Source organism: Promicromonospora vindobonensis, assembly GCF_042685865.1.
Lineage (GTDB): Bacteria > Actinomycetota > Actinomycetes > Actinomycetales > Cellulomonadaceae > Promicromonospora > Promicromonospora vindobonensis.
Genome location: NZ_JBHUOG010000002.1, coordinates 570,795 through 625,969 on the forward strand (window position 1 = coordinate 570,795; position 55,175 = coordinate 625,969).

At 72.2% G+C, this 55,175-nt stretch carries 54 protein-coding genes (2 of these 54 cut by a window edge); 26 read left to right on the plus strand and 28 right to left on the minus strand.

The genetic code is table 11. The annotated features are described in order from the left end of the window. Positions 1 to 856: the 3' portion of an alanine/glycine:cation symporter family protein gene (locus tag ACFS27_RS15735; protein WP_377184636.1), read on the plus strand. Its footprint begins 695 nt before the window's first position; 856 of the gene's 1,551 nt are visible here — the last part of the coding sequence; the start codon falls outside the window, past its left edge; its stop codon occupies positions 854 to 856. Between the two features lie 37 nt (positions 857 to 893). Here ACFS27_RS15735 and ACFS27_RS15740 read toward each other — a convergent pair whose 3' ends face one another. Together ACFS27_RS15740 and ACFS27_RS15745 are read right to left on the minus strand one after the other, a co-directional pair. Beyond that, positions 894 to 1,022, minus strand: coding sequence for a hypothetical protein (locus ACFS27_RS15740; protein WP_377184638.1), 129 nt, complete (start codon positions 1,020 to 1,022; stop codon positions 894 to 896). After that, entirely contained in the window at positions 1,001 to 1,252 is a 252-nt protein-coding gene (locus ACFS27_RS15745) for a hypothetical protein (RefSeq protein WP_377184640.1), read from the minus strand. The genes ACFS27_RS15740 and ACFS27_RS15745 overlap by 22 nt, the downstream gene beginning before the upstream one ends. 148 nt (positions 1,253 to 1,400) lie before the next feature. On the opposite strand from ACFS27_RS15745, the gene ACFS27_RS15750 reads away from it, so the two are divergent. From ACFS27_RS15750 to ACFS27_RS15765, 4 genes are read left to right on the plus strand one after another with little or no spacing between them, the layout of a single operon-like run. Beyond that, entirely contained in the window at positions 1,401 to 1,688 is a 288-nt protein-coding gene (locus ACFS27_RS15750; protein ID WP_377184642.1) for a hypothetical protein, read from the plus strand. Then, entirely contained in the window at positions 1,685 to 2,509 is an 825-nt protein-coding gene (locus tag ACFS27_RS15755) for a hypothetical protein (RefSeq protein WP_377184644.1), read from the plus strand. The genes ACFS27_RS15750 and ACFS27_RS15755 overlap by 4 nt, the downstream gene beginning before the upstream one ends. 25 nt (positions 2,510 to 2,534) lie before the next feature. After that, entirely contained in the window at positions 2,535 to 4,550 is a 2,016-nt protein-coding gene (locus tag ACFS27_RS15760; RefSeq protein WP_377184645.1) for a fumarate reductase/succinate dehydrogenase flavoprotein subunit, read from the plus strand. Continuing rightward, positions 4,547 to 5,299 (plus strand): succinate dehydrogenase/fumarate reductase iron-sulfur subunit, encoded by a 753-nt coding sequence (locus ACFS27_RS15765; protein ID WP_377184647.1) that lies wholly within the window; start codon positions 4,547 to 4,549, stop codon positions 5,297 to 5,299. Before ACFS27_RS15760 ends, ACFS27_RS15765 begins: the two co-directional genes overlap by 4 nt. 9 nt (positions 5,300 to 5,308) lie before the next feature. Here the strand turns inward: ACFS27_RS15765 and ACFS27_RS15770 are convergent, their stop codons facing one another. Continuing rightward, on the minus strand, positions 5,309 to 6,139 hold the full coding sequence (locus tag ACFS27_RS15770; protein WP_377184649.1) for a helix-turn-helix transcriptional regulator: 831 nt from the start codon (positions 6,137 to 6,139) through the stop codon (positions 5,309 to 5,311). A gap of 101 nt (positions 6,140 to 6,240) precedes the next feature. Between ACFS27_RS15770 and ACFS27_RS15775 the strand changes: the two genes are divergently transcribed. Continuing rightward, complete coding sequence (locus ACFS27_RS15775; RefSeq protein ID WP_377184651.1) at positions 6,241 to 7,302, plus strand: NmrA/HSCARG family protein; 1,062 nt, start codon at positions 6,241 to 6,243, stop codon at positions 7,300 to 7,302. Between the two features lie 89 nt (positions 7,303 to 7,391). Here the strand turns inward: ACFS27_RS15775 and ACFS27_RS15780 are convergent, their stop codons facing one another. Then, positions 7,392 to 8,168 carry a PAS and ANTAR domain-containing protein gene (locus ACFS27_RS15780; RefSeq protein ID WP_377184653.1) on the minus strand — a complete coding sequence of 259 codons (777 nt, stop codon included), beginning with the start codon at positions 8,166 to 8,168 and terminating at the stop codon, positions 7,392 to 7,394. Positions 8,169 to 8,298: 130 nt separating this feature from the next. Further along, positions 8,299 to 9,444: an iron-containing redox enzyme family protein gene (locus ACFS27_RS15785; RefSeq protein ID WP_377184655.1), complete on the minus strand. Its 1,146-nt coding sequence runs from the start codon at positions 9,442 to 9,444 to the stop codon at positions 8,299 to 8,301. Between the two features lie 245 nt (positions 9,445 to 9,689). Between ACFS27_RS15785 and ACFS27_RS15790 the strand changes: the two genes are divergently transcribed. From ACFS27_RS15790 to ACFS27_RS15810, 5 genes are all read left to right on the plus strand, one after another. Further along, on the plus strand, positions 9,690 to 10,586 hold the full coding sequence (locus tag ACFS27_RS15790; RefSeq protein WP_377184658.1) for a hypothetical protein: 897 nt from the start codon (positions 9,690 to 9,692) through the stop codon (positions 10,584 to 10,586). Further along, the gene (locus tag ACFS27_RS15795; protein WP_377184660.1) at positions 10,570 to 11,100 is read left to right on the plus strand and encodes a phage holin family protein; all 531 of its coding nucleotides are present in this window, start codon (positions 10,570 to 10,572) and stop codon (positions 11,098 to 11,100) included. Before ACFS27_RS15790 ends, ACFS27_RS15795 begins: the two co-directional genes overlap by 17 nt. Next, positions 11,097 to 11,723 (plus strand): DUF3618 domain-containing protein, encoded by a 627-nt coding sequence (locus ACFS27_RS15800; protein WP_377184663.1) that lies wholly within the window; start codon positions 11,097 to 11,099, stop codon positions 11,721 to 11,723. Before ACFS27_RS15795 ends, ACFS27_RS15800 begins: the two co-directional genes overlap by 4 nt. Before the next feature lie 85 nt (positions 11,724 to 11,808). Beyond that, positions 11,809 to 12,894, plus strand: coding sequence for a YihY/virulence factor BrkB family protein (locus tag ACFS27_RS15805; RefSeq protein WP_377184666.1), 1,086 nt, complete (start codon positions 11,809 to 11,811; stop codon positions 12,892 to 12,894). A gap of 11 nt (positions 12,895 to 12,905) precedes the next feature. Further along, positions 12,906 to 13,133 (plus strand): CDGSH iron-sulfur domain-containing protein, encoded by a 228-nt coding sequence (locus ACFS27_RS15810; protein ID WP_377184669.1) that lies wholly within the window; start codon positions 12,906 to 12,908, stop codon positions 13,131 to 13,133. Positions 13,134 to 13,185: 52 nt separating this feature from the next. Here the strand turns inward: ACFS27_RS15810 and ACFS27_RS15815 are convergent, their stop codons facing one another. Further along, positions 13,186 to 14,766 (minus strand): NAD-dependent epimerase/dehydratase family protein, encoded by a 1,581-nt coding sequence (locus ACFS27_RS15815; RefSeq protein ID WP_377184671.1) that lies wholly within the window; start codon positions 14,764 to 14,766, stop codon positions 13,186 to 13,188. Between the two features lie 156 nt (positions 14,767 to 14,922). Between ACFS27_RS15815 and ACFS27_RS15820 the strand changes: the two genes are divergently transcribed. The 3 genes from ACFS27_RS15820 to ACFS27_RS15830 all read left to right on the plus strand — a co-directional run bounded on the left by ACFS27_RS15820 (position 14,923) and on the right by ACFS27_RS15830 (position 17,376). Then, positions 14,923 to 15,684: an alpha/beta fold hydrolase gene (locus tag ACFS27_RS15820; protein ID WP_377184674.1), complete on the plus strand. Its 762-nt coding sequence runs from the start codon at positions 14,923 to 14,925 to the stop codon at positions 15,682 to 15,684. Beyond that, positions 15,681 to 16,391, plus strand: coding sequence for an esterase/lipase family protein (locus ACFS27_RS15825; protein ID WP_377184677.1), 711 nt, complete (start codon positions 15,681 to 15,683; stop codon positions 16,389 to 16,391). Before ACFS27_RS15820 ends, ACFS27_RS15825 begins: the two co-directional genes overlap by 4 nt. A gap of 67 nt (positions 16,392 to 16,458) precedes the next feature. Then, entirely contained in the window at positions 16,459 to 17,376 is a 918-nt protein-coding gene (locus ACFS27_RS15830; RefSeq protein WP_377184679.1) for a DNA-3-methyladenine glycosylase family protein, read from the plus strand. On the opposite strand, the gene ACFS27_RS15835 is transcribed toward ACFS27_RS15830, so the two are convergent. Continuing rightward, positions 17,361 to 17,927, minus strand: a complete 567-nt coding sequence (locus ACFS27_RS15835; protein WP_377184682.1) for a hypothetical protein — start codon at positions 17,925 to 17,927, stop codon at positions 17,361 to 17,363. The genes ACFS27_RS15830 and ACFS27_RS15835 overlap by 16 nt on opposite strands. A 311-nt stretch (positions 17,928 to 18,238) precedes the next feature. Between ACFS27_RS15835 and ACFS27_RS15840 the strand changes: the two genes are divergently transcribed. Beyond that, positions 18,239 to 20,059 carry an HNH endonuclease gene (locus tag ACFS27_RS15840; protein WP_377184684.1) on the plus strand — a complete coding sequence of 607 codons (1,821 nt, stop codon included), beginning with the start codon at positions 18,239 to 18,241 and terminating at the stop codon, positions 20,057 to 20,059. A gap of 37 nt (positions 20,060 to 20,096) precedes the next feature. On the opposite strand, the gene ACFS27_RS15845 is transcribed toward ACFS27_RS15840, so the two are convergent. Then, positions 20,097 to 20,942, minus strand: coding sequence for a DUF4184 family protein (locus ACFS27_RS15845; RefSeq protein ID WP_377184687.1), 846 nt, complete (start codon positions 20,940 to 20,942; stop codon positions 20,097 to 20,099). Positions 20,943 to 21,172: 230 nt separating this feature from the next. Between ACFS27_RS15845 and ACFS27_RS15850 the strand changes: the two genes are divergently transcribed. Beyond that, positions 21,173 to 21,652, plus strand: coding sequence for a DUF1801 domain-containing protein (locus ACFS27_RS15850; protein ID WP_377184690.1), 480 nt, complete (start codon positions 21,173 to 21,175; stop codon positions 21,650 to 21,652). On the opposite strand, the gene ACFS27_RS15855 is transcribed toward ACFS27_RS15850, so the two are convergent. Both ACFS27_RS15855 and ACFS27_RS15860 read right to left on the minus strand, forming a co-directional pair. Continuing rightward, the gene (locus ACFS27_RS15855; RefSeq protein ID WP_377184693.1) at positions 21,633 to 22,337 is read right to left on the minus strand and encodes a phosphonatase-like hydrolase; all 705 of its coding nucleotides are present in this window, start codon (positions 22,335 to 22,337) and stop codon (positions 21,633 to 21,635) included. The genes ACFS27_RS15850 and ACFS27_RS15855 overlap by 20 nt on opposite strands. 80 nt (positions 22,338 to 22,417) lie before the next feature. Further along, a complete protein-coding gene (locus tag ACFS27_RS15860) occupies positions 22,418 to 23,554 on the minus strand; it encodes a TIGR03364 family FAD-dependent oxidoreductase (protein ID WP_377184696.1) in 1,137 nt (378 codons plus the stop codon). Positions 23,555 to 23,643: 89 nt separating this feature from the next. On the opposite strand from ACFS27_RS15860, the gene ACFS27_RS15865 reads away from it, so the two are divergent. Continuing rightward, complete coding sequence (locus ACFS27_RS15865; protein WP_377184699.1) at positions 23,644 to 24,438, plus strand: GntR family transcriptional regulator; 795 nt, start codon at positions 23,644 to 23,646, stop codon at positions 24,436 to 24,438. On the opposite strand, the gene ACFS27_RS15870 is transcribed toward ACFS27_RS15865, so the two are convergent. From ACFS27_RS15870 to ACFS27_RS15885, 4 genes are read right to left on the minus strand one after another with little or no spacing between them, the layout of a single operon-like run. Then, the gene (locus ACFS27_RS15870; RefSeq protein ID WP_377184702.1) at positions 24,375 to 25,496 is read right to left on the minus strand and encodes a zinc-binding dehydrogenase; all 1,122 of its coding nucleotides are present in this window, start codon (positions 25,494 to 25,496) and stop codon (positions 24,375 to 24,377) included. The genes ACFS27_RS15865 and ACFS27_RS15870 overlap by 64 nt on opposite strands. Further along, a complete protein-coding gene (gene phnE / locus ACFS27_RS15875; RefSeq protein WP_377184705.1) occupies positions 25,472 to 27,097 on the minus strand; it encodes a phosphonate ABC transporter, permease protein PhnE in 1,626 nt (541 codons plus the stop codon). The genes ACFS27_RS15870 and phnE overlap by 25 nt, the downstream gene beginning before the upstream one ends. Beyond that, complete coding sequence (gene phnC / locus ACFS27_RS15880) at positions 27,094 to 27,900, minus strand: phosphonate ABC transporter ATP-binding protein (RefSeq protein WP_377184707.1); 807 nt, start codon at positions 27,898 to 27,900, stop codon at positions 27,094 to 27,096. The genes phnE and phnC overlap by 4 nt, the downstream gene beginning before the upstream one ends. A 2-nt stretch (positions 27,901 to 27,902) precedes the next feature. Beyond that, on the minus strand, positions 27,903 to 28,868 hold the full coding sequence (locus ACFS27_RS15885; protein WP_377184710.1) for a phosphate/phosphite/phosphonate ABC transporter substrate-binding protein: 966 nt from the start codon (positions 28,866 to 28,868) through the stop codon (positions 27,903 to 27,905). Positions 28,869 to 29,019: 151 nt separating this feature from the next. Here ACFS27_RS15885 and ACFS27_RS15890 point away from each other — a divergent pair, with 151 nt between their 5' ends. Further along, complete coding sequence (locus ACFS27_RS15890) at positions 29,020 to 30,276, plus strand: alpha-D-ribose 1-methylphosphonate 5-triphosphate diphosphatase (protein ID WP_377184712.1); 1,257 nt, start codon at positions 29,020 to 29,022, stop codon at positions 30,274 to 30,276. A gap of 351 nt (positions 30,277 to 30,627) precedes the next feature. Here ACFS27_RS15890 and ACFS27_RS15895 read toward each other — a convergent pair whose 3' ends face one another. Then, positions 30,628 to 31,179, minus strand: a complete 552-nt coding sequence (locus ACFS27_RS15895) for a TetR/AcrR family transcriptional regulator (protein ID WP_377184715.1) — start codon at positions 31,177 to 31,179, stop codon at positions 30,628 to 30,630. A gap of 91 nt (positions 31,180 to 31,270) precedes the next feature. Between ACFS27_RS15895 and ACFS27_RS15900 the strand changes: the two genes are divergently transcribed. Beyond that, positions 31,271 to 32,026, plus strand: coding sequence for an SDR family oxidoreductase (locus ACFS27_RS15900; RefSeq protein WP_377184717.1), 756 nt, complete (start codon positions 31,271 to 31,273; stop codon positions 32,024 to 32,026). Between the two features lie 209 nt (positions 32,027 to 32,235). Here the strand turns inward: ACFS27_RS15900 and ACFS27_RS15905 are convergent, their stop codons facing one another. Then, complete coding sequence (locus ACFS27_RS15905) at positions 32,236 to 32,394, minus strand: hypothetical protein (RefSeq protein ID WP_377184720.1); 159 nt, start codon at positions 32,392 to 32,394, stop codon at positions 32,236 to 32,238. 48 nt (positions 32,395 to 32,442) lie between these two features. Between ACFS27_RS15905 and ACFS27_RS15910 the strand changes: the two genes are divergently transcribed. Continuing rightward, positions 32,443 to 33,318 carry a phosphotransferase family protein gene (locus ACFS27_RS15910; protein ID WP_377184723.1) on the plus strand — a complete coding sequence of 292 codons (876 nt, stop codon included), beginning with the start codon at positions 32,443 to 32,445 and terminating at the stop codon, positions 33,316 to 33,318. Positions 33,319 to 33,374: 56 nt separating this feature from the next. Here the strand turns inward: ACFS27_RS15910 and ACFS27_RS15915 are convergent, their stop codons facing one another. Together ACFS27_RS15915 and ACFS27_RS15920 are read right to left on the minus strand one after the other, a co-directional pair. Then, complete coding sequence (locus ACFS27_RS15915) at positions 33,375 to 35,009, minus strand: cytochrome b (RefSeq protein ID WP_377184726.1); 1,635 nt, start codon at positions 35,007 to 35,009, stop codon at positions 33,375 to 33,377. Continuing rightward, on the minus strand, positions 34,999 to 36,435 hold the full coding sequence (locus tag ACFS27_RS15920; protein WP_377184729.1) for an NAD(P)/FAD-dependent oxidoreductase: 1,437 nt from the start codon (positions 36,433 to 36,435) through the stop codon (positions 34,999 to 35,001). Before ACFS27_RS15920 ends, ACFS27_RS15915 begins: the two co-directional genes overlap by 11 nt. Positions 36,436 to 36,628: 193 nt before the next feature. Between ACFS27_RS15920 and ACFS27_RS15925 the strand changes: the two genes are divergently transcribed. Together ACFS27_RS15925 and ACFS27_RS15930 are read left to right on the plus strand one after the other, a co-directional pair. Next, positions 36,629 to 37,681: an SDR family oxidoreductase gene (locus tag ACFS27_RS15925; RefSeq protein ID WP_377184731.1), complete on the plus strand. Its 1,053-nt coding sequence runs from the start codon at positions 36,629 to 36,631 to the stop codon at positions 37,679 to 37,681. A 9-nt stretch (positions 37,682 to 37,690) separates the two neighbouring features. Further along, a complete protein-coding gene (locus ACFS27_RS15930; RefSeq protein ID WP_377184733.1) occupies positions 37,691 to 38,518 on the plus strand; it encodes a helix-turn-helix transcriptional regulator in 828 nt (275 codons plus the stop codon). 202 nt (positions 38,519 to 38,720) lie between these two features. On the opposite strand, the gene ACFS27_RS15935 is transcribed toward ACFS27_RS15930, so the two are convergent. After that, on the minus strand, positions 38,721 to 39,437 hold the full coding sequence (locus ACFS27_RS15935; protein ID WP_377184736.1) for an alpha/beta fold hydrolase: 717 nt from the start codon (positions 39,435 to 39,437) through the stop codon (positions 38,721 to 38,723). Continuing rightward, entirely contained in the window at positions 39,434 to 40,510 is a 1,077-nt protein-coding gene (locus tag ACFS27_RS15940; RefSeq protein WP_377184738.1) for an alpha/beta hydrolase, read from the minus strand. The genes ACFS27_RS15935 and ACFS27_RS15940 overlap by 4 nt, the downstream gene beginning before the upstream one ends. Before the next feature lie 315 nt (positions 40,511 to 40,825). On the opposite strand from ACFS27_RS15940, the gene ACFS27_RS15945 reads away from it, so the two are divergent. After that, a complete protein-coding gene (locus ACFS27_RS15945) occupies positions 40,826 to 41,797 on the plus strand; it encodes a sigma-70 family RNA polymerase sigma factor (RefSeq protein ID WP_377184741.1) in 972 nt (323 codons plus the stop codon). Here the strand turns inward: ACFS27_RS15945 and ACFS27_RS15950 are convergent. Then, positions 41,739 to 42,659, minus strand: coding sequence for an NPP1 family protein (locus ACFS27_RS15950; protein ID WP_377184744.1), 921 nt, complete (start codon positions 42,657 to 42,659; stop codon positions 41,739 to 41,741). The two genes, ACFS27_RS15945 and ACFS27_RS15950, sit on opposite strands and share 59 nt — an antisense overlap. 327 nt (positions 42,660 to 42,986) lie before the next feature. On the opposite strand from ACFS27_RS15950, the gene ACFS27_RS15955 reads away from it, so the two are divergent. Beyond that, positions 42,987 to 43,649, plus strand: a complete 663-nt coding sequence (locus tag ACFS27_RS15955; protein WP_377184747.1) for a sulfite oxidase-like oxidoreductase — start codon at positions 42,987 to 42,989, stop codon at positions 43,647 to 43,649. Next, positions 43,642 to 44,460: a ferredoxin reductase gene (locus ACFS27_RS15960; RefSeq protein ID WP_377184750.1), complete on the plus strand. Its 819-nt coding sequence runs from the start codon at positions 43,642 to 43,644 to the stop codon at positions 44,458 to 44,460. The genes ACFS27_RS15955 and ACFS27_RS15960 overlap by 8 nt, the downstream gene beginning before the upstream one ends. Positions 44,461 to 44,774: 314 nt before the next feature. Here ACFS27_RS15960 and ACFS27_RS15965 read toward each other — a convergent pair whose 3' ends face one another. The 3 genes from ACFS27_RS15965 to ACFS27_RS15975 all read right to left on the minus strand — a co-directional run bounded on the left by ACFS27_RS15965 (position 44,775) and on the right by ACFS27_RS15975 (position 49,472). Further along, the gene (locus tag ACFS27_RS15965) at positions 44,775 to 46,553 is read right to left on the minus strand and encodes an HNH endonuclease signature motif containing protein (RefSeq protein ID WP_377184753.1); all 1,779 of its coding nucleotides are present in this window, start codon (positions 46,551 to 46,553) and stop codon (positions 44,775 to 44,777) included. A 265-nt stretch (positions 46,554 to 46,818) separates the two neighbouring features. Then, positions 46,819 to 49,029, minus strand: coding sequence for an MMPL family transporter (locus ACFS27_RS15970; RefSeq protein ID WP_377184756.1), 2,211 nt, complete (start codon positions 49,027 to 49,029; stop codon positions 46,819 to 46,821). Then, positions 49,026 to 49,472: a pyrimidine dimer DNA glycosylase/endonuclease V gene (locus tag ACFS27_RS15975; RefSeq protein WP_377184759.1), complete on the minus strand. Its 447-nt coding sequence runs from the start codon at positions 49,470 to 49,472 to the stop codon at positions 49,026 to 49,028. The genes ACFS27_RS15970 and ACFS27_RS15975 overlap by 4 nt, the downstream gene beginning before the upstream one ends. 97 nt (positions 49,473 to 49,569) lie before the next feature. Here ACFS27_RS15975 and ACFS27_RS15980 point away from each other — a divergent pair, with 97 nt between their 5' ends. Then, entirely contained in the window at positions 49,570 to 50,208 is a 639-nt protein-coding gene (locus ACFS27_RS15980) for a MarR family winged helix-turn-helix transcriptional regulator (protein WP_377184762.1), read from the plus strand. Positions 50,209 to 50,376: 168 nt separating this feature from the next. Here ACFS27_RS15980 and ACFS27_RS15985 read toward each other — a convergent pair whose 3' ends face one another. The 4 genes in view from ACFS27_RS15985 to ACFS27_RS16000 are tightly spaced (at most 59 nt apart) and all read right to left on the minus strand, a layout consistent with a single transcriptional unit that may run on beyond the window. Further along, positions 50,377 to 52,512, minus strand: coding sequence for a beta-galactosidase (locus tag ACFS27_RS15985; protein WP_377184764.1), 2,136 nt, complete (start codon positions 52,510 to 52,512; stop codon positions 50,377 to 50,379). 59 nt (positions 52,513 to 52,571) lie between these two features. Beyond that, positions 52,572 to 53,384 (minus strand): carbohydrate ABC transporter permease, encoded by an 813-nt coding sequence (locus ACFS27_RS15990; RefSeq protein ID WP_377184766.1) that lies wholly within the window; start codon positions 53,382 to 53,384, stop codon positions 52,572 to 52,574. Next, positions 53,381 to 54,340 carry a carbohydrate ABC transporter permease gene (locus tag ACFS27_RS15995; protein WP_377184769.1) on the minus strand — a complete coding sequence of 320 codons (960 nt, stop codon included), beginning with the start codon at positions 54,338 to 54,340 and terminating at the stop codon, positions 53,381 to 53,383. The genes ACFS27_RS15990 and ACFS27_RS15995 overlap by 4 nt, the downstream gene beginning before the upstream one ends. Next, positions 54,337 to 55,175, minus strand: the 3' portion of a protein-coding gene (locus ACFS27_RS16000) for an ABC transporter substrate-binding protein (RefSeq protein ID WP_377184772.1). 547 nt of this gene lie beyond the right edge of the window; 839 of the gene's 1,386 nt are visible here — the last part of the coding sequence; the start codon falls outside the window, past its right edge; it ends in the stop codon at positions 54,337 to 54,339. Before ACFS27_RS16000 ends, ACFS27_RS15995 begins: the two co-directional genes overlap by 4 nt.

The following is a 55,175-nucleotide window of genomic DNA, read 5'->3' on the forward strand; positions in this document are numbered from 1 at the left end:
CATGAACTTCACCGACATCCCCCGCGTGTTCGGGCTGATCTTCGGCAGCGCCTTCGGCGCCCAGCCGGTGTTCGGTGCGATCCTCGGCCTCGCCGTCAAGTGGGGCGTCCAGCGCGGCATCTACTCCAACGAGGCCGGCCAGGGCACCGGGCCCCACGCCGCAGCGGCCGCTGAGGTCTCGCACCCGGCCAAGCAGGGCTTCGCACAGTCCTTCGCTGTGTACGTCGACACGCTGTTCGTCTGCTCCGCTACCGCGTTCATCATCATCTCGACCGGCATGTTCAACACCTTCTCGGGCGAGACCTGGCCGAGCGACGTGATCCACGAGGGTCACGGCGGTCTGAGCACCGACGTCGAGCCCGGCCCTGGCTTCGTGCAGCAGGGCCTGGACTCGGTGTTCCCCGGCGCCGGCCCGACGTTCATCGCCATCGCCCTGTCGTTCTTCGTGTTCACCACGATCGTGGCGTACTACTACATGGCCGAGACCAACCTGAACTACCTCACCCGCAAGATGGAGAACCGTCTCGCGGCGCGGGCCATGCAGCGGGTGCTGCAGGCGCTGGTCCTGGTCTCGGTGGCCTACGGCGCCGTGACCACCGCCGGAGCGGCCTGGGGTCTCGGCGACATCGGTGTGGGCTCGATGGCGTGGCTGAACATCGTCGGCATCCTGTTCCTCCAGGGCCCCGCCCTGAAGGCGCTCAAGGACTACCGCCAGCAGAAGCGGCAGGGCCTGGACCCGCAGTTCGACCCGCGGAAGCTCGGCATCGAGAACGCGACGTTCTGGGAGCTCCGCGCCGACAAGCAGCTGCAGAGCGGGCCCGGTGGCGAGCCGGAGAAGCAGCTCGACCGCGACTGACCCCGCCCGTCCCAGCACGCCGCGGCGAGCCAGGGTCTCACCTGGCTCGCCGTCCGGCGACCACGAGACCGGCCACGAGCAGCGGCGTCACCGACGGTGCGGCGGAGGCCGCCACCGCCACCGCGTAGCCGAGCCCGAGCCCTGTCAGGCCCGCAACGGCCAGCACGAGGAGCAGCCCGGGGGTGGCGAACCCGCCCCCGGCCGCTGCGGAGCGGGCGGCGGGCAGGCCGCGCGGTCCTTGCCGAGGTACAGCGCCGTCGCGATCCCGATGAGGAGGGCGGCGACCAGCGCCCCCGCCTCGGGTCCTGCCAGCACCACGCACGCGCTCGCGAGCAGCGGGCCGAGCGCCACGGCGGCCTGGAAGACCACCCACCCGGGAGCCGAGCTCCCAAGCACGCCGCGCCTGGCCGGCGGCGTGCACTGCTGAGTCGAGGCTACCGCGCCCGGCCTGCGCGTCGCTCTTGCTTAACGCAGGCGTTCACGGCAGAGTCTGTCGTGACGCACCTCACACCGTGGTGAGGGGCGTCGCCAAAGGAGGTGCCGAATGACGACCACCGAATTTGCCACGTTGCGCCGCTCGATCGAGCAGCTGCGCCAGAGCGTGTCCGGAGTGCGGAGCGCCTTCGGCGACGGGCCGGAGGTGCGCCGGCTCATGAACGACCTCGAGCGGCTGGAGATCGACGCGACAGAGCTCGCGTCGGCGGAGCCCGTGCGGCAGCCGAACAACCGGGTGCCCGAGCACGTCGTCGTGCCGGACACCCCGCTGGACGAGGCGATGTTCAGCGATGCCGACGACGAAGGGCTCGGCGGCTACCACGGCGACCGGTCGTGACCGCGACCGCCCATGGCACCGGCGCGCGAGGCGTCGACAGCCCGGGCCGCGCAGCCATCAGTGCGCGGACGCTGCGGTCGGACCGGTGGTGGCTGCCGCCGGCCGCGACCACGGTGGGCCTGCTGATCTTCGTCGTCTACGCGACGGTGCGGGCGTTCCAGCAGCAGTACTTCTTCGCCGACGAGCGCTACCTGACGCCGTTCTACTCCCCGTGCGTGTCGCTGGGGTGTGCGTCGGAGCCGGGAGCGTCGCACTTCGGGATGTTCCTGCCCGACCACCCGCTCATCCCGTACGCGGCGCTCAGCCTGCCGTTCCTGCTGCTGTTCCGGCTGACCTGCTACTACTACCGCAAGGCGTACTACCGCTCGTTCGCGCTCTCGCCCGCCGCGTGCGCGGTGCCGGAGCCGCACGGGACGTACACGGGCGAGACGCGCTTCCCGCTGGTCCTGCAGAACGCCCACCGGTACTTCTTCTACCTCGCGGTGGTCATCTCGCTGATCAACACGTACGACGCCGTCGTCGCGTTCCGGCACCCGACCGACGGCTTCGTCGTGGGCGTCGGCAACCTCGTGCTGCTGGTGAACGTCGCGCTGCTGTGGTGCTACACGGCGTCGTGCCACTCGTGCAGGCACGTGATGGGCGGGCGGCTCACGCACTTCTCGAAGCATCCGGTGCGGTACCGGCTGTGGACGTGGGTGTCCGCGCTCAACGCGCGGCACGCGACCTTCGCGTGGATCACGCTCGCCACGCTCATCCTGACCGACCTGTACGTGGCGCTCGTCGCCAGCGGAACCATCACCGACCTGCGCCTGGTCGGATGACCCCGAGCGGAGAGGGAACCCGGCCTTGACGGAGATCGAACGGCACGAGTACGACGTCCTGGTCATCGGGGCCGGGGGTGCCGGGCTGCGCGCCGCGATCGAGGCGCGCGAGCGTGGTCTGCGGGTCGCGGTCGTCTGCAAGTCGCTGTTCGGCAAGGCGCACACGGTGATGGCAGAGGGCGGGTGCGCCGCCGCCATGGGCAACGTCAACGACAACGACTCCTGGCAGGTGCACTTCCGCGACACCATGCGCGGGGGGAAGTTCCTGAACAACTGGCGGATGGCGGAGCTGCACGCCAAGGAGGCGCCCGACCGTGTCTGGGAGCTGGAGACGTACGGCGCGCTGTTCGACCGCACGAGCGACGGGCGGATCAGCCAGCGACACTTCGGCGGGCACACCTACCCGCGCCTCGCGCACGTCGGCGACCGGACCGGGCTCGAGCTGCTCCGCACCATGCAGCAGCGCATCGTCGCGCTGCAGCAGGACGACCACGCGGAGACCGGCGACTACGAGGCCCGGCTGCGCGTGTTCGCCGAGTGCACGGTCACGGAGCTGCTGACCGGACCGTCGGACGACCCGGCCCGGCCGGGCGCGGTCGCCGGCGCCCTCGGGTACTGGCGGGAGTCAGGCCGGCTGGTGCTGTTCTCGGCGCCTGCCGTAGTGCTGGCCACCGGCGGGATCGGCAAGTCGTTCCAGGTGACGTCGAACTCGTGGGAGTACACGGGCGACGGCCACGCCCTCGCGCTGCGTGCCGGTGCCGAGCTCATCGACATGGAGTTCGTCCAGTTCCATCCGACCGGCATGGTGTGGCCGCCCAGCGTCAAGGGCATCCTCGTGACCGAGGGGGTGCGCGGCGACGGCGGCGTGCTCAAGAACTCGGACGGCAAGCGGTTCATGTTCGACTACGTCCCTGACGTGTTCAAGGGCCAGTACGCCCAGTCGGAGGACGAGGCGGACCGCTGGTACGACGACCAGGAGAACAATCGCCGCACCCCCGACCTGCTGCCCCGCGACGAGGTGGCCCGTGCGATCAACACCGAGGTCAAGGAGGGGCGCGGCTCGCCGCACGGGGGCGTCTACCTCGACATCGCGAGCCGCATGCCCGCCGACGAGATCAAGCGCCGCCTGCCGTCGATGTACCACCAGTTCAAGGAGCTGGCCGACGTCGACATCACCGCCGAGCCGATGGAGGTCGGCCCCACGTGCCACTACGTGATGGGCGGTATCCACGTCGACCCGGACACCGGGCAGTCCCGCGTGCCTGGGCTGTTCGCGGCGGGGGAGTGCGCCGGCGGGATGCACGGCTCCAACCGGCTCGGCGGCAACTCCCTGTCCGACCTGCTCGTCTTCGGCCGGCGGGCGGGGCTCGGCGCGGCCGACTACGTGGCAGGCCTGGACCACCGTCCGGACGTCCGGCCGGCGGACGTCGACGTCGCCGCGCAGATGACGCTCGCGCCGTTCGACCCACCGTCGGCCAGGCCGGGCGGCGCGGACGGTGCGGACGGTGCCGGTGAGAACCCGTACACGCTGCACGCCGAGCTGCAGCGGATGATGAACGACCTGGTCGGCATCATCCGGACGGAGTCGGAGATGCGGGACGCCCAGGTCCGCCTCGGTGAGCTGCGTACCCGGGTGCGGCAGGTCTTCGTCGAGGGGCACCGGCAGTACAACCCCGGCTGGCACCTGGCGCTGGACCTCCGGAACCTGCTCATGGTGAGCGAGGCAGTGGCGTCGTCGGCCCTGCTGCGCACCGAGAGCCGCGGCGGGCACACCCGGGAGGACCACCCGGGGCTCGACGCGGAGTGGCGGCACCGGGTCCTCGTCACGCGCCTCGCCCGTGCCGGCGAGAGTGACGACGGGAGCGACGCCCCTGCGGACCCGGTGCTGCCGCAGGTCGTCGTCGAACCGGCCGAACGGGTCCCGATGCGCGAGGACCTGCTCGCGCTGTTCGACCTCTCCGAGCTCGAGAAGTACTACACGGATGCCGAGCTGACGGCGCACCCCGGGCATCCGGCAGACCCAGCGGGAGGTACCGCATGAGCTACACGGGCACGTTCCGGATCTGGCGAGGCGACGCCGACGGCGGGGCGCTCGCCGACTTCGAGGTCGAGGTCAACGAGGGCGAGGTCGTGCTCGACGTCCTCCACCGGCTGCAGGCCACGCAGACGCCCGACCTCGCCGTGCGGTGGAACTGCAAGGCGGGCAAGTGCGGGTCCTGCTCGGCGGAGATCAACGGGAAGCCGCGCCTGCTGTGCATGACGCGGATGTCGGTGTTCGAACCCGGCGACGTCGTCACCGTGACCCCGATGCGGACGTTCCCCGTGATCCGCGACCTCGTGACGGACGTGTCGTTCAACTACGCGAAGGCGCGCGAGATCCCGTCGTTCACACCACCGGCGGACCTGGCGCCGGGGGAGTACCGCATGGCGCAGGTCGACGTCGAGCGGTCCCAGGAGTTCCGCAAGTGCATCGAGTGCTACCTCTGCCAGGACACCTGCCACGTGGTGCGCGACCACGAGGAGAACAAGGAGTCGTTCGCCGGCCCGCGGTTCCTCATGCGGGTCGCGGAGCTGGAGATGCACCCCCTCGACGTCGCCGACCGGGTGCCCGCGGCGCAGGAGGAGCACGGGCTCGGCCAGTGCAACATCACGAAGTGCTGCACCGACGTGTGCCCTGAGGGCATCAAGATCACCGACAACGCGCTGATCCCGATGAAAGAGCGCGTGGCCGACCGGCGCTACGACCCCCTGGTGTGGCTGGGGCGGACGATCTCGCGGCGGCGCGGCTGAGCGGCCGGCTCAGCCCGAGGCGAGCGAGCCAAGGAGCCGCAGCCGCTCGGCCGAGTCCGAGCCGGGCGTCGCCCCGACGAAGATGATCCGCTGCGAGGGGGCGTCAGGCAGGTGGAAGCTCTCCGTGTTGAGCGTCATCCTGCCGACGAGCGGGTGCTCGTACTCCTGGACGGAGTGCGTGCACTCGGCGACCGGGTGCGCCGCCCAGATCCGGACGAAGTCGGGGCTCTTGATGCTCAGCTCCCCGACGAGCTCGTTCAGCAGCGGATCGTCCGGCTGGTCGCCCGAGGCCATCCGAAGATAGGACGCGAGGTAGGTGGCCTCCCGTTCCCAGTCGACGTAGAGGTCACGCATCGCCGTGTCGAGGAACATCTGCCGGGCCAGGTTCGGCCGCTGCTCCGGCCCCAGCCCCAGCAGCGCGAAGCCGAGCGGGTTGCCGCCGAGCAGGTCGATACGGCGTCCGACGACGATCACCGCCTGGTCCGTCAGGCTCTCGGCGAGAGCCTGCACCGTGGGCCGCAGGTGCTCGGGACGGAGCTCGCGCCGGGCGAGCTGCGCGGGCCAGGCGAGCCGCAGCAGGTGCAGGCGCTCGTTCTCGTCGAGCTGGAGCGCACCGGCGATCGACTCCAGCACGGAGTCGGACATCTGGTGGCTCTCGCCCTGCTCGATGCGCGTGTAGTAGTTCACGCTCACGCCGGCGAGCCGCGCCACCTCCTCGCGCCGCAGCCCCGGCACACGGCGCTGCTCTCCGTATGTCTCCACGCCCACGGTCGCCGGTGTGAGCGCCTCCCGGCGAGAGCGTAGAAAGCCCGCGAGCCCGACGTTCCGCTGTTCGCTCATGCCCACATGGTCCACCGCCCCGACGCAGCGAGCCATCCCCTGGCGTGGGTACCCACCGCATGGCGTGGTGCCCCGACCGCCGACCGGCGCACGATGCCGCCATGTCCCAGAACAGCATGTCCCAGAACAGCAAGTCCCAGAACAGCAAGTCCGAGCACAGCAAGTCCGAGAACAGCACGACAGCAACCGACCAGAAGATCATCACCGTCGTGGGAGCCACCGGGCAGCAGGGCGGCGGCCTCGCCCGAGCGATCCTCGACGACCCGGACCAGCCGTTCGCCCTGCGCGTCCTGACGCGCAATCCGGGGTCCGCGGCGGCACGAGCCCTCGCGGAACGTGGCGCCGACGTCGTCGAGGCCGACCTGGACGACGAGGCGAGCGTCCGCCGCGCGTTCGACGGTGCCTACGGCGCCTTCGTCGTGACCAACTTCTGGGTGGAACGGACGCCCGAGGAGGAAGCAGCGCGGAGCCGTCCGCAGATGGAGATCGACCAGGCGGGGACCGCGGCGCGGGCCGCAAAGGCCGCGGGGCTGAAGCACGTGGTCTGGTCCACGCTCGAGGACACCAGGCCGCACTTCGAGCACCTCGGCAGCGAGCCGCCCACGCTCGTCGACGGCTACAAGGTGCCGCACTTCGACGCGAAGAGCGTGGCCGACAACCACTTCACCAGCCTCGGCGTCCCGACGACGTTCCTGCTGACGACGATGTTCTACGAGTCGTTCCTCACGGGAGGGCAGGGCCCGCACCGCGAGCAGGACGGGCGTCTGGTGCTGAGCAACCCGATGAACGACTCGGCGCTCGCGGTGGTCGCAGCGGAGGACATCGGCCGCACCGCGTACGGCATCTTCCGTGCCGGGGCCAAGTACGTGGGCCGCACCGTGGGGCTCGCCGGGGACCACGCCACCGGCGTCGAGCTCGCCGAGATGTTCGCCCGGATCCTTGGCGAGGCCGTCGAGTACCGTCCCGTGACGCACGACCAGCTCCGGTCCGCCGGGTTCCCGGCCGCCGACGAGATCGGCAACATGTACCAGTTCTACGCGGAGGCCGGCGAGTACTTCGTCGGGGCCCGCGACCCCGAGCTGATCCGTGCGGAGCTCAACCCAGGGCTGGCGCGCCTCGAGGACTGGCTGACGGTGCGCAAGGACCAGATCCCGCTCGGCTGAGCACCCGCGGCCGCGAGCCGGCCCCGCCGCTCCTGAGGGGAGCGACGGGGCCGCCGACGGTCTCTGCTGGGGGCAGCGGTGAGACCGGCTCAGCCCTGCGGCTTGCGCGGCCGCCGGGTCAGCAGAGGGTCGTGACTCCGCGGCCGGCCGACGGGCTGGACCGCCTCCAGAGCACGCGTCAGCATGTCGTGCGTGACGGCCGCGCCGTCGTCGCCGGCCCGCAGCGCCGCCATCACCTGGTCGGCCGCCAGTCGCAGGGAGACGCCGGTCTCCTTCGCCACGGCGACCAGGGCGTCGGTAGCCGTGGCCTCGTCGACGCCGCGTACCGCGACGATCACGCCCTTGACCTGCTCGATCATGGCCTGGCTGACGAAGGCGCGGTTCACCACGCCGTCGGACCGGCGGGCGAGCGCCTCCTTCTGGACCGGCGTCACGTCGACGACGTAGCCGACCAGCTCGGGCGAGCGGCCACCTGCTCCCTGTGATCCCTGCCCGGTCACGACGACCGACCGGGTCCTGCCGCTCCGGTCCACGATCCGGTGTGCGCAGGCGAACGGGCGGCCGAGCCGCAGGGCCTCGCCGGCGGCGCGGACCACCCGGCCCCGGTCGTCCGGGTGCTTGCGTGAACGGAGCGCCTCGAGGCCCGGCTCGATCTCGTCGCGCCGCCACCCGTGCATCGTGTAGACCTCGTCGGACCACCACCAGGTTCCCGAGGCGAGCTCCACGCTGTAGCGGCCGACGAGGAGGTTGGTCCCCAGGCCGAGGGCGCGGGACAGGTCGCCTGCCGAGAAGGGGGGCGAGGGGGGTGCTACGTCGCTCCCGGCACCGTCCGAGAAGGCGGGCGGGGGCTGTGTGATGGATGACATGTGAACCTCCCAGATCCGATTCGGACCGGGAGCCGCTTCATGACTCCGAGACCTCGAGTGTAGAGCCGTTCGGACGATTCGGACAGCCCGTCGTCCGAGATTCTTCGTGCGCGCCTCCTGTCCTGCCAGGTCACAGCGGCGTGTCGTCCAGGGGGACGAGCAGCGCGGACGCGTCCGCCTTCCAGCGGTCGAGCGCATACGCGCCGACGTCACCGTCGATGGCCAGGCAGGCGGCCGCGCCGAGCAGGACGTCGTCGCGGAGCCCCGGTTGCTGCTCGACGAGCCGGCCGGCCAGGTCGCGTGCGGCGATCTGCTCGTGCACCGAGTCGGCCTCCACGTGCTCGTCGAAGTAGTGCGTCGTGTCGGCGTCGTACCCGAGCCGCCGGAACCCGTCGCCGTACAGTCGGCTCGGGATCGACGACGTGATCTCGTACGCGGCCAGATGGCCGACGATCGCCCCGCGGAGCCGGCGGTGCAGCGCGAACAGCGACATCGTGTTCAGCGAGGTGAGGACCGGCGTGGGCACGACGTCGAGGTACCGGCCGTACGTGTCGTCAAGGCCGGCGCCGCGCATCGCCCGCGCGAACAGCTCCGAGTGCAGGTGGCCCGGCCTGCCGCCGCCGTACTCGTCCGCCTGGATCTCCACCAGCGCCGCCTTGGGAACGTCGTGCAGCCGCGGGATCGCCCACGTGTGCGGGTCGGCCTCCATCAGCTGGTAGATCGATCGGAGGACCAGGAACTCGCGAGCCTGCCGAGCGTCGGCGCGCTTGGCGACGTACCGCGCGAGGCTCGGGGCCCCGTCGGCCTCGGCCAGCTCGAACAGTCGCCGTGCGACGCCGGCGGCGTCGGCCTCGTCGCACACCGGCTGTCCCGCCCGTGCGCGCACGGCCACCTCGAACGGGCGCTCGAGCAGCTGTCGTACGGCCAGGAGAGCGGGCTCCCACTCCCACGCGTCGTCGATCCCCTCGACACCTCGGTGGTGCAGCTCGTACAGGACGGTGAGGGCAAGCTGCAGGTCGCCGTCGCCCAGGACGCCGCGTCCCGGTTCGCCGGCAGGGTCGCCGTCGGTGCCGGACAGGTCCTCCGTGGCCGCCGCGCGCACCGGCGCCAGCCGGTCGTGGGCGTCGGGTGTGGGCCCACCGGCGGTGAGGCCCGCAAGCAGTGCAGCGCTCAACGGACCGCGGGGACGTGGGAGCGGGAGGCGGGCCGCGGCGTCCGCGGGACGCCGGTCGGCGTCTCCCGCCGACGCCGGGTACCGGACCGAGGTTGAGGTCATGTGGAGGCTCCTGATCGTGCACGGCCGCGCCTCTGCTCGACGACCTGCCCATCGTGGACGCGAAGCGGTCGGCTCGCAAGGCTTGTCCGCCGTCGGCCACTGCCGGGTTGCGAGTGCCACCCGGCGTCTTACGTTGGGGCCGAGGTCAGGAAGAGGCCGCACCGGTGGAGCAGGGCCACCGTGGCTCGTGCTCTGCGAACTCGCCCGGCTGGTACCGGGCGTGGACGACGACAGGAGTGGCGACCATGAGCGAGACGAATGTTCCGTACGGCTCAGGGGCCGGTTCGCAGGGAGCCTGGGCACCCGGCCGTGCAGGTGGTGACACAGGCAGCGATACGACCGGCGTCAAGGAGCGGGTCACCCAGGCTGCGTCGCAGGCGGGTGACGCAGGCCGGGAGACGGCCCACGACGCGAAGGAACGCGCGCGTGCCGTCGCGCACGAGGCGACGGACCGGACCCGCGGGCTGATGGACCGCACGCGGACCGAGCTCAGCTCCCAGATGGAGTCCCAGCAGCAGCACCTCGCGGGCGGGCTCCGTGGGCTGGGCGACGAGCTGCGCCAGATGGCCGACGGGAGCCAGGACCCTGGCTACGCCACCGACCTGGTGCAGCGGGCGGGCGACGCCAGCGGCCGCGCCGCCCAGTGGTTCGAGGACCGGCAGCCCACCGACGTCCTGCACGAGGTCGAGGACTTCGCCAGGCGCCGGCCGGGCCTGTTCGTCCTGATGGCCGCGGGAGCCGGCCTGCTGGTCGGTCGGTTCCTGCGCGGCGCGAAGGATGCCTCCGGCGACGGCGGCGAGGTGGCCCGCCGGGACCCGGGCACGTCCCCCGATACGTCGGCCGGTCCGTACGGGGGTCCGTACGGTGGGACGTCCGGCGGGACGTCCGGCGGTTCGGTCGGCGGCACGGATGCCGGGGCCCTGAGCGGCACCGGCGCGGGGCCGGTCGGGTCGGGCGCGCAGGGCGGCGAACCGGACATCGGGCGGAGCGGTGCGTTCCCGGCCCTCGCCAACGAGAACCTTCCGCAGGACCCGCAGGTGCCGACCTCAGCGGGGGAGACGCCGCCGGCGTTCCCGCCGACGGCGCCCGACGGCACCCGACCGCAGACCATCGGGGGTGAGCACGATGCCGAGCGACCGTGACCCGTTCGCCGCCTCCAGCGCGGCACAGCCCACGACGACCGGCAGGGGCCAGGTGCCCCTCGAGGCAGGCGGCGTCGGTGCGACCGGCGGCGTCGGCGAGACCAGGCCGGTGGACCGGCACGCCAGGGAAGGCGACCAGAGCATCGGAGAGCTCTTCGGTGAGGTCAGCCGAGACCTCTCGACGCTGATCCGGCAGGAGGTCGAGCTGGCGAAGGCCGAGGCGGCGCAGTCCGCGAAGCGGGCAGGGAAGGGCGCCGGGATGTTCGGCGGCGCCGGTGTGGCGGGCCACATGGTCCTGCTGTTCCTGTCGCTCGCCCTGTGGTGGGCGCTCAGCTACCTCATGGGCGGTGGCTGGTCGGCCGTCGTCGTCGCCGCGGTCTGGGCCGTGATCGCGGCGGTGCTCGCCGCGCGCGGGCGCGCCGAGATCAAGTCGGTGGAGGGCATGCCGCAGACGGCGGACTCGGTCAAGAAGATCCCCGATGCACTGCGAGGACACGAGGAGAAGAACTCATGAGCACCAGCGATCCTGACGAGATCCGGGCGAACATCGAGCGCACGCGCGACGAGCTGAGCTACGACGTGGACACGCTCGGCGACCGAGTGAGCCCCGGCAACGTCGCGCGGCGGCAGAAGGACAAGGTGCGGTCCCGCGTCTCCCAGGTCAAGGACCGGGTGATGGGCACGGCCCACCACACGAAGGAGTCGGCCGGTGGCACGGCGCACCATGCGGCGGACCGCGGACGCGAGAAGGCGGCTTCGGTCGCCGACTCGGCCCGGCACACCGCTTCGTCCGTCGCCGAGTCCGTCGGCTCCGCACCGCGCGCGATGCGGGAGCAGACGCAGGGCAGCCCGCTTGCCGTCGGCCTGGTGGCCTTCGGCGTCGGTCTCGCTGTCGCGTCCCTCATCCCGTCGAGCCGTACCGAGCAGCGGGCCGCATCGGCCGCCCAGGAGAAGGCAGCTCCGCTCGTCGACGACATGAAGTCGACGGCGAGCGAGGTCGCGCAGGACCTCAAGGAACCTGCGCGGGAGAGCATGGAGGCTGTCAGGGACGCCGCGAAGGACGCGGCGCAGTCGGTCGGTGAGCACGGTCGGGAGGCCGCCTCCGACGTCCGCTCACGTACGACGGGCAACGGCTGAGACACGGGGCGTCGCCCTCTGCTGTCGGCCGGTGCCGGCGCCGGTCCGTCCGGCAGGCACCGGCCGACCCGTCCTGGGAGATGACATGACCGATACCAACGATGCGTCCGACCGGGTCGACGCACCGGCGCCGGACGACCGGCACAAGCCCGGCACCCCGCAGACCCTGCACCGCACCACCTGGACGTACGTCCTGCGCAACACGGTGCGGCAGTTCTCGCGGGACCAGTGCCTGGACCTCGCGGCGGCCCTGACGTACTACGCGGTGCTCGCGGCGGCACCCGCGCTGCTGGCGCTGGTCTCGGTGCTCGGGCTCGTGGGCAGCGGAGGCCAAGCGGTCGAGCGGGTCCTCGGCACCCTTGAGGGTGTCGTGCCGCCCGACGCGCTGTCCGTCGTCGAACCGCTCATCCAGAACGCCGCCGCCGCCGGGGGCGGGGCGGGGCTGGCTCTCGTCGTCGGTATCGTCCTCGCCCTGTGGTCGGCCTCCGGGTACGTCGGTGCCTTCGGCCGCGCGATGAACCGGGTCTACGAGATCGACGAGGGCCGCCCGGTGTGGAAGCTGCGCCCGGTGATGCTCCTCGTCACCCTGGTGGCGGTGGTGATAGCCGCAGTGATCGTCGCGTCGCTCGCGCTCAGCGGGCCGGTCGCCCGCGCGGTGGGCGACGCCGTCGGCCTCGGCTCGACCGCCGTGACGGTCTGGAGCATCGCCAAGTGGCCGGTCGTGCTGCTCCTGGTCGTGGTGCTGGTCGCGATCCTGTACCGCGTCACGCCGAACGTCCGGCAGCCCCGGATGCGGTGGCTCAGCGTCGGTGCGTTCGTCGCGATCCTCGTGTGGATGCTGGCCTCCGCCGCGTTCGGCCTCTACGTCGCGACGTTCGCCAGCTACGACGCCACGTACGGGTCGCTGGCCGGGATCATCGTGTTCCTGCTCTGGTTGTGGATCACGAACCTCGCCCTGCTCTTCGGTGCCGAGCTCGACGCGGAGCTCGAGCGCGGCCGCGAGCTCCAGGCCGGTATCGCGGCGGAGGAGTCGGTGCAGCTCCCGCCCAAGGACGCGCGCGCGAGCGAGAAGCGGGCGGCAAAGCGCCAGAAGGAGGTGGAGCGCGGCCGCGAGCTGCGGTCCGCCGCCCACCGGTCCGGCGCAGGGGACACCACGGAACACCGAACCTGAAGGAGGGCCGCATGCCGACGTCGGACGACGCCCGGGTCACCCGCACCGAGGAGGTGACCGTCACGGCCTGCCCCGACGGGCCGCTGCTGGTGCGGGGCCCCGCGGAGATCCTGGGTCCGGACGGGGAGCCCGTGCCGCGGGCACGGGCGACCGTGGCGCTGTGCCGCTGCGGCGGCACCGCCATCGCGCCCTGGTGCGACGGGACGCACAAGGTGAACGGCTACCGCTCCGACGGCTGATCCCGTGGGTCGCGCGCTCGCTCGCGCGGAACGCTCACGCGGTGCGGAACGCTCACGCGGTGCGGAACGACCGCTCCCGCGCGTAGGCGTGGAACCGCTCGATCGTGTCGAGCTGGCGGAGGTCCAGGTCGATCAGCTCGTCGAGCTGTCCGGTGTCCAGCCCGATCTGGTCGGCGTGGTCGCGCAGCGTCCGCCACCCACCGATCTTGCCCACCACCGCCGCGCGCAGGACCTCGGCCTCGAGCACCGCGGACAGCGGTGACCGCCGGGTGAGGCGGCCGTTCAGCTTCAGCCTGCCCGCCTTCTCGCCCAGCCACGCCGCCGCCTGCCGGTGCCGGCGGGGCGGCGCACCGAGGCGGTGCAGCAGGTCGCGGTACAGCTCACGCTCACCGCGGAGCTGCTCGGTGACCTCGGCCAGCTCGGCGTGGAAAGGGGTGTCCCGGTAGCTGCGGGTCATGCGCTCGAGGAGCTCCAGGGCCGCCGTCACGCCGGTGAGGTGGTCCGAGAGGTAGAGGCCGAGCAGGCCACCGTCCATCGAGTCCGGGATCCCGACCGGGCCGCGGTACCGCAGCGGCAGCACCGACGCCCCGGCAGGCCGGGGCGTCGCGGGGCGCAGCGGGGCCGAGCGCAGTCCCTGACCGACCGCCATGCCGCCGAGCAGGTCCTCGACGGCCTCGGCGGCGGTACGGCGCGGTGCCCACCCGAGCTCCTCCTTGATCCGGGTGGTGTCGAGCACGGGAACGGCCATCGCCATGTCGAGCCAGCCCGGGTCCGCCCGGACCAGACGGCTGTCGTACGCGGCCGCCAGCGCCGTGCGGACGACGGCCGGTGGCACCTCGACCAGCCTGCCGTGGCCGGCGATCCGCGCGAGGTCCTCGCCGTGCAGCAGGTCGTCCGCCGCGACGTTGAACGCGCCGCTCGCCCGCTCGACCACCACGCGCCGGTAGGCGTCCGCGACGTCGTCGGCGTGCGCGGCCTGCAGGCGCAGGCCCGCCGGCAGCGGGAGCGCGGGCGGCCTGCCCTGCCGCAGCAGCCGCACCGGCACGAGCGGTCCGAGGAAGTAGCGCACCACCGACTGGGCGGCGTCGGCCTGGAAGATGAGCGCAGGGCGCAGGCGCGCCACGGCGAGGTCGGGGTGCGCAGCCTCGAACTCGTCGAGCACCCGCTCCTGCGCAGCCTTGTCCACGCTGTAGTGCGACGTCGGGATGCCCCGGGTGGGCCAGCCCTCGTGCCGGGGCGTGTCGTCGTCGACGGGGGAGTACGCGCCGACCGACGAGGCGACCACCAGGTGCGGCACCCCCGCGCCGACCACCGCCTCGGCCACCCGGCGGGTGCCCTCCACGTTGGTGCGGCGCAGCAGGTCGCGCTCGCGGTTGGGCTGGACGAGCCACGCGAGGTGCACGACGGCGTCGGCGCCCCGGAACTGCTCGGTGAGCCGTGCGACCGTGGAGGCGGCGGTGTCCTGCGCCGCGATGTCGACAGCTGCCCACTCGGCGTGCCGGTACTGCTCGGCGCTCCGGTCGGGGAGCCGTCGGGCGATCCCCAGCACCGACGTGACCTGCGGCTCCTCCTGGAGAGCGCGCAGCAGGGCGGTCCCGGCGTTCCCTGTGGCTCCTACGACGACGACACGCATGGAGCCACCGTCGCACCGGGGCAGGGTGCTCGCATCCGGCATCGTTCCGTCCGGCGCACGGACGCACCGCGGGGGCGGCGCCACCGGGCGGCGCGTCTCGCGGGCGGACGCGTGTGCGCCCATGCTGGCGGTATGCCAGGCGCTATCGTCCACCGCGTGAACCGGTCCAGAGACGGCAACCGCACGGTCGTCGGGCACGTGCACGCGCCGCGCGACGCGGACCGCGCGGTGGTGCTGGTGCACGGCGTCGGCTCGTCGTCGCGGGCCTACCAGAAGCTGGCCGACCACCTCGTGGCGCACGGTGAGGTGCACGCGGTCGACCTGCCGGGCTTCGGCGCGTCACCGCACCTGGTCCGCGACGTCACCATCCCGGAGCACGCCGCCGCCGTCGCGCGGTACGTGCGCGAGCACGTGCTCGACGCCGGCCTGCCCGCCCCGGTCGTGGTGGGTCACTCCATGGGAGCGCAGGTGGTGGGCCAGCTGCTCGCGGACCATCCTGACGTCGCGTCGACGGGCGTCCTCATCGGCCCGACGGCGGAGCCCGGCACGCGCAGCCTCCGCGGACAGGCGGCACGCCTCGCGGTCGACGCGGTCGGCGAGCGGCCGCGCACCATCGGCGTGCTGCTCGTCGACGCGCTGGTGCGCTGCAGCATCCCGTACTACCTCGGGCAGCTGCACCACGTCATCGACTACCGGCTGGAGGACGTCCTGCCGCGCAGCACCGTCCCGGTCGTCGTGGTCCGGGGCGAACGCGACCCCGTCGCACCGCAGGGCTGGGTCGAGCTGCTCGCCGCCCAGGCGCCGTTCGGGCGACACCGCACCGTGCGGGGCCGTCACCACGCCATGGACACGGATCCCGCCGGCGTCGCCGAGATCGTGCTCGACGCGTGGCGGTCGGCGGGACGGGGCATCGGGTGACCGAGCGCCGTCGTTCACCGGGCGGCACCTTCGCCCGGCTCGGTGCGTGGGCCGCCGACTACGCCTGGGCGACCGACCGGCAGCTCCGACACCTCGTCCGGCGGCCGCCCCTGCCCACCGCGACCGGCGCCCGGGCGCCGGTCGTGCTCCTGCCAGGCATCTACGAGACGTGGGAGTTCCTCGAGGCCGCTGCGACGGGCCTCGCGCGGGCGGGACACCCCGTCCATGCCGTACCGGGTCTCAAGCACAACGCACGGCCCGTCCCCGAGGCGGCCGACATCGTGGTCGAGCACCTCGAACGGACCGGCCTGAGCGGTGCGGTGCTCGTCGCGCACAGCAAGGGCGGTCTCATCGGCAAGCGTGTGCTGCTCTCGCCCGCGAGCGACCGGCTGCTCGGCATGGTCGCCGTCGCTACGCCGTTCACCGGCTCGCGCTGGGCGCGGTACATGCTCTCCCGGGCCCTGCGGTCGTTCGACCCGCGCGACCCGGTACTGCTGGCGCTCGCGGGCGAGCTGCTCGTCAACGAACGCATCACCGCTGTGTTCCCCCGGTTCGACCCGCACATCCCCGAGACCGGCCGGCTCCCGGGTGCGCGGAACGTCGAGCTCCCGCTGTCCGGCCACTTCCGGCCGCTCGGCCACCCGCTGCTCGTCGACACGGTCGTACGTGAGGTGGCCCGGGTCGAGACGGAGCACGCGGTCAGCTGACGCTCGGGGCGGCCTGCCGTCGGCCCGGGATTCCCACCCGCCCGCCCGCACGTGGTCCACTGGGAAGGTGCTCACCGTCCGCCATCGCTCGACGCGTCGGCTCGACGTCGGCCTGACGCTCGGGCCGCTCGGGCACGGGCCGGCGGACCCGACGTTCCACCGGGCCGCCGACGGGACGGTCTGGCGCACGTCGCTGCTGCGCACCGGCCCCGTGACGCAGCGGTTCGTGCCGGCCGGGCCGCACGAGGTGGTGGTGCACCTGTGGGGCGACGGCTCCCGGGAGGCCGCGGAGTCGCTGCCCGTGCTGCTCGGTGAGGACGACGACACCACGGGGTTCGCGCCGCCGCCGCAGGTGCGGGACGCCAACCGCCGTGGGGCAGGGATGCGGATGCCGTACAGCGGCCGGGTGCTGGAGGCGCTCGTGCCCGCCGTCCTGGAGCAGCGCGTGCAGACCGTGACCGCCCACCGGGCGTGGCGCTGGCTGGTACGGCGGTACGGTTCGCCGGCGCCGGGCCCTGAGCCCGACGGGGTGCGGGGCGGCCTGCGGGTCGTGCCCGACGCGCGCACCTGGACCAGGGTGCCGGTCTGGGACTGGCACCGCGCCGGCGTCGACCCGGGGCGCGCTCGCACCGTCGCGCGGTGCGCGCTCGTGGCGCCGCGGCTCGAGGAGGCGTGCGCGATGGCACCTGGCGAGGCCCGCGCACGCCTGGAGAAGGTGCAGGGCATCGGCGTGTGGACGTCGGCGGAGGCGGCGCAGCGGGCGTTCGGCGACGCGGACGCCGTCTCGGTGGGCGACTTCCACCTGCCCGCTGCCGTCGGCTGGGCGCTGTCCGGCGAGCGTACGGACGACGACGGCATGCTGCGGCTGCTGGCGCCGTACGCACCGCACCGGCACCGGGTGGTCCGGCTGCTCATGCTGGACGGCCGGCACAAGGCGCCCCGCCGAGGGCCGAAGCTGCCGATCGCGGACTACCGGGCATTCTGAGGCCTTCTGATGCCGTAGGCCCGTCGAGCGACCGATCGAGCCTCACTCGACCGGCTCAGGGCTCTTAGCTGAATCCCGAAGCTGGTCAGCGCCCGGGCGAGGTCGGGTTCGTGAAGGTCGGGATCCAACTGAGCCAGACGCTCATAGATGTCGACGGCCCGTTGGACGGCCGACAGACCTCGGCCCGACTCGCCCAGAGCCGAAAGTCTGGTCCCGAGATTGTGCAGCGTTCGGGCAAGGTCGGACTCATAGCGGTCGGGATCGGTCTGGGCCCGCTGCTCATAGATGTCCACGGCCCTCTGCGTGGCCGACAGCGCCTGAGCAGATCGTTCCATATAGGCGAGCTGGACTCCGAGGTTGCTCAAAGTGCCAGCGAGGTCGGGTTCGTGGCGGTCGGGATCGGTCTGGGCCAGCCGCTCGTAGATATCGACGGCCTGCAGGGTCGGCTTGGGCCAACCGTTCGAAGAGGCCGATGGCGCGTCGGGTGTGTGGCAGAGCTTCGATGGGCCGGTCCGAGTCCGAGAGCCACCTGCCGAGCTGACGTTCGGCATAGGCGATCTCTGCGTCGCTCGCATCGGGGGCGCCGTCCAGCAGTTCAAGATGCGCGCTTTGCTGCGGGAGGCCTATCAGGGCTGGGCCATCAGTGGCCTGTCGGTCAACTCCTTGGTGAACTACACCGCCCAAGGGACAGGTCGGGGTGCTTCCTGCAGCTGGGCCTAGGAACGGGGCAGTGTCCGCGCACTCTTACGCAGACGGCAGAAGGACGAGCGGGTGTCGGTGGCTGGGGTTATGGTCGAACACAGGTCCGCAGGTTTGACATCACTGATGATGTCATGCGGCCTTTCGGGAGGGGGTGGTTGGTATGTACGCAGGACGGTCCGACGGCGGTGTCGACGGCGGCGTGGCCGGTGCGCTCCTGGATGACGGTGCGTGCCGGACACCTGACGACACGGTGCCCGGCGACCTCCCGCCCGACTTCCCGCCCGACCTGGAGCCCGGCACCGGTCCGGACGCGGGTCCGGACTGGCCGCCGTCCGTGGTTCCGGTCGTGCTGTGGCCGGTGGAGACTCTCCAGCAGGCACTGACCGGTGCACCCGGCGCGCAGCTGGCACGGGTCGTCGCCGAAGCCATGGATCGGCCCACCGACCTGGACCCCGACCTCCTGGCCGGGCTGCCCGACGATGCCCTCGGTGACCTCGCAACCGCGTGCGGGCGGTTGCAGTCCTGGGCCGCGGGTCTCCAGGCCCGGGTCGTGGCCGAGCGCGCGGCCCGGGAGTCGCACGCGCTGGCACACGCCTCGCTGGTCGCCCAGGTCACCGGCGAGCTCGTCGTGACCGAGACCGAGGCCGGTGAGGTTGTCGTCCGGGCCGAGTCCGGCGCCCAGCACCCCACCGTGATCACCGCACTGATCGCCGGACGCATCGATGTCCGTAAGGCACACACCCTGCTGCGCTCCGCAGCACAGCTGACCACCACCGAACGCGCCGAAGCGATCGACCGGTACCTGCCCCAGGCACCCCACCGGACCTGGAAATGGCTACAGACTCGGATGCTCGCCTTCGCCAAGACCCGCCACAGCGCCGCCCAGAACGCCCGAGCCGAGGCAGAACGCCGGTGCGTGCAGCTCGACCGCGCCGAGAACGACATGGGCTGGCTGACCGCCTACCTCGCCGCCACCGACGCCGCCGCCGTCTGGGGCGTCATCGACGACATGGCCCACCAGCTCCGCCACGTCTCGGGTGAGGACCGGACCCTGGGCCAGCTCCGCGCCGACTCCCTGACCGCAATCATCACCGGCCGCCTCCTACCCGCTGGCCGATTCGCCGACGGCACCGACCCCGCAGACAAGGTCGACACCGAGGTCGAGCCTGAGGTCCACAGCACCGAGAGTACGGACAGCGGGGACACGCGCGTGTGCACGTGCGGTGGGCGGGCGCCCGTCGTGCACGAGACGGTGCAGGTCGTGCGGATCACACCGACCCGACCCGTCGTACGCGTCACCGTCCCGGCCAGCACCCTCCTCGGCCTGGACGACGCACCCGGCGACCTGACCGGCTACGGACCCATCCCCGCCGACACCGCCCGCCAGATCGCCAACGACGCCACCTGGCAACGCCTCCTGACCGACCCCGTCACCGGGATCCTGACCGACTACTCCACCACCACCTACCAACCCGGCAAAGTACTACGCGGCGCGATCGAGACCCGAGACGGGACCTGCACCTTCCTGTGGGGCTGCGACACCCCCGCCACCCGCTGCGACCTCGACCACATCCAACCCTTCGACCACGAACACAGAAACGAACGCAACGACGGCGGACAGAACGGCGACCGTGGGAGTGAGCGCGGGCAGACCCGCGCGCAGAACCTGCACGCGCTCTGCCGCAAGCACCACCTCCTCAAGACCCACGCCGGCTGGGACGTCGTCCGCGACCCCATCACCGGGATCACCACCTGGACCGCCCCGAACGGCCACGTCCACACCAGGCCACCCACCGTCCTGGACACCCACATCGACCTCGACCAGATCGACCCCGACACCAGCCACGACCTCACCCTGCACGCCCTGACCGGCCAACGCCTACCCCGCAGCTACCAGACGACCGAGCCGGGCGCGATACCAACCGAGGCGGTGCCGACGGACCCGACTGCACCGACCGACCCCGACGAACCACCCTTCTAGGTCGGTGTCAGCTAAGTCGGTGTCAGCTAAGTCGGTGTCAGCGGTCACGCGTAGCTGCTCGCGTTCTCCGCACCGCGGCGACGCCGCGAACTGCCCAGAATGCCGCGACGTACAGGCACAGCGCTGTGATCAGCGCGGCACCGGCCCCGGTCACGCCGGAGGAGAGCGCGGTCTCGATCGTGTCCCTCACCGACAGGTCTGTCTCGCCCCGCAGCTCGACGGTGCCCGCGACAGCGCCCGCGACGACCACACAGAGCGCGACCCAGGCGGCAGTGCGTGTGGTCCGGTGTGCGCCGGCGTCGCGTGCGGTCGGGCGCTGGGTCGTGCGGTCGGGCAGCTGCCGCGCTCGGCGTCGCCACAGGTACACCGCGACGACCACGAGCCCGCCGACGGTGCTCACGTGCTGCAGCGCGCGCGCCCAGGTGAGGTCGCCGGCGAGCTGAGTGCTCAGGAACGGTACGTGCAGCACGACGTATCCGTCGACGTGCGTGAACGAGTCCCAGACCAGATGGGTGGCGATACCGATCAGGAGAGACAGCAGCACCCAGCCGCCGCGCCGCAGCAGCGCGCCCCTGCCGCCCGGCCCGGGAGCCGGCGACGTGCCGGGCGGCAGCAGAGCACCGACCGGCCGGCGGGCTACCAGGGACAGGCCCCACAGGGCCAGCGCGTACGGGAGGGCGACGGTCACGGCGCCGAGCGGACCGTGCGACGTCGTCGCGTTCAGGTACGGCTCGTACCAGGACTCGGCGGTGACCGAGACCGGCACGCTGCGGGCGAAGTACGGCATGTCGGGCGCCAGGGCTCCGGCCACCAGGGCGGCGGCGCTGAACGGGCGCCGCAGGAGGGGCAGCACGGCTGCGGGATGGGAGAGCGTGAACGGCATGCGTCGTCCTTAGGGTGCGGACAGGATCAGGGCCGACGTCGCGCACCGTGTGCCGGGGCCGCGCTCGTGGGCAACTGTCGGACAGTACCGCCGAGGCGCGACGGACGGCGTGGCGGGCGGCGCGACGGGTCCGAGTCGGTCAGGAATCGAGAAGCCCGACGCGGCGCCCCGGACTAGCGTCGGAACTACCGACCAGCGGGCGAGTGCCCATTCCTGAGGAGGAGATCGCGATGAGCAGCACATCCAGGGCAGATGCGGGCAAGCGGGAAGAGTCTTCGAGCGGGGCGTTCTCGGAGCAGGAGCGCGCCGCGATGAAGGCACGTGCCAAGGAGCTGAAGGCGGAGGCCGCCGGCGGCCGCGGCGCGAAGAAGGCGGCGAAGGACGAGGCGGCGGTGCTGTCGAAGATCGCTGAGATGGCGTCACCGGACCGGGAGCTGGCCGCTCGGGTGCACGACATCGTGACGGACGCCGCCCCGGAGCTGGCACCGAAGCTGTGGTACGGGCAGCCGGCCTACGCCCGGGACGGGAAGGTGATCTGCTTCTTCCGCAGCGGGCAGGTGGACAAGGAGCGCTACTCGACGTTCGGGTTCAGCGTCGAGGCGGCGCTCGACCAGGACGGCGGCCTGTGGCCGACGTCGTACGCCCTGACCGGGCTGGACGACGCCGGCGAGGCCACGATCGCCGACCTCGTCAGGAGGGCCGTGCGCTGACCGGTCCGGCGGCGGCCGGGACCTGGCGCCCGGCCAGCAGGTCCACCAGGTCGGCCACCGACGGGATCAGGTGGGTGTGCGGCGCGGTCGCGAGCGTCTCCCGGGGTACGCCACCGCTGAGGACGCCGACCACGACCCCCGCCCCGGCGTTGGACCCTGCCTCGAGGTCGAGGACGGTGTCGCCAACGGTGAGGACGCCGGCCGTCCGCAGCACCCCGGTGCGCTCCATGGCGCGGTGGACCATGTACGGCGCGGGGCGGCCCGCGGGCACGTCGTCGGTGCAGACGACAGTGTCCACGGTGCCGTCCCGCCAGCCGAGGCGCTCGAGCAGGAGGTCGGTGACCTCTGCAGAGAACCCGGTGGTCAGCGCGATCTTTGCGCCCTGGTCACGGAGCGCGGCGAACGCCTCGACGACGCCGGGCATCGCCACGGGCGGCGTCGCGTCGTACGCCTCGCGGAGCAGCCGCTCGAAGTCGGCGAAAGCCTTCTCCACGGCGGTCGGGTCGCCGCCGAGCGCGAGCAGGGAGCGGATGGCGGTGCGCTTGTCGGCACCCATCCAGTGCGCGACGTCGGAGACCCCGGCCGTGCTGCCGTGCCGACGCACGGCGTCGTGCAGCGCGTGGTAGACGGCGCCTCCCTCCTCCACGGTGGTGCCTGCGATGTCCAGGGCGGCGAGAGCGATCATGAGTGATTCCTTCCAGAGGGGTCACGCGAGGGTGGACGCGCGACGGGTGCGGCAAGAGGTGGCAGCGGGCGGTCAGTCCGTCAGTTCGTCAGCCCGGCCAGGTCGAGCACATGGGCAGCGAGCCCCAGGCCCGTCGTCATGCCGATGCCGGTCGTGACCGTCGCGACGTGCACGCCCGGGTCGGGCTCGGCGACCAGGAACTCCTCGGGCGCCGTCGCGTAGGTGCCCTGCCAGCGCTCGACGACGTCGAGGTCCGTGCCGAGCAGGTCGGCGACCAACCGCAGCAGGACGGCGTAGCCCTCCTCGTCCTGGAACACCGGTGCGTCGACCGCGCGCAGGTGGGTGTCGCCGACGATCAGGGTCCCGTCCCGCTGGGGCGTCAGCATCAGGTTGACGTCCCAGGCCGTCGCGACCGGATCTGCCGCCGCAAGCTCGTCGGCGACCAGGGACGCGGACGGGCAGGCAGCGAGGGCCGCGTACCTGACCATGGACCAGCCCGTGAGCACGGGGCCGGTGAACGCCGCCGCACCGGAGGGCCGGACCCGGAGCATGTGCAGGCGGCAGCGGCGCAGCTGGGCCTGTGCGGCGACGTCGGGCAGGAGACGGTCGAGGTCGTGGTGGGCGGCGACGATCACGACGTCGGCGTCGAGGGGTCCCGTCGTGGTCTCGACGCGGCCGGTGCCGACCGCGCGGGCCGCCGTCCGCCACCGGAAGGTCACGCCCTGGTTCTCGAGCCAGGCGGCGAGCGCCGGCGCCGCGACCCGGGGGTCGACCTGGAGGTCCAGCGGCAGGTGGGCGCCACCGACCACCGGTTCGGCGCGGACCGGCGCGGCCGTCCGGGTCTGCGTGGCGTCGAGCAGGTGGACCTCGTCGCCGCCGCGCTCGGTGGCGAACTCCTCGAGCAGCCGCAGCTCGGTGCTCGTCCGCGCGACGACGTGCGTGCCGGTCCGGGCGACGGCGAACCCCGCGGCGGAGCCGAGGGACAGCCAGCGTTCGCGGGCCGCGAGAGCGTACGCACGTGCCGGGCCCGCCTGGGCGGTGACGCCGACGTGCCCGAAGTTCTGCACGGACGCACCGACCACCGAAGCGGCCTGCTCGACGACGGTCACGCGGTAGCCGCGCCGGTGGGCCTCGGCTGCGGCGCCGAGGCCGACCACGCCGGCGCCGACGACCACGACATGCCCTGCGGACGCCGGGGCCGGGCGGGAGCTGGTCATCGGAGGCCCTTCTCTCGGTGGGTCGGGTGCGCGGTGCAGGAGGAGCACGAGTTCATGCGGGAGTCACCTGGTCGGGTTACGGTCCGCGGGTGACCAAGTCGACCGAGATCGTCCGGGTGCTCGCGGAGGAGCTCGCGAACGTCCCACCGGGTACCCGGGTCGCGTCGGAGGCGGACGTCGGCCAGCGGTTCGGCGTCGGACGCGCAGCCGCACGCGCCGCACTCGGAGAGCTCGAGCGCCGGATGCTGGTGAGCCGGATCCAGGGCGGCGGCACCTTCACGCGGCGGCGCGTCGACTACCTCGTCGCGCCGGGCCGCGCCCCGTCCTGGAGCCGGACGGTCCGGGAGGCCGGGGCGACGCCGCGCACCGTCGTGCTGGCGTGCGACGAGGTTCCGCTGCCCCCGTCCGTCGCGCACGAGCTCGGGACGCAGGCGGGGGAGCCCGCGTTCCGGCTCGTGCGCCGGTCGTTCATCGACGGCATGCCCGCCGCGTGGGGCGTCGAGTGGCTGACCGTGGCGCTGGTGCCGGAGCTGCCTGCCGCCCTGCGTCACGAGGAGTCGCTGGACGCCATCCTGCGCGACGTCGCAAGGGTGCGGCCGGAGCGCGCGTGGACGCGGGCCAGCATGGAGTCCGCCCCCGACGACGCGAGCGCCGGTCTCGGCTGCCGGCCGGGCGACCCCGCCTGGCTGATCGCGAGCCTCGCGCGCGACGGCGCCGACGGGCCGCCCGTGCTCTCGACGGAGCGCTGGGTGCGCGCGGACGCCGTCCGCGTGATCGTGGAGCTCGGTGCCCACGAGACGGCTCAGCACGAGACGGCCGCTCATGGGGTCACCGCAGCGCGCGGTGCGACGCCGGCCGGACCGGTCAGCAGCCGCCCGACCTGAGCCAGCCCGACGGCGGGCGTGACGAGCTCGTGCCACGGCACGGTGTCGTGTGTGCGGTCGAGCAGGTCCAGCGCAGCCCGGAGGTGTCGCGGCTCGTAGTTGTGCACGCCCGTGACGGTGAGCCAGCCGCGCACCACCCGCTCCGCGTCGAGCGGTACCGGCGGTGCCGGCGCCACGGAGCCGGCCAGCACGAGCCGCCCGCCGATGTCGAGGGCGTCGAGGCACCTGGCCACCGCGGAGCTCGCCCCGGACAGCTCGATCGCGACGTCGACGAGGCCGAGCGCGGAAGCGCCGTCCGGCAGGTCGACACCGTGCGTCGAGGTGGCGCCGAAGCGCACCGCGAGGTCCAGCCGCCCCCGGTCGGGGTCCGTGACCAGGACCTGAGCAGCCCCTGCCGCGCGTGCGGCGGCCACCGCGGTGATCCCGAGCATCCCCGCGCCACTGATCAGGACACGGCGCCCGGTGAGCGGTCCTGCGGCCTCGATGGTGGCCATGACGGTCGCGGTGGCGCAGCCGGCGGGGGAGGCCAGCTCGTCGGGCAGCGTGTCCGGCACGTGGGCGACCGTCGCACCGCGCGGCAGCAGGATGTGCTGCGCGTAGGTCCCGCTGAGCGGCCAGGCCGACGCGAACCCCTCGTGCCCCACCTTGCGGACCGACCGGCACTTCGCAGTGCGCCCCGCAGCACACCTGTCGCAGGCCCCGCACGCGACGGTCACGCCCCACACGACCCGGTCGCCGTCGACGAGCGGGCGGCCGTCGCGGTCGCGGTCGGCCTCGCCGGGACCGGTCGCGACGACGTCACCCACCGCCTCGTGCCCGAGGACCGAGGGGACGGGGGCCGCACGCCGCCCTGACACGGTGTGCCGGTCGCTCCCGCAGACCGTCGCGAGGCGGATGCGGACGAGCACCTCACCGGGGCCCGGTTCGGGGAGCGGCACCTCGACGAGCCGGACGGCGTCGCCGCCCTCCCACAGCGCCACGGTGGTCCAGCCTGCTGCAGGGGCGCCGTGCGGGACGGGAGCCAGGTCAGTGGTCAGGTCAGCTGTGCGCGGATCCACCCGGAGAGCCTTTCGATGAGCAGGACGACGACGAACACCAGCAGCACGATGCCGCCGACCACCTCGAACCGGAGCGTGCGCACCGCCTCGAACAGCAGGAAGCCCACGCCGCCCGCGCCGACGATCCCGAGGATCGTCGAGGTCCGGATGTTGACGTCGAGCAGGTAGAGCGTCGAGCCGACGACCGACGGCATGCTCTGGGGCAGGATCGCCGCGAAGAGCACCTTCCACCAGCCGCCGCCGACGGACCGCACCGCCTCGGCGGGCCCAGCGGGAACCTCCTCGACGGCATCGGCGACCAGCTTGCCGAGGAACCCGATCGAGCCGATGCCGAGCGCGATCGCACCCGCGACGGGACCGAGCCCGACGGCGGCGACCAGGATCACCGCGAGCACGAGCTCCGGGACGGCCCGCACCACGAGCACCGCCGTGCGGGCGGCGGCATGGACCACGGGGTGGGGCGCCACGTTGCGGGCGGCGAGCAGCCCGAGCGGGAGCGACAGCATGACGCCGATCGCCGTCGCCACGAGCCCGATCGCGAGCGTCTGGAGCAGAGCCTCCCAGAGCACCGGCCCGAGCGACGTGAGATCCGGGGGGAAGGTGCGGCCGGCGACACCCAGCAGGTCTGGCACGGACGTCACCACGGCGATCGGGTCGATGCCGAGGCGGACGAAAGCGAACACCGTGAGGGCGATCGCCGCTCCGCCGGAGAGGAACCGCACGACCCGGTCGCGTCCGAAGCGCGGGTTGCGGGGGGCCAGCAGCGCGCGACGGACCGCCATCGACAACAGCTCCATGGCGGCGACGACCACAAGGATGATCGCGACGATGCCCAGTGCCTTCGGGTACACGAGGCCGCGCAGGGCGTCCTGCAGGGCGAACCCGATGCCGCCCGCACCGACGAAGCCCAGCACGACGGACGTGCGCAGGTTGATGTCGACCCGGTAGACGAATGCCGACACCCAGGCGGGTACCACCTGGGGCACGACACCGTTGAGCAGCTCGCGCAGCGGGCCGACGCCGACGCTGCGCACCGCCTCGCGGGGGCCCTGGTCGGCGTCCTCGATCGCGTCGGCGAAGAGCTTGCCCAGCATGCCGACGGAGTGCAGCGCGAGGGCGAGCACGCCGGGCAGCACGCCGAGCCCGAGCGCACGGACGAAGAGGACCGCGAACACGAGGTCGGGCACCGCGCGGCAGAACGTGATCAGGCCGCGCGCGACGGCGGCCACGGCGGGGTGCGGCGTCGTCGTCCGGGCCGCGAGGAACGCGAGGGGGACCGAGAGGAACGTCGCGAGCACGGTCCCGAGGAACGCCATGAGCACCGTGTCGAGGGTGAGCGCGGCGATGCGCGCGGGGTCGTCGACACGGGGCGGGAGCATCCGTTCGACGAGCGACGCGACGTCCTCGCCGCCGGCGATCAGCGTCGGCAGGTCGAGGCCGATCGACGACGCAGCGACGAGCGTGAGCAGCACCGAAGCGCCGGCGATCCAGCGGAGCATGCGCTGCTGCGGCGTCGGCGGCAGGGGGAGGCGCCCGCCGGTGTTGTGCGCTCCGTCGCGGTGCTCGACGCCGCGGCGCTCCCGGGTGGTCGGTGCGCTCACGCCAGGGCCTCCGCCGGCTCGACGCGCCGGTAGATCGACATGGCGTCGTCCCTGGTCAGGCCCGCTGCCGGCCGGTCGAGGACCTTCTCGCCGCTGCGTAGCCCGACCAGCCGGTGCGCCCAGCCGAGCGCCAGGTCCACCTGGTGCAGGGTGCACACGACGGTCAGCCCCTCCTCGGCGCACACGCGCACGAGGAGGTCCATCACCGCCCCCGCGTTCTCCGGGTCGAGCGACGCGACGGGCTCGTCGGCCAGCACGAGCTGAGGGCGCTGCATGAGGGTCCTGGCGATGGCGACGCGCTGCTGCTGGCCGCCAGAGAGGGTGTCGGCGCGCTGGTAGGCGTGGTCCGCGAGGCCCACCCGGTCGATGTGGGCGAGCGCCTCCTCGCGCATCCGGCGCGAGTACGTCGTGACGCCGTACCGCGGCCCGCGCACCCGCCCGAGCCCGCCGATCAGGACGTTCTCCAGGCACGTGAGCCGACCGACCAGGTTGAACTGCTGGAAGACGAAGCCCACCTCGGTGCGCAGGCGGCGCAGCTCGCGGCCCGACGCGCGGTCGACCCGCGTGCCCGCCACGGTGACCTCACCGGCGGTGGGCCGGTGCAGCCCGTTCAGGCAGCGCAGCAGCGTCGACTTGCCCGATCCCGACAGGCCCAGCAGCACGAGCAGCTCGCCGCGTGCCACGTCGAGGTCGACGCCCGCCAGAGCCGTCGTCCCGTCGAACTCCTTGGTGAGGCCGCGCACCCGGACGATGGGCTCGCCTGCGGGCTGCACGGTGTCGGGCTGCACGGTGTCGGGCTGCACGGTCAGCCCTCGCACTTGTCCGACTTGGTGAGCGTGCAGACCTCGCGGGTCCCGTCGTAGTCCGCGTCCTCGGCGGGCGCGAAGCCCCACGCGTCCTCGTCGGTGAGCAGGCACTCGCCGTCGCAGTAGCCCTCCGACAGCAGGTACTCCGAGTTGGCCTTCTCGGTGATGAGGCTCGTGAGCTTGGCGTTGACGTCCTCACCGAGCGCGTCGTTGCCCACGAAGAGCGAGCCAGAGATCTTGGGCGAGCGCCAGACCTCCTTCAGGTCCCCCTCGGCCAGGTCGCCCGCCGCCGGGAGCGTCTCGGTGACCATGGACTCCATGGCGAAGCCCGCCTCGCAGTCGCCGGCGGCGACGCCGAGTGCCGAGGCGTCGTGCGCGCCGGCGTAGACGGGCTGGACACCCGCTGCGACGTCGGCCTCCTTGCCTGAGGCGACGACGCCGGCGTCGATCAGCCCGGCGCTCGGGTACAGGAAGCCCGACGTCGAGCCGGGGTCGACGAAGCACACGCTGTGCCCGGCGAAGTCTTCGAGGCTGTCGATGTCGCTGTCGCCGGGAGCGATCCCGAGCGAGTAGTAGCCGGGCTCGGCGTCCTTCGCCTCGATCGCCGCGCCGAGGGGAGTGATCGCCGCCTCGTTGTGCGTGGCGATCACGTACGCGAACGACCCGAGGAACGCGATGTCGACCTTGTCGGCGATGAGGCCCTCGATGGCGCCCGCGTAGTCGGAGGCCTGGCTCACCTCGACGGTGGCGCCCGTCTCCTCCTCGAGCATCGCGACGATGGGGTCGTACCCGGCGGCAAGATCCGTCGAGTTCTCCGCAGGGATCGCGGCCAGCCGGATGACCGACGGGAAGCCCTCGGCGGTGGTGCTCTCCGCGGCGGCCCCGGAACCACCGGCACACGCGGACATCGTCAGCGCCGTCGCTGCGGCGAACGCCGCCGCGGTGAGGGTCGTGGTGCTCTTCATCATCTCTCCGGTCGTAGCCGTTCAGGCGGTGCCCGGGTCGGGCGCCGTCGCCGAGTCTGCGAGGACGGGGAGAACCGTCGGCCCTGCGGTGGTGAACGGCAGGTGAACGGTCGTTCACCGTCCCGCCAGGTCGTCCGGACAACATGTGGCGGTGAACCATGCAACGAGCACGCCGCAGGCTGCGCACGGGCCGTCGGCAGGGCACGGGCTGCCGGCAGCGCAGGCGGGCGGCTGGCCGCTCGGGGCGACCCCGGGGGACTGGACCCTCGCAGGCGTCACCGCCGTCCTGCCCGACCGGGTGGTCGACGACGCCTGGGTGGTCGTGCGCGACGGTCGCATCGTCGAGGTGGGTGCGCGACCGCCGGGCGCACGCGCCGACCTCGACGGCCGCGGAGCCCTCTGCCTGCCCGGCCTCGTGGACGTGCACACCGACGTCCTCGCCCACGAGCGCAAGCCGCGCCCCGGCGCCGACCTCCCGCTCGACCTCGCCGTCCGCACCGCGACCGAACGCCTCGCCGGCTGCGGGGTGCTCACCGCCTTCCACGGGGTGCCGTTCGGAGCGCACACTCCCGTCGGCCTGCCCGCCGGCCTACCCGGACCAGAGGACCTCCTCCACGCGCTCCAGGACCCCGAGGCCCGGGCGTCCGGCACGCGGGTGCTGCACCGGCTCGACATCCGCAGCCCCGCCGCGCTGCCCGAGCTCGAGGCAGCGCTCGCGCACGCCTCGCCCCTCGACATCCCGCCCCTGGTCTCCCACGAGGACCACACCCCCGGCATCGGGCAGTACGCCGACCCGGCGGACATGGAACGCCTGCTCGTGGGCAGGGAAGGCTTCTCCGCCGGCGACGCACGCACCCACGTCCGGAGCTGGCGCCAGGACCGCGAGGACCGGTCCGACGTCGCCGCCGCGACCCTGGCCCGGCTCGGAGACCTCGCCCGGTCCGGCCGCATCCGCCTGGCGGGTCACGACCCCGAGTCCGAGGCCGACATCGAGGCGCTCGCGGCCAGGGGCGGCGTCGTCGCGGAGTTCCCGACGACCGTCGAGGCGGCCCGCGCCGCCCGTGCCAACGGCCTCGCGGTCGTGGCCGGCGCGCCGAACGCCGTACGCGGGGGCTCGCACACCGCCAACGTCTCGGCACGCGAGCTGGTCGCCCTCGGGCTCGTGGACGCGCTCGCGTCCGACTACGTGCCGGCCACGTTGCTGGCCGTGATCGAGGTGCTCGTCCGGGAAAGCCTGGCCGACCTGCCGCGCGCCGTCGCCCTCGTCACCTCGGGCCCGGCGCGAGCGGCGGGGCTGACCGACCGAGGGTCGCTCGTCCCGGGTGCGCGGGCCGACGTCGTCCTGGTGCGGACCGCCGGCCGGTGGCCCTCCGTCGTCGCGACGCTCCGGGCGGCGCAGGACCAGTAACGGGGGAGGAGCCGGGCGCCGCTGACAGCACGACGGGAGACAGCCATCGACGTACCGCATCTGCCGCCGATACCTGCGATGCCGTCAACCGTGAGCGCCGCAGGCGGGACGATGGACCCAGCCTGCGGCGTCCTTGCTGTGGTCACACGTAGTAGTGTGGCAAGGTCTACGCCACGGCCGGTTCGACACCGCGGCCAGACCAACGTCGCCCGGCCCGAGACGCTCACGCAGCCTGCGAAGCGAAGACCCGGATGCGGGCTTCATGTCAGGAAGCCAGCTGTCGGCACTCACGCCCGAGGGCTTTACCCGGTCAGGAGCCTGTGGACCTTGCGGGTGAGGTCGGTCCCTGCCTCACCGCCGGCGCAAGCCGTCCAGCACGATGTGCAGCGGCCGGTGCGCACGCCGGTCCCACTCGTCCTCGTCCAGCCGCGAGAGGTAGCCGATCAGGAGGATGACGTCGCCGGCGTCGGCGTCGTCACGGATCTGCCCGGCGGCCTTGCCCGCGTCGAGCAGCACGGTGATCGCGTCGCCGATCGGGCCGAGGCTGTGGTTCGTGAGCTCCCGCCAGACCGATGCCTCGACGGCCGCGAGCACCCCGCGCTTCACGCGCGCGTACTCGGCGACACGGTCGAACCATCGGGCAAGGGCGTCCACGGGCTCGGTGGTCTCCAGGAGCCGCGGCGCGAGGGCGACGAGCTCGTCGACCTCCTGCCGGTAGACCTCGACCAGCAGCGCCTCCCGCGTCGGGAAGTGCCGGTAGAGCGTGCCCTGCCCGACGCCGGCCTCCTTGGCGATGGCGTTCAGCCGGAGCTCGGTGGTGTCCGACGCCGCGATCTCCCGGCGGGCCACCTCGACGATCCGGGCGCGGTTCTCCACCGCGTCCTTACGGGCGGTCTTGACCATGAGCTCCCAGCCTCTCGACAAACGGACACGTGTCCGTTACGGTTCTGAAACCGGACACGTGTCCACTATATCGTCGAGGAGCACCACAGACATGACTGACATCATGACGGGAATCCAGGGCAAGGTCGTCGCGATCACGGGCGCGAGCAGCGGTATCGGCGAGGCCACCGCCCTCCTGCTCGCGGAGCGCGGCGCGAGCGTCGTCCTGGGCGCGCGACGTACGGACCGCCTGGACGACATCGTCCGCCGCATCCGAAAGGACGGCGGGGGCGCGACCGCCCGGGCTGTCGACGTGACGCGCCGCGAGGAACTGAACGGGCTGGTCCAGCACGCCGTCGACGAGTTCGGCCGGCTCGACGTCCTGGTCAGCAACGCGGGCATCGCGAGGCTCAGCCCGGTGGCGGATGTCGACGTCGACGGCTGGCAGGCGATGATCGACGTGAACCTGAACGGCGTGCTGAACGGGCTGGCCGCGGCACTGCCAGTGTTCCGCCGCCAGGGCGAGGGACACCTCGTGACGACCGTCTCGACGTCGGGCTTGCAGATCGTGCCGACCCAGGCCGTCTACGCCGCCACGAAGAACGCGGTACGGACCTTGCTCGAGGGCCTTCGCCAGGAGTCCACAGACGGGGTCCTGCGCACCACCTCGGTCTCGCCCGGGTACGTGCGCACCGAGCTCATCGACTCCATGGACATGTCGCCGGAGATCCGCAAGGAGGTCCAGCGCAACATGGCCGAGCTCGGGATCGACGCGGACGCCGTGGCCCGCACCATCGCGTTCGCCATCGAGCAGCCGCGCGACGTCGAGATCGGCGAGATCGTCGTGCGGCCCACCCGGCAGGGCTGAAACGCGGCGCGGACCGCGTCCGTCCATATCAGACCGCCTGCTGCGCCGCCGACCGTCCGCAGCGCTGCCGCTGAGCCGGCCGTCGTCCTTGCCGCGGGACTGCGCCCCGGGAGGTCAGCGATCTGCTCACGAGCACGCCGCACTTCGACGCGCCCTGACCAGATGGCGTCTCCCGGTGGTAGCCGGGTCCACCGTACCGACCAGTCGTGTCAGGGCTTGGTGCGGTGCATCCGGGCACCGGTGGCGATGAGGCCGATTCCGGCGAGCAGCCCCGCGACCGCGACGACGATCGGTGGTGCGTTGACTGCGGGGCCGGTGCTGGCGAGCAATCCGCCCTGAGCGAGTGCTGTGACCTGCAGGATCGTCACCCGGAAACTAGGTGGCGGAGGCATCGGCCGGCCCACCAGACTGGCCGGATGACCGATGCGACCCGAGACGACGCAGGGATCGGAGTCCTGCTCGGCTCCGGGCGCGAGGCCGAGGTGTACGCACGGGGGAACGACGCCGTCGTCAAGCTCTACCGCACCGGACAGCACGGGCACCACGCCGAGGCCCTGGCGCTGACCAGCCTGGCGGGACACCGCGTCGCGCCGGGCCTGGTCGAGGTCATCGACCACGACGGCAGGCCCGGCCTGGTGCTCGAGCGTGTCATCGGGACCGACATGCTGGACCTGCTGCAGCGCCGGCCATGGCGCATGCGCACGCTGGCGCGAGCACTGGCCGACGCGCACGTCGTGGTGCAGGGCGTCCGGGCACCGGCGGAGCTGCCCGACGTCCGCCAGGTCCTCGCCACCCGCATCGAAGCCGCCGCGGTGCCACGTGAGCTCCGGGGGTTCGCCCTGCGGCTGCTCGACGGTCTGCCGTCCGGCGACCGCCTGTGCCATGGCGACTACCACCCCGGCAACGTCATGGTCACGGCCGACGGGGTCAGCGTCATCGACTGGCCGAACGCCGCACGCGGCGTGCCCGAGGCAGACCATGCCCGAGCGCTCCTGCTGATGCGGTGGGCCGACCCGATGCCCGACGCACCCCTCGCGACGCGAGCGGTGGTGGCGGGCGGGCGCTCGCTGCTCGTCCGCGGATACGCCCACCGTTATGCACGGGCCCACCGGCGGCAGACGCAGGGGAGGGGCTCGCCCGCCCGGCTGCAGCACCTGGAGTCATGGCTGGTGGTGCACCTCGCTGCGCGCCTGTCGGAGGGCATCGACGCCGAGCAGCCCTTGCTGACCGACCTGCTCGGCCGCGCCCGGCGCAAGGACCACGCGGTGGGCGGTCAGCGGTCGTCGCAGTGAGGACCGGTCGAGCCGGTGGGCCCGCGGCCCTGACTCGGCGTACGCGGTACGCCGAGTCAGGGCCGTGGTACCGGTTCGACTGCTCGATCGGCTGCCGGATCACCTCCCGGAGCGACTCCCGGAGCGACTCCCGGAGCGACTCCCGGAGCGACTCCCGGAGCGACTCCCGGAGCGAGCATCGGCGCCCGGTCGCGTTCCACCACCGGCACGACATGCCCGGTGCCGAACTGCCGGGACAGCGCCCCACGCAGCCGTTCCCGCCCGCTCAGTCGACCGGCGCGGTCCGGGCGGCCCGGCACCGGCGGGACAGGGACGACGGACAGCAGCGCCCGCTCCGCGTCGTCGGCGGGCTGGTGGATCTCGGCGTACCCGCCGTTCGGCATCTGGACCACCCGGCCCGTCTCGTGCCCGTGGACCGCCACCTCGCGGTCCTTGCGCTGCAGGCCGATGCACAGGCGGCGCGTGACCTCGAACGCCAGCGGCGGGCCGATCACCAGTGCGACCTGGAGCGTCGTGATGATCGTCTCGAACGGCACGCTGAACTCGGTGGAGACGATGTCGGCGCTCGCGGCGCCCCACAGGATGCCGTAGAACAACGCGCCGGCGACGCCGATCCCCGTGCGGACCGGGACGTTCCGCGGCCGGTCGAGCACGTGGTGCAGCTCGCGGTCCTGGTCGACCCACGCCTCGAGGTACGGGTAGACGATCAGGATCGCGAAGTACCCACCGATCACGACCAGGGGGACCAGCGTCGCGAACGTGACGGTCCAGCCCATCCACTCCGTCTCCCAGCCGACCGGGACGAGGCGCAGCGCGCCGTCGAGGAAGCCCATGTACCAGTCCGGCTGGCTTCCGGCACCGACCTCGCCGACGGACGCGGGCCCGTAGGACCAGACGGGGCTGATCGTCGACGTCGCACCGAGCAGGACCAGCACCGCGCTGGTCAGACCGACCATCCCGGCGGCCCGGAGGGCGGCGTCGGGCCAGAGGCGCAGCCCGAGTGACGGGGCGGGTGCCGGCCGCGGGTGCGCCGCCTGCCCGTGCCGGACGAAGAGCACCCCGCGCACCGCCAGGACCAGCACGAGCAGCCCCGGCGCGATGACGGCGTGCACGGGGTAGAGATTCTCGATGATCTGGCCCGGGAACGGCCCACCGAACATCCAGTTCGCCACCCAGGTGCCGACGAACGGGATGCTGAGGACCACGCCCTCCACGATGCGCAGGCCGGTGCCGGACAGCATGTCGTCCGGCAGTGCGTAGCCGCTCCACCCCGCGGCGAGCACCAGGATGAAGGCCACGACGAGCAGGACCCAGCTCAGCTGCCGCGGACGGCGGAACCCGCCGGTGAAGAACGTCACGAGGAGCTGCATGATCATCGACGCAGGCATGACCAGGGCAGCCCAGTGGTGCGTCTGGCGCAGGAGGAGGCCGCCCGTCTGCTCGAACGAGATGCGCATGGTCGAGTCGAAGGCCGCGGTCACCGTCGCGCCCTGCAACGGTTCGTAGGGCCCTGCGTAGGTGACGAGCTCGTTCGACGGCGTGTACCAGGACGCCAGCAGCACCCCGGTCACCGCAAGGACGAGCAGGCAGGCGAAGGTCACGACGCCGAACAGGTTCGACCAGCGCAGCCGCACCCGTCGTCGGCCGAGGTCCGTGACCCGCGCCTGGAGCTGGTGACGGTCAACCCGCATCGCGCACCACGCTCAGCTCGGGCTTGCCGTGCGGTGCGGGCACGTCGGCCGGAGGTTCGTCGGCGCCCGCCACCGCGCGCGGGGCGCAGGCCCGCTCGCCGTCGGACCCGGCGAACGGGTCGCCGCCCGCCAGGAAGGCGGCCCGCGGTCGTTGCACGGTGGCGAGCGGGATGATGTCCCGCCCGAAGAGCACCGCAGAGGCCCAGACGAGCAGCACACGGATCTTCCGCTCCCAGGTGGGGACGGCGAGGACGTGATAGCCGCGGTGCATGAGCCAGGCCGGGAACCCCTTGATGACCAGCCGGCGGTACTGGAAGATGCCCTGCCCGATGCCGAGCGTGGCCACCGTGCCGAGGCTGTGGTGGAGGTACTGCCGTGGCTGCTTGCCGCGGAGGTCCGCCGTCACGTTGGCCGCCAGCAGCTTGCCCTGCCGTACCGCGTGCTGTGCGTTGGGCACGGTGCGCGCGCCAGGGACCGGCGAGGCCAGGTCAGGCACGGCTGCGTTGTCGCCGGCGGCCCACGCGTTCGGCACCGGTGCATCGGAGGTACCGACCCGGAGGTCGGCCCGGACCCGGACCAGGCCGCGCCCGTCGACCGGGAGGTCGGTGTTGCGCGCGACGACGGGGTTGCTTCCGTTGCCGGCGGCCCAGATCAGCAGCCCGTTGCCGTACGACTCGCCGGTGGACAGCATGATCCGGCCGTCGGCGGCCGAGACCACCTGGGTGCCGAGGTGCACGTGCGCACCGCGCTTCTTCAGGTGGCGCACCACCCAGCGGCCTGGCTCGTCGGTGACCTCTGGCAGGATGCGGTCGTTCGAGTCGACGAGGTGGAAGCCGAGGTCGTCACGGCTGAGCTCCGGGTAGGCGCGCAGCATGCTCGTGGCCAGGGACAGCAGCTCGCCGAAGACCTCGACCCCGGTGAACCCACCGCCGACGACGGTGACCGTCAGCAGCCGACGGCGCTCGACGCCCGGCGGGAGCAGCGCGGCGCGGTCGAAGGCGGTCAGGAGCTGGTCGCGGATCGCGACGGCCTCCTCGACGTGCTTGAGCCCGATCGCCTCCTGTTCGATGCCCGGGACGGGGAACGTGCGCGTCACGGCGCCGGCAGTCACGACGATCGTGTCGTACTCGATCTCCCGGAGGGCGCCGTCCTTGGTCCGGACGGTCGCGGTGCGGTGCGCGTGGTCGATCGACGTCGTGTGCCCGGCGATGATGCTGGTGCGGTGCAGGTGCCTGCGCAGCGACACCATGACGTGCCGCGCCTCGATGGAGCCGGCCGTGACCTCCGGCAGGAACGGCTGGTACGTCATGTAGCCGTGCGGGTCCACGAGGGTGACGTCCGCCTCGCCAGGGCGAAGCTTCTTCTCCAGTCCCCACGCGGCGTAGAAGCCGGCGTAGCCGCCGCCGACGATCAGGATCTTCTCCATGACAACCTCCTGGTGGTCTTACCCTTTCGACAACGTGGCGCGGCGAGATGTGACGTGGTGGTGGTCACAGCGCCCCGGCGTCCCGCTGGCGGGACGGGCACCTTCGTAGCCACGGACAACCCGAACCTGGATCCGGTCCACGGCCGCACGCACGCTGGTGACGACAAGCCATCGGGCGTGAGAGGAACCAGCCGTGAGCAAGAGAAGAGCCGTGCGGAAGTACACCGACGTCGTCGTGCCTGGCCTGAGCGGCAGGCGCGCCGTCGTGACCGGGGCCAGCGACGGGATCGGCCTCGGGCTCGCCGAGCGGCTCGCGCGGGCCGGGGCCGAGCTCGTGCTGCCGGTGCGCAACCCGGTCAAGGGCGAGCTGGCCGTCCAGCGCATCCGGACCGCGGTCCCGGATGCCGTGGTCACCACCCGGCCGCTCGACCTCGCCTCCCTTCACTCGGTGGCCGGCCTGGCGGACGGGCTCCTGCAGGAGGGACGACCGGTCGATCTCCTGGTGGCCAACGCAGGGGTGATGACCCCGCCGACCCGGAACACGACGACCGACGGGTACGAGCTCCAGCTCGGCACGAACCACCTGGGGCACATGGCCCTGGTCGGTCGGCTCCTCCCGCTCCTGCGCGTGTCTGACGGGCGCTCCGTCGGTGCGCGGGTGACCACCGTGTCGAGCGCGGCCGCCCGGTTCGGGCGACTCGACTGGGAGGACCTCAACAGCGAGCGCAGCTACTCGCCGGTTCGCGCCTACAACTTCTCGAAGCTCGCCCAGCTCATGTTCGCCCTCGAGCTGGACCGCAGGAGCACGGCGCACGGCTGGGGCATCGTGAGCAACGCGGCCCATCCAGGGACCACGTACTCGGGCCTGTACGCGGCCGGCCCCGGCCTCGGTAGCGCCAAGCCCCCGCGCACGGACGCCGTCATGCGCCGGCTGCTTGCCGTCGGGGTCTTCGTACAGCCGGTCGAGCAAGGGCTGCTGCCCGTGCTGCAGGCCGCTACCGATCCGGCGGCGGGCGGCGGGACGTTCTTCGGGCCGGACGGCGTTGGTCACTTCACCGGTAGCTCCGCGCCGCAGCGCCTCTACCGCGCGGCGACCGACGAGGCGGCGGCGTCCCGGCTGTGGGACGTCTCCGAGGGTATGACGGGCGTCCGCTTCCCGGGCGGATCCTCGGGCGGATCCTCGGGCGGGTTCTCGGGCGGAGCCTCGGGTGGCGTGCCGGATGCAGTTCCCGCAGAACGAGAGTGAGATGACGACATGGACCGCCAGCAGCTGGCCGACTTCCTGAGGAAGCGTCGGGCGGCGCTCCAGCCGGAGGACGTAGGGCTACCGCGTGGAGCGCGACGGCGCACGGCCGGCCTGCGACGCGAGGAGGTGGCGGCGCTGAGCGGGGTCTCGGCGGACTACTACAGCCGCATCGAGCAGCGGCGCGGTCCGGTTCCCTCGGAGCAGGTCCTCGCTGCGATCGCGCACGGTCTGCACCTGAGCCTCGAGGAGCGGGACCGGCTCGTCGAGCTCGCCGGGCATGCCCTGCCCCGGCGCACTCAGCGCGGTGACCACATCAACGCAGGGATGATGCGCATCCTCGACGGCCTGGCGGACGCGCCCGCCCAGGTCGAGAACGTCCTGGGGGTGACCCTCCGCCAGACCCGGCTGGCGGTCGCGCTCCTCGGCGACGAGACGTCGTACACCGGTCCGGAGCGCTCGCGGGTCTACCGGTGGTTCACCGATCACCGCAGCCGGGACCGGATCCCCGCCGAGGATCACGAACGCCACGGCCGCACCCTCACGGCTCGGCTGGCGGCGGTCCAGGCACAGACCGGCCAGACGTCCCCTGCCGGTGAGCTCGCCGCGGGGCTCCGCAGCCGTAGCACCGAGTTCGCGCGGCTGTGGGACGAACACCCCGTCGTCGGGCCCTATTGCGAGCCCAAGCGACTGAACCACCCCGAGGTAGGCCTGGTCGAGCTGCACGGGCAGACCCTGCTGGACCCGGACCAGTTCCAGGCCCTGACCGTCTTCACAGCGGTCCCTGGTACGGCGAGCCACGAGCGGCTCCGGCTGCTCTCGGTGGTCGGCGCGCCCTGAGCTCGGGGCTCGGGGCTCGGGGCTGCGGCTCCGGATGCGGCTCCGGCTCCGGGCGGTGCGGCGGGGCAAGGTGTCCCCAGGGGGTGGGTGCCAGGTCTGCCGAACTCCGTTCAGCTCCACGGTCAGTTCGGCCCACCTGGCACCCACCGAATCAGCTCATCGCCCCGGCGGCCGGCCGGATGACCACTGGGGCAATGACCGCCTACTGCTTGGTCGCCTGGACCGCGGCCAGGATCGTCTCCGCCACGACGACCGGGTGCGAGACGGCGATCGCGTGCGAGGCCCCCGGCACCTCGGTGGACGTCCGGGCGTCGGCGCGCTCGGCCATGAAGCGGATCAGCTCGGCCGGGATGTTGCGGTCCTCGGAACCGAACACGAACCATGACGGGATCGTGCGCCACGCCGGCTCGGCCGCGGCCAGGCCGTCCGTGAGGGCCGTCTCGGTCACGGGCCGCTGGGTCGCGGCCATGAGCGCGCTGAGGTCGGCGTCGACGTCGGCGGCGAACTGCTCGCCGAACACCTCCGGACGGATGGCGAGCTCGTTGCCGCCGGTCGAGACCGGGTAGGCGGTGAGCGCCTCGCCGAGAGTGCTGCCCGGGAACTTCGCGGACAGCGCGAACGCGGTCTCCCCGCTCTCCGGCGTGAACGCGGCGACGTAGACGAGGCCGACGACCTGGGTGTTGCCGGCTGCGGCCTCGGTGATCACCATCCCGCCGTAGGAGTGGCCGACCAGGACGACGGGGCCGTCGATCGACGCGATCACGTCGCGGACGTACTGAGCATCACCGGCGACCGAGCGCAGCGGGTTGGCGGCGGCGACCACCTCCAGCATCTCGCGCTGAAGGTGCCCGATGACGGCGTTCCAGCTCGACGACTCGGCGAACGCCCCGTGGACCAAGACGACGGTTGGTGCGGTCATGACAGATCTCCCTTGTTGGCTGCGGACGTGTTGGCTGCGGACGTGTTGGCTGCGGACGTGCTGGCCGCGGTCCCGTTGGGCGCCGCCATGTTCAGTGCGGTCATGCTCAGTGCGGTCATGCCCAGTGCCTTGCGCAGGACATGGATGGCCTGCTCAAGAGCAGCCGCGGTCGCGGCGGTGCCGCGGACGGGGTTGAGCATCATGAAGTCGTGAATCGTGGCGTTGTAGCGGATGCTCGTCGTCGGGACGCCGGCCGCCGTCAGGTTCCGTGCGTAGGCCTCGCCCTCGTCCCGCAGCACGTCGTTCTCGTCGACGATCACGAACGCCTCGGGCAGTCCCGCGAGGTCGTCGGCGGTCGCCCGGAGCGGCGACGCGGTGATCTCGCCCCGCCGATCGAGGTCGGGCAGGTAGGCGTCCCAGAACCACGCCATGGCCTTGGCGGTCAGGTGCGGGCCGTCGGCGAACTCGCGGTAGCTTGCGGTGCTCTGTGCGGCATCGGTCACCGGGTAGTACAGCGACTGGTGCACGAAGGACACGTCCCCGCGCTGCTTGGCCAGGATCGACAGTGCGGCTGTCATGTTGCCGCCGACGGAGTCGCCGGCGACGGCGAGTCGGGCGGCGTCCAGCCCTTCGGCACTGCCGTCGGTCGTGATCCATCGCGCCGTGGCGTACGCCTGCTCGATGGCGACCGGGTACTGCGCCTCCGGCGAGCGGGTGTACTCCACGAAGACGACGGCCGCGCCGACGCCGACGGCCAGCTCGCGCACCAGCCGGTCGTGGGTGGCGGTGCCGCCGAGGATCCAGCCGCCGCCGTGGACGTAGAGGATGGTGGGCAGGAGGTCCGTCGACCCGCTGCGCGCGTCGAGAGGCGTGACGATGCGCACCCGCACGTCGCCGACCTCTGCGGGGACGGTGATCCACTTCTCGTCGACGTCGGGCTTCTCGATCGGCGCCGCCTGGACGTCGTCGAGGAGCTTGCGGGCGCCTTCGACGCCCAGCTCGTAGAGGAACGGGGAGTGGGACGTCGCGTCGGCGAACGCCTGGGCCGCCGGTTCGAGCACGTGCTCGCTCATAGGTCTCTCCTTGCTCGGATTTGCTTGCTTGGGTTGCTGGTTGCTGGTTGCTGATTGCTTGTTTCGGTTGCTCGGTCCTGCGGGCCCGGTTTCGTGGGCCTGGCTTCGTGGGCCTGTTTCGTAAGCCCGGTGAGGTGGGCCTCGGGCTCCTGCCGGGTGATCTCTTGGCGCGTGTCCGCTGCATCCGGTTTTGCGCTGAGACAGACGTGGGTCGCGGTGGGAGATTTGATCTCCGAGGCCGTCTTCTGTTCGGCCTCACAGGTACGACCGGTCGGGGGCGCCGGCTGTGACGGTTCATCCATCGCAGGGAGACTCATGACGACATCTGGCGTCACAGGGCCGGACGGCATGGGGCCGGCGGACGCCTCTTTCGCCTTCATCGAGGTCCGCCCGCAGCTCTTCGGGATCGCGTACCGCATGCTCGGCTCCGTCGCCGAGGCTGAGGACGTGCTCCAGGAGGCCTGGATCCGGTGGCACCTGACCGACCGGTCGGCGGTCCGCAACCCGCAGGCGTTCCTGACGACGACCACGGCGCGCCTGGCCATCAATGTGCTCCAGAGCGCGCGCACCCGCCGCGAGACGTACACGGGGCCGTGGCTCCCCGAGCCGGTCGACACGAGCGAGGACCCCGCGCTCGGTGCCGAGCAGGCCGAGGCGCTGGACGTGGCAGTGCTGGTCCTGCTCGAACGGCTCACACCGGCGGAGCGCGCTGCCTACGTGCTCCGCGAGGCCTTCGGGTACGCCTACGCGGACATCGCCCGGATCGTCCACCTCTCGCAGGCCGCCGCACGCCAGCTCGTCAGCCGCGCGCGCAAGCACATCGCCTCAGGGAAGCGGAGCACGGTTGTCGCGAGCAAACGGCGGGCGCTCCTCGACGCGTTCGTCGCCGCCGCCCGGGCCGGAGACCTCGCCGGCCTGGAGCGGCTCCTCGCCGACGACGTCGTCCGCAGGGCCGACAGAGGCGGTGCGGTCCGGGGGCGCGGGTCCCCGTCGTCGGCCGCCGCAAGGTCGCACGACTGCTCCAGGTGTACTCGGCAGCATTCTGGACGGCGTGACCGCGTGGCCGTAGAAGGTCCACGGAGAGACAGCGATGGGTCTGGAACGGCACGGCGTCCCGCTCTGCGTGCTGACGCTGACCGCCTCGGGCCCAGGCATGGACGAGGTTCTGTGGCAGATGAACCCGGCTCAGCTCGCCGTGCGGCGATCGCTCGCCGGCGGCCCGCGTGCGTCATACCGCCGGGTCGAACGGGATCCCAGCCGGCTTCATCCGCTCCAGCCACCAGCTGAAGTCGCCGTCGTCGATCTTGATGGTCGCCCCGCCGAAGTCGGCGGTCATGAGGCGGTCGCGCAGCGACGTGCTGGGCCAGCCGTCCCAGCCGACCACGGGCGGATAGCGCCAGTCGCCGTAGTGGTTCTCCGGCGGGTCGTCGTTGCCGTTCGCGAGCCGGAACAGGTGGGTGCTCGGCCCGTCCTTGTGGAAGACGACCTTGGGATGCGAGCCCTCGAAGAGGACGTCGGACCGGGGATAGGTGGCCGACCCGCTGTGCTCGGTGATCGAGACGTGCTCCACCTGGTTCGAGCCCTGGTCGACCCAGACGACGACGTGCTCCCAGTCGTGCTTGTGGCTGCCGATCGCGATCGGGCCGGCCATGGTCTGGTCCTTCTCGAAGTAGCTCGCGTACATCACGGCGCACCAGCCGTTGTTGCACTTCTCGCGAGAGTAGGTCTGCGAGTTGTCCAGGTCCCACTGGTCGCGGCAGCTCCCGTTGACGGCGCCGCCGATGTCGAGGCCGGGCGCGATGGTGCCGTCTGGTCCGATGGCTGGCGTCGCGTAGCAGCCGTCGCCGTCGTAGTCGTAGGCGGGGGAGAAGGACTGCTCGGTCCCTGACGCGTTCTGCGGCAGGTTGGGCGGCGGGTCCGCGTGCGCGACGGCGGCCGGTGCGGTCAGGGCGATCGCGGCGATCGCGACGGTGGCCACGAGACGGGCCGGTGTGCGGCGCGGGGTCGGGGGCTGGTTGCGGTGCTGGGTCCGGTGCTGAGTGTGGGGCTGGGTGTGTGGCTGAGTGTGGGACGTGGCTCGGGGCGAGCTGGGGCGCGCGGTCGGCTGCGCCGTGCCGGCTCGGGACGGGTGGGACGTCGGACTGTTCATGACTGACCTCTCCGGTGCCGGCGGCCGCTCCGACGTCGGCGGTCGGGTCCGGTGCGTGGTGGCGACCGGGACGCGCGCCGTCGGCTCCAGTGTTCCGAGCGGGTCCTGAGCGGGTTCTGAGCGTGTCGTGGGCGGGTGAAAAGCAGGCACCTGGATGCTATGGGCGAGGCAGATGCCGGGCAATGAGGGCGACTACGTAGGCCGACCATGCAGACCGGGTGCGTAGACCGAGTGCGTGGACAGGGAGTCGTCCCGACGGGATCTGGCCGCTCGTCGGATGACCGCTCGTCGGATGACGGCGCGGTCTCTGGCGCACTACCTTGAGGCATGACCAGCGCGCCCCCGCCCGCACCAGGCGGCTCCGACCCTGCCGGGCTCGACCACGGCCTTGGCGCCACCCTGACCCCCGGTTTCCGAGGCAGGGCACGTCCCGAAGGCGTGACCTTGCCGCCGGGGCAGTACGCGGAAGAGGGGTTTCCAGTCCTCTCCGCGGGGCCCACACCCAACGTCAGCGCGGCGACCTGGGCGTTCACCGTCACCAACGAGGCAGGCGCTACGAAGTCCTGGACCTGGGCCGAGCTGATGGCACTGCCCCAGGAGACACCGACGGTGGACATCCACTGCGTCACGCGGTGGTCCAAGTTCGGCACGCGCTGGCGTGGCGTCTCCCTCGACGTGCTGCTCGCTGAGGTGGAGTCGACCGCGGACTTCGCGATGGTGGGCTCCTACGGCGGCTACACCACCAACCTGCCGGTGGCAGACCTGCTGGGCGGCAAGGCATGGATCGCGCACACCTTCGACGGCGCGCCGCTGCACGCCGAGCACGGCGGCCCCGCGCGGCTGCTGGTGCCGCACCTGTACTTCTGGAAGTCGGCCAAGTGGGTGCGTTCGCTCACCCTGATGCCGATGGACCGGCCTGGCTTCTGGGAGAAGCTCGGCTACCACGACCTGGGCGACCCGTGGCGCGAGCAGAGGTATCAGGGTGACTGAGCTGTCACGCGAGGGAGTTCGCTCCGTCGACGAGCAGGGTGCCCGGCTCGGTGAGCGGTATGCCGTCCGGTCGGGCTGGCAGGTCGCCACCCTGGTCGAGCGGCGACATGAGAGCTCGTCGGCCGTGACCCTGGTGCTCGACGTGCCCGGTTGGCCGGGCCACCAGGCCGGTCAGCACCTCGACCTACGCCTCACCGCGCCCGACGGCTACACGGCCGAACGGTCGTACTCCCTCGCGAGCGGACCGACGGCGCCCGGCACCAGCCGCGTCGAGATCACCGTCCAGAGGGTGCGCGACGGCGAGGTCTCCCCGTACCTCGTCGACGAGTTCCCGCCCGGCTCCGGGATCGAGGTGCGCGGACCCGTCGGCGGTTGGTTCGTCTGGGATCCGGTGGCCGACGCGGGCACGCCGGTCCTGCTCCTGGCGGGAGGGTCGGGCCTGGTCCCGGTGATGTCCATGGCCCGGGCGCGACGCGAGGCAGGGGACCGGACGCCGGTGCGCCTGATCTACTCGGTCCGGACGGCGGAGGACCAGCTGTACCCGGACGAGCTGACGGCGCTCACCGCTCGTGCTGACGGCTTCGAGGCCCACACGATCTTCACGCGGGCCGTCTCGCTCACCGAGCTGCGCGGGCCGCGCCGCCTCACCGCGTCCGAGCTCGCGACGTGGGGCTGGCCGCCCGAGCTGGAGCCGCGGGTGTACGTGTGCGGCCCGACGGGATTCGTCGAGGCAGTCTCGCGCATGGTCGTGGCCCAGGGTCATGACCCGGCCAGGGTCCGGACCGAGCGTTTCGGTCCGGCGGCGGACTGAGGTCGTCCCGGAGCGGGAGTCCTGACGACCGGGTCTGCCGAGGGGCGGACCGGTCGTGGTGCCGAGAAACACGAGGGCGTTGGGACGTTGCCGAACGCCGCGCTGCCCGGGTCTGTGCCGAGGCCGGTGATCGTGCAGATGGCGGTGATGGTGCAGGGGGCGGTGATGGTGCTTACGGGGGTGCTGAATGCGGCGCTGCCGGGTGGTGTGCCGCGGTTGGTGGTGGATGAGGCTCGTGCCGAGCGGGTTGAGGCCAGGTCGTGTGCCGCGGTTGGTGGAGGAGGGGCGGTGGTGCCGAGCGCGGTGCTGTCGGGTCAGGTGCCGGGGCTGGTGGTGTGGTGTGGGTGTCCGTTGCGGTCGGTGAAGTGCCAACCGTTGTCGAAGTGCATGGTGATGCCTTGGCTGTCGACGAGGTCGTGGTGATACCAGCAGAGCAGGGCGGCGTTGTGCACGCTGGTCTCGCCGCCGTCGGCCCAGTGGCGTACCGCGTGGTGGACCTCGCAGCGTGAGGGCGGCTGGTCGCACTGGCCAAGGACGCAGTGTTTGTCGCGGGCGATGACGGCCCGTCGTAGCTGTCCGGTGACCGTGCGCTGAGTGCGGCCGACGTCCAGGACCTGGGAGTCGGGTCCGAACACGATGCGGGTGACCTGGCTGTCGCACGCGAGGCGGCGCAGGAGGCTGGTCGGGACCGGATGGTTGGTCTCGGTGAACACCGCGGGTGTCTTGATCGCGGGCACGCCCAGACCGTTGAGCCCGACCACACCCGCGGTACCGGTACCGGCCAGGCCCGCGCCGCTACCCCCCGTGGCGCCGGGACTGGTGCTGGTGATGCACGTGGTGCTGGGGCCGGTTGGTGCGGTGGTGCCTGGGGTGGGTCGGGCCTCGCCGATCTGCTTCTTCGCCGCCAGGGCTTGGAGCTCGGTCCAGGACACGGTGACCGACAGGTGCGGCCGCACGGAGGCCCCGGTACCGGTGTGGGCGTTGTCCAGCACGACGCGCGCGATATCGGCCAGGGCCTGAGCGCGACGCTGTCCGGGAGTGCGGTCGTCACCGGTGGCCGGCGCGCCCATGACCGCACCGATCGCGGTGGTCAGGACCAGACCGTGCTCCTCGGTGAGGAACCCGGACAGGTGATACCCGCCCAGCGTCGGGGAGACATCCAGGTACTCACGGTCCTTGGCCTTGAGGTAACCACGCTCGTCGGCCTCGGGATCGGCGTGACGCGCGAAGTAGCGCACCAGACCCCGGAACCGGTCCGGTCCGTTGCCGGTCGACCAGTCCAGCAGCTGTTCCTCCCACGTCGGGAACCCGACCCCCGGTGGGAGAGCGTTCTGCGTCGTCGAGTCGTCGACCCCACCATCGCTCCCGCCACCGGTGCCGCCACCGGTGCCACCACCGGCGCCGGGCCCGTCCGCGTCTGCGGCGTCCGTGCCGTCTGCGGCAGGCCCGTCCGTGCCCGGTCCGGTGGTGCCCGGTCCGGTGGTGCCCGGTCCGGTGGTGCCCGGTCCGGTGGTGCCCGGTCCGGTGGTGCCCGGTCCGGTGGTGCCCGGTCCGGTGGTGGCCAGGTCGACCGCCGGCGCCCTGAGGGCCTGGGTGCGCTCCGGGCTGGTGGTCGCGACATCGACCAGAGCCCGCACCTTGTCCTGGCTGATGCGTCCGGCGAGCGCCCTGGTCAAGGTCGCGGGAAGGTGGTCACGCAACGCCCTAGCGGTACGCACGTCACACCTGGCGGTCGTGGTCCGCACGTCCTCGGTGCGGGCGAGCCAGACCGCGAACGTCCGAGCACCGGACCGCGCCCACAGCCCCGCGGCCTCGATCCGGGGCAGCACCGACCACCGCAGCGCATCCACCCGAGCACCCACCACCCGCAACCGCGCCGAAACCCCCACCAGACGCGAGGCCGCCATCGGTCGGCGCGTAGCGAGGCCAGGGTCAGTCTCGAAGCCAGCGCGGAGGCCCGCACGGTGAGCAGGCCCAGCACCAGCGCCAGCCTCCGGACCGACGGCGTGAGCGAGCTCTCCCAGCAGGTGCTCCAGATCGGCGAGGACGCTCTCGACCGGGCGCGGAACATCGCCCTCGTACTGGTCTGCCACGGTCTCCACCCCCTTTTTGCGGTCCGACCCGTCGCCAGGCGGAGTGGCTGCGACCCACCCGCCTGCACCCTCCGATTCTATCGAACAAACGTCCGCACGGATGGGCGAAAGAAGCATCTGTGGATAACCGTCTGGTTCGAACCAGTGGGACCAGACGGGCGCGGCTGCCACGGGCCCGTGCCGACACGCGCTGGCCCCGGGCCGCCGCACGCGCACGTGCGCACGTCCGGCGTCCGGCGTCCGGCGTCCGGCGACCGGCGACCGGCTACCTGCGTCCGCGGGCCAGCTTCGAGGGCCACCAGATCGCCCGTCCGATGTCGTACCCCAGGGCGGGGACGAGGAGCGAGCGGACCGCGAAGGTGTCGAGCAGCACGCCGAAGGCGACGATGAAGGCGAGCTGCGCGAGGAAGAGGACGGGGATCACTGCGAGTGCCGTGAAGGTCGCGGCGAGCACCAGCCCCGCCGACGTGATGATGCCCCCGGTCAGTCTGAGCCCGCGGAGGACGCCTTCACGCGTGCCGTGGGTGAGCGACTCCTCGCGGACGCGGGTCATGAGGAAGATGTTGTAGTCGATCCCGAGCGCGACGAGGAAGACGAAGCCGAACAGTGGCACGGCCGGGTCGGCGCCGGGGAAGTCGAGCAGGTCGTTGAACACGAGTGCCGCCACGCCCATCGCCGTCCCGAAGGACAGCACCGTGGTCAGGATCAGCAGGACCGGCGCGAGCACCGCGCGGAGCAGCAGCATGAGGATCAGGAGGATCACGACGAGCACGATCGGCACGATGAGAGTGCGATCCCGGATCGACGCCTCGTTCGTGTCGAGGTCGGTGGCGGACTCGCCGCCCACCAGGGCCTCGGGGACCACGTCGGTGTAGGCGGCGCGCAGGTCGCGAACCGTCTGCACGGCGGCCGCGGAGTCCGCTGCGTCGTTGGGAGTGCCCTGGAGGAGCACCATGCCGTCGGAGACCACCGGCTCCGGCGGACCACCAGCCGAGCCCTCCGCCGAGCCCTCCGGCGGGCCGAAGGCCTGGATGCCGTCGCCCGTCACAGGGGCCGTCCCGCTCGGGGTCTCGGCCGTGATCGCCACCTGGGCGATCCCGTCCTCCTGGAGCAGGACGTCGGCCGCGCGCTGCATCTCGTCCTCCGGTGCGACGACGTAGACCGGGCTCCCTGATCCCGCAGGGAAGTGTTCCGCGAGACGCTCCTGCCCGGTTCGGGCCTCGGATGCGCCGAGGACCAGCTCCGACTGCGGGACGCCCGTGGCCTGGAGCTGCGTGATCCCCACGCAGCCGAGGGCGAGGACCGCCGCCGTCGTCACCCAGATGGTGCGGGGCCTGGCGCGGATGCCGCGCGCGAGCCGGCCCCACACGCCTCCGTCCTGGGTACCGGCTCGTGCGGCCGCCGGGTCGTAGCTGGGACGGCGGGGCCAGAACGCCGCGCGGCCGAGGGCGAGCAGCAGGGCGGGGAGGAGCGTGAGCGCGGCGAGCATCGCGAACAGGATGCCGACGGCGGCGACCGGGCCGAGCGTGCTGTTGGAGCGCAGCTCGCTCAGCAGCAGACAGAGCAGGCCCGCGATGACGGTGCCGCCCGAGGCGAGGATCGGCTCGAACGACCCGCGCAGCGCACGGAGGGTGGCGGTCCACCGGTCCGGCGTGTGCACCAGCTCCTCGCGGAAGCGCGCGACGTACAGCAGGGCGTAGTCGGTCGCCGCTCCGATGACGAGGATGAACAGGATGCCCTGCGTCTGCCCGCTGAGCAGCAGCACTCCCGACCGGGCGAGGTGCCAGACGGTCAGCAGCGCAAGGCAGAGCGCGAACATGCTGGTCGCGAGCACTGCGAGGGGGAGCAGCAGCGAGCGGTACACGACCACGAGGATGACCAGTACGGCCGCGAGGGCGACGCCGAGGAGGATCCCGTCGATTCCCGCGAACGCGGACGACAGGTCGCTGGAGAAGCCCGCTGGTCCCGTGATGTACAGGTCGACGCCGTCGGGCAGGCCGCTGCGCAGGGTGTCCCGGAGCTCGGTCGTCGCCTCACCGAGGTCGGCCGAGCCGGAGAGCGGGACGAATGCCTGTGCGGCCGCGCCGTCTTCTGCTGGGATGGGCGGGGAGACGTCGCCGTCGACGACGTCCAGGTCGGCTACGGCCTCGAGCTGCTCGCCGATGGCGGCGAGGTCGTCGTCGGTGAGCTCGTCCGCAGTGCCGTCGGATGCAGAGTCGCCGGATGCAGAGTCGCCGGAAGCGACGAAGACGACGATCGCGGGTACGGCGTCGCCCTCGGTGAACCCGGAGAGCCGTTCCTGCACCTCGGTCGCTTCGGCGCTGGCGGGCAGGTAGGCGGTGCGGTCGTTGGAGGAGACCTCGTCGACGCGACCGAAGTACGGGCCCCCGATCGCCGCGCCCACGAACCAGACGATGATGAGCACGGCCGGCACGGTGACCCGGAGCCAGCGCGGTACACGCGAACCGACGCTCATGAGGCGCGCTCCCAGCTCGCGACGTCGCCGGGTACGACGACGAACAGCCGGTGGGGAGCGGGCGACCCGGTCGCGACGAGACGCGCGCGGTGGGTGGGAGAGCGTACGGCGAGCTTGTGCAGGAGGTGCTGCCACTCCAGGTCGAGCTGCCCGGCGGTCACCAGGATCCGTGTGGTGTCGTGGACGTGCTGGTCGAGCTGCTGCGAGATCCGCAGCTCGTCGAACTGGTACCCGCGCCGCGTCGCCTCCTCGCGTACGCCGTGAAGGTACGCGGAGATGGCGGTCGCCGGCTGCGGGTGCTCCCGGAAGCGGTCGAGCTGCGGGTGCGCGACATAGCCGCGGGTGCGGCCCAGCAGCACCGCCTGCGCAAGGAGCGCCTCGCGCCAGCACGCGACGAGGCCCTGACGGTCGAGCAGGGCGGGGTCGAGGGACCAGATCCGCATGCGGCAGAACCTCCATCTCAGGTCGCCAGCCGGATTTAGCTAGCCAGGCTATATTCAAGCACATGACGCTATAAGGTGATCGGAGTACCATCCGATCGTGAGCCCCGAACCCGTGCCGCGCGACCAGAACGAGCCGTCGATGATGGATCCGCGCGTGATGGATCCGGAGCAGGAGATCGTGCGGCGGGCCGGCATGGACGACGCCGACGTCGACCAGGTGGTCGGCGTCCTGGAGGCGCTGCGCCGCTGGCGCGAGACCGAGCGGCGGATGAGCGAGGCCTCGCAGCGCTACATGAAGCTCGGCGACACCGACATGCGTGCGCTCCGTTTCGTCATCGCCATGCAGAACCACGGGCGCGTCGTGACGCCTGGTGCGATCGCCGAGCACCTGGGCATCACGACGGCGTCGACCACCAAGCTGATCGACCGGCTTGCCGCGGGCGACCACGTACGGCGGTTTCCGCACCCCTCCGACCGGCGCAGCCTCGCGATCGAGGTCACCGAGGAGACGCGACGCGCGGCGCGGGAGTCGGTCGGGCGCAGCCACGCCCGCCGGTTCGACGCCGCCGCCCGCCTGACCGCCGACGAGCGGGAGATCGTCACCCGCTTCCTCGACGACCTGGCAGGCACGGACACGGACACGGACACAGACACGGACACGGACACGGACACGGACACGGACACGGGCGCGGGCGCGGACACGGACGACGCGGCCGAGGGCTCAGGGATCCACTGACCGGGCACGGCGGGCCGTGCCGGACGCGCGCAAAGACCTGTTCCGGCGGGTGTGTTGCCCCGAGTGGACGATGTCTACGCGGGGCAACACACCCCGCAGACCAGGTGTCTCCGCGGTCCACCTCGGTAGCCGGCCCGGCAGCGCGCAGGCCCGGGCCGGCCACCGGCCTCAGACCTCCAGCAGCACCCGCACGTCCCACGGGCCCAGCTCGAGCTCGGCTCCCGCAGCCAGCTCCGCACCGCTGATCACGTCGCGCACCGCGGCCGGCAGCACGAAGGTGCTCGGCTCCCAGGACCACGAGTGCACGAACCGCACGTGCTCACCCGCGGGGTTCGTCGCGCCGGTGACGGTCTGCGAGGGCTCCTGCGGCCGCCACTGCGGCCCGGCGTCCGCCGGCCCGCCGTGCGCCACGGCCCAGGACAGCACCGACCGGGCGAGTGCCGGATCGGGGATCGTGCCCACGGTGGTCACCCGCCCGGAACCGTGCGTGCGGGTGGTCACCGCGGGCCACCGGCCGAAGTGGGGGTGGTCGTAGCGGACCAGCACCTCGGCGTCGAGCACCTGCAGCCCGTCGACCCAGCGGGTCGCCCGGGCGTCGGCGGGGAGGTCGAAGCCGTCCACGCCGTGCACGGCGAGCGGCGTGTCGATGCTCGCGAACTCGTCGTACCAGACACCGGCCGCCTCGCTCAGGTGCGCGGGCTTGCGCTCGGGCCGGGCGCGAGCCTCCTCGTCCTCGTAGCCGGTGCGGATGCCCAGCACCAGGTGGCCGCCGGCCGCCGCGTAGCGTTCCAGCCACTGGAGCCAGGCGTCGTCGGCGATGGTCACTCCGGCGGCGACCAGCACGGGATGCTCGGCCGCCGCTTTCTCGGGGCTGCTGTCGGTGAGCCGGACGTCGTGCACCAGCCGCGACTGCAGCCCGGCGTCGAAGGCACCGCGGTAGAAGCTGTCGAGGATCCGGTTGAAGCCGCGCGGGTCCGGTCCGGCGCCACCGCCGATCTGGGGGAACTCCGCCAGCGACCACTTGCTCGCGCTGGACCAGACGAGCGCGACGTCGGCGTCCGGGGTCAGGTTCGCGACCGTGGCGCCGGCCGTGCGCAGCTCACCGCCGAGGACCGCGAGCTGCTGGTACACGCGCCCGGGCTCCAGGGAGTGCGGCAGCACGCCGCCCCAGTACGTCTCGGTGCCGTAGGGCAGCGTGTGCCAGTGCCAGTACTCGATCATCGTGGCGCCGCGCGAGACCAGTGCCCAGGCTGCCTGGCGCCACTGACCGTCGTAGGCCGGCTCGTTCAGCCAGGGGTGCCCGATCGCCTGGGCGTTGGTCTCCGTGACGAGGAACGGAGCCTGCTTCGAGGAGTACATGCGGTCCGCCGTCGCGTACAGCGACCACGTGCCCGCCGTCATCCAGGTGTTGTTCTCGTCCACGCTCGGGGGCAGGGTCAGGTGGTCCCGCATGCGGTAGTAGGGGTTGCCGGCCGTCACGTCCAGCTCGCGCGTGAGCGCGTCGTCGTGCACTGTGGGCCGCTCGTAGGAGATGCACGTGGTGACGAACTGGTCCTCGCGGGCGTACTCGCGGACGACGTCGGCCTGCCAGTGGATGAAGTCCGTGGTGAGCTCGGCCTGGAACTTCCGCCAGACGAGCGCGTACTGCGGCTGGGCGTTGCCCGACGGCGTCCAGAGGTCCGCCCAGGTGCTGAGCCGGTGCGACCAGTAGGTCAGGCCCCACTCGTCGTTCAGGCGCTCCACCGTGCCGTAGCGGGTACGGAGGTGGTCCACGAACCGCTCGAAGACCTGGCGGTTGTGGAAGATCTCGTTGCCCGGCTCGTTGTCCACCTGGTAGCCGATGACCGCTGGATGCTGGGCGTACCGCGCGACGACGGCGCGGATGATCCGCTCGGCGTGGAACAGGAACGCCGGGTGGGTGTAGTCGATCTCCTGGCGTGCGCCCCAGCCCATCGGGCTGCCGTCCTCGCGCACGACGTTGATCTCCGGGTACAGCCGCGCCAGCCACATCGGTACCGCATAGGTCGGCGTGCCGAGCACGACCTTGATGCCGCGCTCGTGCGCGCCGTCGAGCACCGGCTGGAGCCAGTCGAGGTCGAAGCGGCCGTTCTCCGGCTCCCAGGTGGACCAGACGGACTCGCCGACCCGGATCACCGTGAAGCCGGCCTCGACCATCAGGTCCAGGTCCTGCTCCAGCCGGCGTGCTCGGCGGTGACCGGTGCCGAGGTCCTCGGCGCGGTGGTACTCGTAGTAGTAGGCGGCGCCGAACAGGACGCCGTCGTTCAGGTGGTGCAGCGGATCCATGCTGTCCTCTCAGAAGGGGTCGTACAAGAAGGGGTTCGGGTGGGTCGTGCAGTCGTTGCCTAGCCCTTCACGGCACCCGCCGAGAGCCCGTCCAGGAGCTGCTTGCGCAGCAGGAGGAAGACCAGGATGGTCGGGATCGAGGCGAGGACGGCACCCGCCAGAACGAGGTCGAACGACCGGTTCTCCGCGCTGAACAGGATGTTCAGGCCGAGCGGCAGGGTGTACTGGCTGGTCTCGGAGACGATCACCAGCGGCCACATGAAGCTGTTGTAGGTCTGCAGGAAGCTCCACACGGCGAGCGCGCCCAGCGACGGCCGCAACAGCGGGAGCACCACCCGCCAGAAGATGGCGAACTCCTGGGCGCCGTCGATCCGGGCGGCCTCGAGGATCTCGTCGGGCACGGCCTGCACGATGTACTGCTGCATCATGAAGATGCCGAAGGCCGGCGCCACCCACGGGACGATCAGCGAGAACCAGGGCGTGGAGAGCCCGCTCTTGACGATCAGCACGAACAGCGGCACGAGGATCACCGCGAACGGGATCGACAGCGAGCTGAACATGACCGTGAACAGGGCCTGGCGGCCCCGGAACCGGAACTTGGCGAACCCGTACCCTGCCAGCGCGCAGACGAACACCGAGACCACCGTGGAGATGGTGGCGGTGCCGACGCTCATCCCGAACCAGCTCCAGAACGGTTGGCCGTCCAGCAGCCGCTGGTAGTTGTCCAGGGTCGGGTTCTCGGGCAGCACGGACACCGAGAAGATGTCGCCGCGGTCCTTGAAGGACGCGCTCACAGCCCAGAAAAGCGGGAGGACGAACACCGCGACCAGCGCGACGAGCGTGACGTAGAGCAGTCCGCGACGAGCCCTCATGAGGCACTCCCGATCCCGAGCAGGCGGTTGAGCAGCCTGCTGACGCCGAACACGACCACGAAGAGGACGACGCCGGCCGCCGCCGCGTAGCCGAACTGCTGCCGCTCGAACGCGGCGCGGTAGACGAACATCGAGACGCTCAGCGTCGCCTCTCCCGGACCGCCCTTGGTCAGCAGGTACGGCTCGTCGAAGATCTGCGCGGCGCCGATGAACGACGTCACGATGACGAAGCTGGAGACGGGCTTGATCGCGGGCAGCGTCACCGCCGTGAACCGGCGCGCCGGCCCGGCGCCGTCGAGCTCGGCCGCCTCGTACAGCTCCTTCGGCACGTTCTGCAGCGCGGCGAGGAAGAAGATCGTCAGGTACCCCACCCAGCGCCACACCAGGACGAAGCTGATCGCCACCTTGGCGAGCGTCGGGTCGCCGAGCCAGTCCAGCGGCGGGGTGCCGAACAGGGCGAACAGGACCGAGTTGAGGACGCCGTAGCTGGTGTCGAGGAGCAGCCCGTAGACGAGCGCGATGACGATCGGTGAGAGCACCATCGGCACGAAGTACGCGACCCGGAACGCGTCGCGGGCCCGCAGCCCTTCGGCGTTGAGCGCCTGCGCGATGAACAGGGCGCAGGGGACCGTGATCAGCACGGAGACCAGGACGTAGACGCCGGTGTTCAGCAGGGCGGTGTGGAAGCTGGTGTCGCCGGCGAGCTGCGCGTAGTTGTCGGCGCCGACGAACAGCGGTGCGCCGAGACCTACCCACTCGGTCAGGCTGAGCACGAGCGCCGCGCCGACGGGCAGGATCATGAACAGCGTGTACAGCACGTAGAAGGGGGCGATGAACAGGTAGGGCGCGCGTCCGCCCGAGCCGGCCGACGGACGGTCCCTCGTCGGTGGGGTCCGGGGTGCGGGAGCCCTGGTCGGCCGGTGCTGGGCGCCGTGCGCCACGGTGGTCGCGGTCATCCGTCGCTCCTCGTGTCCTGGACCTGGCCGTGGAAGTCCTCTGCCGCCGTGGCGAGGGCCTCGGACGGCGAGATGTCGCCGCGGTAGGCGCGCAGCAGCGCCCCGCTCAGCACGGTGTTGAGCACCGTCACGTCCTCGCTCTGGTACATGTCGGGTACGTCGTCGACGATCTCCCGGTAGACGGCGAAGACGTCCTGGCCGCCGAAGAACTCGTCGGTCAGCCCCTGCATCTCCGGGGCGTCGTAGACGGACCGGAGGGTGGGCAGGTAGCCCATGTCCTGGAACCGCTTCACCTGTTGCGCCGGGTCGAGGTAGGCCGACCGCAGCAGCTCGACGGCCGCCGTCGTGCCCGGTTTGTCGCGCAGGGCGGCGAACCCTGTCCCGCCCCCGACGGCGGTGCGCCCGCCGCCGCCGGCGAACCGGGGCAGCTCGGCCACCCGCCACAGCCCCGCCTGGTCGGGGACGTTCGGCTTGATGCCGTAGGACGCGTACCAGGACGGCATCGCGATGCCGAGGATGCGGCCGTCGCCGAGGGCGGTCTGGATGCTGCCGCCGTAGTAGTCGGTCACCGTGGTGAACACCCCCGAGCGCATGGCGTCGGTGACCACCCGCAGGGCGTCCTCCGCCTCGGGCGTCTCGATGCTCAGGTCGCCGTCGGCCGTGAACAGGTTGCCGCCGCGCTGCAGCAGCATGAGCTGGAACCCCTGCACCACCTGGCCCAGGTCGCTGCCGACGCTGTACGCGCCGAACGCGACGCCGTCGCGCTCGCTGACCGGCGTGACGGCGGCGAGGAACTCCTCCCAGGTGCCTGCCTCGGCGGGCAGCGGCAGGCCGA

Excerpts from the sequence above, each read along its gene's own strand:
- ACFS27_RS15850 (WP_377184690.1), top strand. The coding sequence starts at position 21,173 with ATGAGCAGCACATCCAGGGCAGATGCGGGCAAGCGGGAAGAGTCTTCG.
- ACFS27_RS15885 (WP_377184710.1), bottom strand. The coding sequence starts at position 28,868 with ATGAAGAGCACCACGACCCTCACCGCGGCGGCGTTCGCCGCAGCGACG.
- ACFS27_RS15985 (WP_377184764.1), bottom strand. The coding sequence starts at position 52,512 with ATGGATCCGCTGCACCACCTGAACGACGGCGTCCTGTTCGGCGCCGCC.
- ACFS27_RS15995 (WP_377184769.1), bottom strand. The coding sequence starts at position 54,340 with ATGACCGCGACCACCGTGGCGCACGGCGCCCAGCACCGGCCGACCAGG.
- ACFS27_RS15935 (WP_377184736.1), bottom strand. The coding sequence starts at position 39,437 with ATGACCGCACCAACCGTCGTCTTGGTCCACGGGGCGTTCGCCGAGTCG.
- ACFS27_RS15955 (WP_377184747.1), top strand. The coding sequence starts at position 42,987 with ATGACCAGCGCGCCCCCGCCCGCACCAGGCGGCTCCGACCCTGCCGGG.
- ACFS27_RS15845 (WP_377184687.1), bottom strand. The coding sequence starts at position 20,942 with ATGCCGTTCACGCTCTCCCATCCCGCAGCCGTGCTGCCCCTCCTGCGG.
- ACFS27_RS15775 (WP_377184651.1), top strand. The coding sequence starts at position 6,241 with ATGTCCCAGAACAGCATGTCCCAGAACAGCAAGTCCCAGAACAGCAAG.
- ACFS27_RS15805 (WP_377184666.1), top strand. The coding sequence starts at position 11,809 with ATGACCGATACCAACGATGCGTCCGACCGGGTCGACGCACCGGCGCCG.
- ACFS27_RS15970 (WP_377184756.1), bottom strand. The coding sequence starts at position 49,029 with ATGAGCGTCGGTTCGCGTGTACCGCGCTGGCTCCGGGTCACCGTGCCG.
- ACFS27_RS15810 (WP_377184669.1), top strand. The coding sequence starts at position 12,906 with ATGCCGACGTCGGACGACGCCCGGGTCACCCGCACCGAGGAGGTGACC.
- ACFS27_RS15895 (WP_377184715.1), bottom strand. The coding sequence starts at position 31,179 with ATGGTCAAGACCGCCCGTAAGGACGCGGTGGAGAACCGCGCCCGGATC.
- ACFS27_RS15780 (WP_377184653.1), bottom strand. The coding sequence starts at position 8,168 with ATGTCATCCATCACACAGCCCCCGCCCGCCTTCTCGGACGGTGCCGGG.
- ACFS27_RS15815 (WP_377184671.1), bottom strand. The coding sequence starts at position 14,766 with ATGCGTGTCGTCGTCGTAGGAGCCACAGGGAACGCCGGGACCGCCCTG.
- ACFS27_RS15790 (WP_377184658.1), top strand. The coding sequence starts at position 9,690 with ATGAGCGAGACGAATGTTCCGTACGGCTCAGGGGCCGGTTCGCAGGGA.
- ACFS27_RS15945 (WP_377184741.1), top strand. The coding sequence starts at position 40,826 with ATGACGACATCTGGCGTCACAGGGCCGGACGGCATGGGGCCGGCGGAC.
- ACFS27_RS15920 (WP_377184729.1), bottom strand. The coding sequence starts at position 36,435 with ATGGAGAAGATCCTGATCGTCGGCGGCGGCTACGCCGGCTTCTACGCC.
- ACFS27_RS15840 (WP_377184684.1), top strand. The coding sequence starts at position 18,239 with ATGTACGCAGGACGGTCCGACGGCGGTGTCGACGGCGGCGTGGCCGGT.
- ACFS27_RS15795 (WP_377184660.1), top strand. The coding sequence starts at position 10,570 with ATGCCGAGCGACCGTGACCCGTTCGCCGCCTCCAGCGCGGCACAGCCC.
- ACFS27_RS15765 (WP_377184647.1), top strand. The coding sequence starts at position 4,547 with ATGAGCTACACGGGCACGTTCCGGATCTGGCGAGGCGACGCCGACGGC.
- ACFS27_RS15750 (WP_377184642.1), top strand. The coding sequence starts at position 1,401 with ATGACGACCACCGAATTTGCCACGTTGCGCCGCTCGATCGAGCAGCTG.
- ACFS27_RS15990 (WP_377184766.1), bottom strand. The coding sequence starts at position 53,384 with ATGAGGGCTCGTCGCGGACTGCTCTACGTCACGCTCGTCGCGCTGGTC.
- ACFS27_RS15770 (WP_377184649.1), bottom strand. The coding sequence starts at position 6,139 with ATGAGCGAACAGCGGAACGTCGGGCTCGCGGGCTTTCTACGCTCTCGC.
- ACFS27_RS15900 (WP_377184717.1), top strand. The coding sequence starts at position 31,271 with ATGACTGACATCATGACGGGAATCCAGGGCAAGGTCGTCGCGATCACG.
- ACFS27_RS15910 (WP_377184723.1), top strand. The coding sequence starts at position 32,443 with ATGACCGATGCGACCCGAGACGACGCAGGGATCGGAGTCCTGCTCGGC.
- ACFS27_RS15855 (WP_377184693.1), bottom strand. The coding sequence starts at position 22,337 with ATGATCGCTCTCGCCGCCCTGGACATCGCAGGCACCACCGTGGAGGAG.
- ACFS27_RS15915 (WP_377184726.1), bottom strand. The coding sequence starts at position 35,009 with ATGCGGGTTGACCGTCACCAGCTCCAGGCGCGGGTCACGGACCTCGGC.
- ACFS27_RS15940 (WP_377184738.1), bottom strand. The coding sequence starts at position 40,510 with ATGAGCGAGCACGTGCTCGAACCGGCGGCCCAGGCGTTCGCCGACGCG.
- ACFS27_RS15835 (WP_377184682.1), bottom strand. The coding sequence starts at position 17,927 with ATGCCGAACGTCAGCTCGGCAGGTGGCTCTCGGACTCGGACCGGCCCA.
- ACFS27_RS15800 (WP_377184663.1), top strand. The coding sequence starts at position 11,097 with ATGAGCACCAGCGATCCTGACGAGATCCGGGCGAACATCGAGCGCACG.
- ACFS27_RS15930 (WP_377184733.1), top strand. The coding sequence starts at position 37,691 with ATGGACCGCCAGCAGCTGGCCGACTTCCTGAGGAAGCGTCGGGCGGCG.
- ACFS27_RS15950 (WP_377184744.1), bottom strand. The coding sequence starts at position 42,659 with ATGAACAGTCCGACGTCCCACCCGTCCCGAGCCGGCACGGCGCAGCCG.
- ACFS27_RS15785 (WP_377184655.1), bottom strand. The coding sequence starts at position 9,444 with ATGACCTCAACCTCGGTCCGGTACCCGGCGTCGGCGGGAGACGCCGAC.
- ACFS27_RS15860 (WP_377184696.1), bottom strand. The coding sequence starts at position 23,554 with ATGACCAGCTCCCGCCCGGCCCCGGCGTCCGCAGGGCATGTCGTGGTC.
- ACFS27_RS15975 (WP_377184759.1), bottom strand. The coding sequence starts at position 49,472 with ATGCGGATCTGGTCCCTCGACCCCGCCCTGCTCGACCGTCAGGGCCTC.